Source organism: Sphingobacterium deserti (genome assembly GCF_000757725.1).
GTDB classification, from domain to species: Bacteria; Bacteroidota; Bacteroidia; order Sphingobacteriales; family Sphingobacteriaceae; genus Sphingobacterium; species Sphingobacterium deserti.
The window spans coordinates 1-57,671 of the sequence record NZ_JJMU01000053.1; the positions used below are offsets into that span (position 1 = coordinate 1).

The 57,671-nt window shown below is 42.6% G+C and carries 53 protein-coding genes (1 of these 53 running past the window's edge); 29 read left to right on the forward strand and 24 right to left on the reverse strand.

The genetic code is table 11. The features are described from left to right. Positions 1-141: 141 nt before the first annotated feature. A complete protein-coding gene (gene prmC / locus DI53_RS13635) occupies positions 142-1,005 on the reverse strand; it encodes a peptide chain release factor N(5)-glutamine methyltransferase (RefSeq protein ID WP_037500647.1) in 864 nt (287 codons plus the stop codon). Between the two features lie 63 nt (positions 1,006-1,068). Here prmC and ribD point away from each other — a divergent pair, with 63 nt between their 5' ends. Further along, positions 1,069-2,127 carry a bifunctional diaminohydroxyphosphoribosylaminopyrimidine deaminase/5-amino-6-(5-phosphoribosylamino)uracil reductase RibD gene (gene ribD / locus DI53_RS13640; RefSeq protein WP_037500656.1) on the forward strand — a complete coding sequence of 353 codons (1,059 nt, stop codon included), beginning with the start codon at positions 1,069-1,071 and terminating at the stop codon, positions 2,125-2,127. Here ribD and DI53_RS13645 read toward each other — a convergent pair. Next, on the reverse strand, positions 2,124-2,504 hold the full coding sequence (locus DI53_RS13645; RefSeq protein ID WP_037500659.1) for a hypothetical protein: 381 nt from the start codon (positions 2,502-2,504) through the stop codon (positions 2,124-2,126). The two genes, ribD and DI53_RS13645, sit on opposite strands and share 4 nt — an antisense overlap. 130 nt (positions 2,505-2,634) lie before the next feature. Here DI53_RS13645 and DI53_RS13650 point away from each other — a divergent pair, with 130 nt between their 5' ends. The 5 genes from DI53_RS13650 (at position 2,635) to DI53_RS13670 (ending at position 11,400) form a co-directional block, all read left to right on the forward strand. Further along, entirely contained in the window at positions 2,635-3,018 is a 384-nt protein-coding gene (locus tag DI53_RS13650; RefSeq protein ID WP_037500662.1) for a hypothetical protein, read from the forward strand. A 462-nt stretch (positions 3,019-3,480) separates the two neighbouring features. Then, positions 3,481-6,714 (forward strand): SusC/RagA family TonB-linked outer membrane protein, encoded by a 3,234-nt coding sequence (locus DI53_RS13655; RefSeq protein WP_081939463.1) that lies wholly within the window; start codon positions 3,481-3,483, stop codon positions 6,712-6,714. A 12-nt stretch (positions 6,715-6,726) separates the two neighbouring features. Then, positions 6,727-8,598 (forward strand): RagB/SusD family nutrient uptake outer membrane protein, encoded by a 1,872-nt coding sequence (locus DI53_RS13660; protein ID WP_206538041.1) that lies wholly within the window; start codon positions 6,727-6,729, stop codon positions 8,596-8,598. Positions 8,599-8,728: 130 nt separating this feature from the next. After that, positions 8,729-10,603 carry an Nramp family divalent metal transporter gene (locus DI53_RS13665; RefSeq protein WP_037500668.1) on the forward strand — a complete coding sequence of 625 codons (1,875 nt, stop codon included), beginning with the start codon at positions 8,729-8,731 and terminating at the stop codon, positions 10,601-10,603. 8 nt (positions 10,604-10,611) lie between these two features. After that, on the forward strand, positions 10,612-11,400 hold the full coding sequence (locus tag DI53_RS13670) for an SDR family oxidoreductase (RefSeq protein ID WP_037500671.1): 789 nt from the start codon (positions 10,612-10,614) through the stop codon (positions 11,398-11,400). A 32-nt stretch (positions 11,401-11,432) separates the two neighbouring features. On the opposite strand, the gene DI53_RS13675 is transcribed toward DI53_RS13670, so the two are convergent. Further along, positions 11,433-12,308: a PPK2 family polyphosphate kinase gene (locus tag DI53_RS13675; RefSeq protein ID WP_037500673.1), complete on the reverse strand. Its 876-nt coding sequence runs from the start codon at positions 12,306-12,308 to the stop codon at positions 11,433-11,435. 82 nt (positions 12,309-12,390) lie between these two features. Between DI53_RS13675 and DI53_RS13680 the strand changes: the two genes are divergently transcribed. Then, positions 12,391-13,671, forward strand: a complete 1,281-nt coding sequence (locus tag DI53_RS13680) for a DUF2851 family protein (RefSeq protein WP_037500675.1) — start codon at positions 12,391-12,393, stop codon at positions 13,669-13,671. Here the strand turns inward: DI53_RS13680 and DI53_RS13685 are convergent. Beyond that, positions 13,664-14,317 (reverse strand): ankyrin repeat domain-containing protein, encoded by a 654-nt coding sequence (locus DI53_RS13685; protein ID WP_037500678.1) that lies wholly within the window; start codon positions 14,315-14,317, stop codon positions 13,664-13,666. The genes DI53_RS13680 and DI53_RS13685 overlap by 8 nt on opposite strands. 529 nt (positions 14,318-14,846) lie before the next feature. Here DI53_RS13685 and DI53_RS13690 point away from each other — a divergent pair. The 9 genes from DI53_RS13690 (at position 14,847) to DI53_RS20090 (ending at position 21,620) form a co-directional block, all read left to right on the forward strand. Then, on the forward strand, positions 14,847-15,410 hold the full coding sequence (locus tag DI53_RS13690; RefSeq protein ID WP_037500681.1) for a UbiX family flavin prenyltransferase: 564 nt from the start codon (positions 14,847-14,849) through the stop codon (positions 15,408-15,410). 207 nt (positions 15,411-15,617) lie between these two features. Beyond that, on the forward strand, positions 15,618-16,886 hold the full coding sequence (locus tag DI53_RS13695) for a dihydroorotase (protein ID WP_037500684.1): 1,269 nt from the start codon (positions 15,618-15,620) through the stop codon (positions 16,884-16,886). Positions 16,887-16,889: 3 nt separating this feature from the next. Next, on the forward strand, positions 16,890-17,558 hold the full coding sequence (locus DI53_RS13700; RefSeq protein ID WP_037500687.1) for a hypothetical protein: 669 nt from the start codon (positions 16,890-16,892) through the stop codon (positions 17,556-17,558). Between the two features lie 3 nt (positions 17,559-17,561). Beyond that, positions 17,562-18,188, forward strand: coding sequence for a DUF4199 domain-containing protein (locus tag DI53_RS13705; protein ID WP_052072407.1), 627 nt, complete (start codon positions 17,562-17,564; stop codon positions 18,186-18,188). Between the two features lie 141 nt (positions 18,189-18,329). Continuing rightward, positions 18,330-19,277 (forward strand): glycosyltransferase family 2 protein, encoded by a 948-nt coding sequence (locus DI53_RS13710; protein ID WP_037500691.1) that lies wholly within the window; start codon positions 18,330-18,332, stop codon positions 19,275-19,277. Position 19,278: 1 nt separating this feature from the next. Further along, the gene (locus DI53_RS13715) at positions 19,279-20,274 is read left to right on the forward strand and encodes a glycosyltransferase (RefSeq protein WP_037500694.1); all 996 of its coding nucleotides are present in this window, start codon (positions 19,279-19,281) and stop codon (positions 20,272-20,274) included. A 60-nt stretch (positions 20,275-20,334) separates the two neighbouring features. Continuing rightward, complete coding sequence (locus DI53_RS13720; protein WP_037500697.1) at positions 20,335-20,607, forward strand: hypothetical protein; 273 nt, start codon at positions 20,335-20,337, stop codon at positions 20,605-20,607. Further along, entirely contained in the window at positions 20,604-21,368 is a 765-nt protein-coding gene (locus DI53_RS13725) for an MBL fold metallo-hydrolase (protein ID WP_037500701.1), read from the forward strand. The genes DI53_RS13720 and DI53_RS13725 overlap by 4 nt, the downstream gene beginning before the upstream one ends. A gap of 99 nt (positions 21,369-21,467) precedes the next feature. Then, on the forward strand, positions 21,468-21,620 hold the full coding sequence (locus DI53_RS20090) for a lmo0937 family membrane protein (protein ID WP_117624894.1): 153 nt from the start codon (positions 21,468-21,470) through the stop codon (positions 21,618-21,620). Here the strand turns inward: DI53_RS20090 and DI53_RS13730 are convergent. The 4 genes from DI53_RS13730 to DI53_RS13745 all read right to left on the reverse strand — a co-directional run bounded on the left by DI53_RS13730 (position 21,617) and on the right by DI53_RS13745 (position 26,971). Next, positions 21,617-22,315: a 2-C-methyl-D-erythritol 4-phosphate cytidylyltransferase gene (locus DI53_RS13730; protein ID WP_037500704.1), complete on the reverse strand. Its 699-nt coding sequence runs from the start codon at positions 22,313-22,315 to the stop codon at positions 21,617-21,619. The genes DI53_RS20090 and DI53_RS13730 overlap by 4 nt on opposite strands. 13 nt (positions 22,316-22,328) lie before the next feature. Next, a complete protein-coding gene (locus DI53_RS13735) occupies positions 22,329-25,367 on the reverse strand; it encodes an AAA family ATPase (protein ID WP_037500707.1) in 3,039 nt (1,012 codons plus the stop codon). Between the two features lie 3 nt (positions 25,368-25,370). After that, positions 25,371-26,597 carry a metallophosphoesterase family protein gene (locus DI53_RS13740; protein ID WP_037500710.1) on the reverse strand — a complete coding sequence of 409 codons (1,227 nt, stop codon included), beginning with the start codon at positions 26,595-26,597 and terminating at the stop codon, positions 25,371-25,373. A 74-nt stretch (positions 26,598-26,671) separates the two neighbouring features. Next, positions 26,672-26,971, reverse strand: a complete 300-nt coding sequence (locus DI53_RS13745) for an Rdx family protein (protein ID WP_037501086.1) — start codon at positions 26,969-26,971, stop codon at positions 26,672-26,674. Between the two features lie 271 nt (positions 26,972-27,242). Here DI53_RS13745 and DI53_RS13750 point away from each other — a divergent pair, with 271 nt between their 5' ends. Continuing rightward, positions 27,243-27,893 (forward strand): carboxylesterase family protein, encoded by a 651-nt coding sequence (locus DI53_RS13750; RefSeq protein ID WP_241462431.1) that lies wholly within the window; start codon positions 27,243-27,245, stop codon positions 27,891-27,893. Positions 27,894-27,938: 45 nt separating this feature from the next. Then, complete coding sequence (locus DI53_RS13755; protein ID WP_037500716.1) at positions 27,939-29,015, forward strand: PA0069 family radical SAM protein; 1,077 nt, start codon at positions 27,939-27,941, stop codon at positions 29,013-29,015. A 97-nt stretch (positions 29,016-29,112) separates the two neighbouring features. Here DI53_RS13755 and DI53_RS13760 read toward each other — a convergent pair whose 3' ends face one another. Both DI53_RS13760 and DI53_RS13765 read right to left on the reverse strand, forming a co-directional pair. Next, positions 29,113-29,520, reverse strand: a complete 408-nt coding sequence (locus DI53_RS13760; RefSeq protein WP_037500719.1) for a DUF5606 family protein — start codon at positions 29,518-29,520, stop codon at positions 29,113-29,115. A 10-nt stretch (positions 29,521-29,530) separates the two neighbouring features. After that, positions 29,531-29,989 carry a peptidylprolyl isomerase gene (locus DI53_RS13765; RefSeq protein ID WP_037500721.1) on the reverse strand — a complete coding sequence of 153 codons (459 nt, stop codon included), beginning with the start codon at positions 29,987-29,989 and terminating at the stop codon, positions 29,531-29,533. A 156-nt stretch (positions 29,990-30,145) separates the two neighbouring features. Between DI53_RS13765 and radC the strand changes: the two genes are divergently transcribed. Beyond that, entirely contained in the window at positions 30,146-30,841 is a 696-nt protein-coding gene (radC, locus tag DI53_RS13770) for a RadC family protein (protein ID WP_037500723.1), read from the forward strand. 79 nt (positions 30,842-30,920) lie between these two features. On the opposite strand, the gene DI53_RS13775 is transcribed toward radC, so the two are convergent. Both DI53_RS13775 and trpS read right to left on the reverse strand, forming a co-directional pair. Then, the gene (locus tag DI53_RS13775; protein WP_037500725.1) at positions 30,921-31,535 is read right to left on the reverse strand and encodes a deoxynucleoside kinase; all 615 of its coding nucleotides are present in this window, start codon (positions 31,533-31,535) and stop codon (positions 30,921-30,923) included. A gap of 44 nt (positions 31,536-31,579) precedes the next feature. Further along, on the reverse strand, positions 31,580-32,581 hold the full coding sequence (gene trpS, locus DI53_RS13780; RefSeq protein WP_037500728.1) for a tryptophan--tRNA ligase: 1,002 nt from the start codon (positions 32,579-32,581) through the stop codon (positions 31,580-31,582). 234 nt (positions 32,582-32,815) lie between these two features. Between trpS and DI53_RS13785 the strand changes: the two genes are divergently transcribed. After that, entirely contained in the window at positions 32,816-33,349 is a 534-nt protein-coding gene (locus tag DI53_RS13785) for a hypothetical protein (protein WP_131555281.1), read from the forward strand. A 15-nt stretch (positions 33,350-33,364) separates the two neighbouring features. Here the strand turns inward: DI53_RS13785 and mazG are convergent, their stop codons facing one another. Next, positions 33,365-34,168, reverse strand: a complete 804-nt coding sequence (gene mazG / locus DI53_RS13790; RefSeq protein ID WP_037500734.1) for a nucleoside triphosphate pyrophosphohydrolase — start codon at positions 34,166-34,168, stop codon at positions 33,365-33,367. A gap of 183 nt (positions 34,169-34,351) precedes the next feature. Here mazG and DI53_RS13795 point away from each other — a divergent pair, with 183 nt between their 5' ends. Further along, on the forward strand, positions 34,352-34,666 hold the full coding sequence (locus DI53_RS13795) for a hypothetical protein (protein ID WP_037500739.1): 315 nt from the start codon (positions 34,352-34,354) through the stop codon (positions 34,664-34,666). Then, positions 34,656-35,204, forward strand: coding sequence for a DUF1543 domain-containing protein (locus tag DI53_RS13800; RefSeq protein ID WP_081939471.1), 549 nt, complete (start codon positions 34,656-34,658; stop codon positions 35,202-35,204). Before DI53_RS13795 ends, DI53_RS13800 begins: the two co-directional genes overlap by 11 nt. Positions 35,205-35,245: 41 nt before the next feature. Here the strand turns inward: DI53_RS13800 and DI53_RS13805 are convergent, their stop codons facing one another. Beyond that, entirely contained in the window at positions 35,246-37,414 is a 2,169-nt protein-coding gene (locus tag DI53_RS13805) for a S46 family peptidase (protein ID WP_037500746.1), read from the reverse strand. 207 nt (positions 37,415-37,621) lie between these two features. On the opposite strand from DI53_RS13805, the gene DI53_RS13810 reads away from it, so the two are divergent. Next, positions 37,622-38,563, forward strand: coding sequence for a hydrogen peroxide-inducible genes activator (locus DI53_RS13810; protein ID WP_037500755.1), 942 nt, complete (start codon positions 37,622-37,624; stop codon positions 38,561-38,563). A gap of 64 nt (positions 38,564-38,627) precedes the next feature. Next, positions 38,628-40,370 (forward strand): chloride channel protein, encoded by a 1,743-nt coding sequence (locus DI53_RS13815; protein WP_241462432.1) that lies wholly within the window; start codon positions 38,628-38,630, stop codon positions 40,368-40,370. Between the two features lie 26 nt (positions 40,371-40,396). On the opposite strand, the gene DI53_RS13820 is transcribed toward DI53_RS13815, so the two are convergent. Continuing rightward, positions 40,397-40,987 carry a riboflavin synthase gene (locus tag DI53_RS13820; RefSeq protein ID WP_037500761.1) on the reverse strand — a complete coding sequence of 197 codons (591 nt, stop codon included), beginning with the start codon at positions 40,985-40,987 and terminating at the stop codon, positions 40,397-40,399. 394 nt (positions 40,988-41,381) lie between these two features. Between DI53_RS13820 and rlmH the strand changes: the two genes are divergently transcribed. Continuing rightward, positions 41,382-41,855, forward strand: coding sequence for a 23S rRNA (pseudouridine(1915)-N(3))-methyltransferase RlmH (gene rlmH, locus DI53_RS13825; protein ID WP_037500764.1), 474 nt, complete (start codon positions 41,382-41,384; stop codon positions 41,853-41,855). Between the two features lie 459 nt (positions 41,856-42,314). On the opposite strand, the gene DI53_RS13830 is transcribed toward rlmH, so the two are convergent. Both DI53_RS13830 and DI53_RS13835 read right to left on the reverse strand, forming a co-directional pair. Beyond that, positions 42,315-42,767, reverse strand: coding sequence for an NUDIX domain-containing protein (locus tag DI53_RS13830; RefSeq protein ID WP_037500767.1), 453 nt, complete (start codon positions 42,765-42,767; stop codon positions 42,315-42,317). Positions 42,768-42,839: 72 nt separating this feature from the next. Beyond that, entirely contained in the window at positions 42,840-43,574 is a 735-nt protein-coding gene (locus DI53_RS13835; RefSeq protein WP_037500770.1) for a hypothetical protein, read from the reverse strand. A 271-nt stretch (positions 43,575-43,845) separates the two neighbouring features. Between DI53_RS13835 and DI53_RS13840 the strand changes: the two genes are divergently transcribed. After that, positions 43,846-46,263: an alpha-ketoacid dehydrogenase subunit alpha/beta gene (locus tag DI53_RS13840; RefSeq protein WP_037500772.1), complete on the forward strand. Its 2,418-nt coding sequence runs from the start codon at positions 43,846-43,848 to the stop codon at positions 46,261-46,263. A 24-nt stretch (positions 46,264-46,287) separates the two neighbouring features. Here DI53_RS13840 and DI53_RS13845 read toward each other — a convergent pair whose 3' ends face one another. From DI53_RS13845 to DI53_RS13865, 5 genes are all read right to left on the reverse strand, one after another. Next, positions 46,288-47,142: an ROK family protein gene (locus tag DI53_RS13845; RefSeq protein ID WP_241462433.1), complete on the reverse strand. Its 855-nt coding sequence runs from the start codon at positions 47,140-47,142 to the stop codon at positions 46,288-46,290. Next, on the reverse strand, positions 47,132-48,226 hold the full coding sequence (gene aroC / locus DI53_RS13850) for a chorismate synthase (RefSeq protein WP_037500777.1): 1,095 nt from the start codon (positions 48,224-48,226) through the stop codon (positions 47,132-47,134). Before aroC ends, DI53_RS13845 begins: the two co-directional genes overlap by 11 nt. A 70-nt stretch (positions 48,227-48,296) precedes the next feature. Next, positions 48,297-49,550, reverse strand: coding sequence for a 3-phosphoshikimate 1-carboxyvinyltransferase (gene aroA, locus DI53_RS13855; protein ID WP_037500780.1), 1,254 nt, complete (start codon positions 49,548-49,550; stop codon positions 48,297-48,299). Continuing rightward, positions 49,550-50,656, reverse strand: coding sequence for a chorismate mutase (locus DI53_RS13860; RefSeq protein ID WP_037500783.1), 1,107 nt, complete (start codon positions 50,654-50,656; stop codon positions 49,550-49,552). The genes aroA and DI53_RS13860 overlap by 1 nt, the downstream gene beginning before the upstream one ends. A 22-nt stretch (positions 50,657-50,678) precedes the next feature. Further along, positions 50,679-51,503 (reverse strand): prephenate dehydratase, encoded by an 825-nt coding sequence (locus tag DI53_RS13865; protein ID WP_037500784.1) that lies wholly within the window; start codon positions 51,501-51,503, stop codon positions 50,679-50,681. 707 nt (positions 51,504-52,210) lie between these two features. On the opposite strand from DI53_RS13865, the gene DI53_RS13870 reads away from it, so the two are divergent. From DI53_RS13870 to DI53_RS13880, 3 genes are read left to right on the forward strand one after another with little or no spacing between them, the layout of a single operon-like run. Beyond that, positions 52,211-53,071 (forward strand): DMT family transporter, encoded by an 861-nt coding sequence (locus tag DI53_RS13870; RefSeq protein WP_037500785.1) that lies wholly within the window; start codon positions 52,211-52,213, stop codon positions 53,069-53,071. Further along, positions 53,068-53,685, forward strand: a complete 618-nt coding sequence (locus tag DI53_RS13875; protein WP_037500786.1) for an IMPACT family protein — start codon at positions 53,068-53,070, stop codon at positions 53,683-53,685. The genes DI53_RS13870 and DI53_RS13875 overlap by 4 nt, the downstream gene beginning before the upstream one ends. Next, positions 53,685-54,539, forward strand: coding sequence for a nucleoside phosphorylase (locus DI53_RS13880; RefSeq protein ID WP_037500789.1), 855 nt, complete (start codon positions 53,685-53,687; stop codon positions 54,537-54,539). The genes DI53_RS13875 and DI53_RS13880 overlap by 1 nt, the downstream gene beginning before the upstream one ends. A gap of 18 nt (positions 54,540-54,557) precedes the next feature. Here the strand turns inward: DI53_RS13880 and rodA are convergent, their stop codons facing one another. Together rodA and mrdA are read right to left on the reverse strand one after the other, a co-directional pair. Next, entirely contained in the window at positions 54,558-55,829 is a 1,272-nt protein-coding gene (rodA, locus tag DI53_RS13885) for a rod shape-determining protein RodA (protein ID WP_037500792.1), read from the reverse strand. After that, positions 55,822-57,671, reverse strand: the 3' portion of a protein-coding gene (gene mrdA, locus DI53_RS13890) for a penicillin-binding protein 2 (protein ID WP_037500793.1). The gene runs 118 nt beyond the window's last position; only the last 1,850 of its 1,968 coding nucleotides appear in the window; its start codon lies beyond the right edge, outside the window; the stop codon is at positions 55,822-55,824. Before mrdA ends, rodA begins: the two co-directional genes overlap by 8 nt.

Genomic DNA, 57,671 nt, shown 5'->3' on the forward strand with positions numbered 1-57,671 from the left:
TAATCTTCGTCAGAAAAACGAACTACTTTCCTTGTTTGAAGTGATGCAAAGGTAGAAAAAATGTTGATTTAAGCCAAATGTGAGCGGTTTTATTTTCTGCAAAATGAATTAAATAGCTGTTTTTCAGTTTGAAAAAAATCGTCAAAAACCCATTTTAGCGCAGATCATGCGCTCTACATCGTTCAAGTCCTTTCGAAGAACAATATTCTCGAACCCTTTTTTTCGAATCAAATCGATTGTCTGTCCTGAGAGGTATTGATTAATTTCAAAATAAATGGCTCCGCGATCCTTCAAATGCTGCTTAGCCAGCTCTACTGTAGTAGCGTAAAATATTAATGGGTTGTGCTCTTCCACAAAAAGAGCATTATGCGGTTCATACTGCAACACGTTGGCATGCATATGACCTTGCTCTTTGGGTGTGATGTAAGGTGGATTGCTTACGATAATATCATACTGCTGGGATTGCTCCATAAATAAGTCCCATTCCAGAATATCAGCTTCGATAAAATTCACATCGACGTTTAATTTGGTCGCATTTTTGCGCGCTACTGCAATAGCATCGGCTGATATGTCAATTGCATCCACGCGCGCAGATGGCAGATGTTTAGCCAGTGTGATTGCAATGCACCCTGAACCTGTTCCGACATCCAAAATGGAAAGCTCTTTTTCAAGCTTATGCGCGCTGATGATCCAATCGGCCAGCTCTTCGGTTTCCGGACGTGGGATAAGGGTATGCTCATTGACATCAAAGCGTAAGCCGAAAAAATCCGCTTCGCCGATAATATGCTGGATTGGTCTTCCTGCTTGCAACCCATCTAAAATGTAAACGAATTGCTGGTATGCTTCTTCGTTTACTTCTTGCTTATTTTCTAAGACAAATTGAATTGCTTTCTTTTTCGTGACAAAGCTGTATGCCATTAAAAACAGCTGTTTACTTTCTTCCCTATCGTAAAGCGAAGAGAGGCTTTCTGCATAATGTTCTGCCAACGCTTTGTAATCTTTCATAATGCAAACTTACAAAAGCTAAAAACACTTTTGATATTCTTTGCTAAATACTATGTTTGTAGCATGACACAGGATGAATTGTACATGCGTCGTTGTTTGGATTTAGCCGTTTTAGGGGCCGGAACAGTTAGTCCAAATCCGATGGTCGGCGCTGTTATTGTTTGCGAAAATAAGATTATAGGGGAGGGCTATACGTCACCCTACGGAGGGCCGCATGCCGAGGTGAATGCTGTTCGCCACGTGCTAGAGACATTTGGCGAGGAGCGAGCCCTAGTCATGTTTCGTTCATCAACGATTTACGTTAGCTTAGAGCCTTGCGCGCACCAAGGAAAGACGCCACCCTGTGCAGATATGTTGGTACGGTATAATTTTTTCCGTGTGATCGTGGGCTGTCTGGATCCTTTTCCGAAGGTAAATGGCTTGGGTCTAAAGAAAATAGCGGATGCCGGAATCCAAACACAGGTTGGGGTGCTGGAGCAGGAATGTCTTTTCATGAATCGCCGTTTTTTTACGCGCATCCAGCAACAGCGTCCTTACGTCATTCTGAAATGGGCGGAGACGAGCGACGGTTTTTTTGCTCCTGCAGAGCCGGGGCAGCAATGGATTAGCAATGCTGCGAGTAAGCAACTTGTGCACAAGTGGCGGGCAGAAGAAGATGCTGTTTTGGTGGGAACCTCAACTGCAATGCTCGATAACCCCTCGTTGACGGTACGGCTTTGGAAAGGACGAAACCCTAAACGGATATTAATCGATAGAGATCTTGTGGTGCCAGACGATGCTGCACTATTTGATGGCATGGCAGAAACTATCGTATTCAATGCGAAAAGGGCCGATTGGCAGGGAAAACGTAAGTACATCGCATTGGAAAACTTTGCGCTTTACCTTCCACAGAATATCTTATATCAGCTTTACCTCATGGATGTGCAATCTATCATCATAGAAGGCGGCGCTAAAACACTGCAGCAATTTATCGATGCCGGCGTATGGGATGAAGCACGCGTATTTCAGTCAAAAGCACGCTGGACAACCGGAGTCGCATCTCCTCGTTTAAGTGCACGAGCCCGATCTTCAAGCAAAGTGGGGAATGATACGCTATCGTTCTACTTCAGAGATACGTATTAATAGACCTTTGGATTATCCAACAAATCCGATACATAACCCAATACCTCCTGTTCGGTATGCCCATCTTCCAACATGGAAAAGGTGAGGTATGCTGCGTAAATTTCCGAACTGAATAGGACGTGCTTATCAGCAATGATTTTATCGATCACATCTTCATTTACGGCTATTCCAATATGATGTAATTCATTATGCAGGTTTGTAGATATGCTACAATGATCCTCTCCGGATGCAAAAGCAACAATGATATGCAGAACTAATTTATCAAGAATTTCGGGACTAATTTTTCCGGCTTTTTCACCGTAAGTAGCTAAATCAATTCTGTTTCTAGCACTATGGACAATCTTATCCCATATCAGGTATTCTGTTTTCGTGTGCATAATAAAGAAGTTTATAATCTAAATTAAAGGTAGTAAAAAGAAAACGTTTCCGAAAGTGCAAACCATTTTTTCTAAAAACCAGATGCGATGTACGAGTGTTCTATCTGTACATGAAAAAATAGGAGGACACATGATACCAGAATCAAATAAAAGGAACGAGGAAGACGAAGATGCGGTAGCAAGACCATCGGATGATCTAATTTACGACTCCGAAAAGGAGTCTTATGAATATGACGTAGCTGGCGAAGATCCAGATTACGAACACCCTGCGGATTATCCGACCTTAAGCGAAGGTGCTGAAGACGACGACTCTACCTATGATGAAGCAAATCCTTTCGTCGGCGATGAATACGCGGAGAAAGGCGAATTGAAAGAGGAGAACTTAGATGATTCCAATATGCACATCGTAGGGGAAGAAGAGTTGAAGGTTAATCCTTACGACGAAAAGATTGCTGAAAATATGGAAGACTATCGAGATGATTTAGATGAGGAAGGATATCCGAAAAAAAATTAAAATAACTGACTATCAGTTTGTTGATGAGAGCGATGTGTAAAAACTTCGCTCTTTTTGTTTTTAATGCCTAGTTTTATATAGCTACTATAAACAACTTTTAATAAACTGACTATTGTTATGACTTACTTCATCCTGCCTATTCGAATTTTCCTGACGCACAAAAAATCACCGACGTCCATGCATTACATGGCTGTCGAATAGTTTTTAATTTGGCACTGGAAAATGTTAAGCTATAGCTGTAATCTTTTCGCTGCTTAAGCTCAGAAAGATGCAGATCGCCAATCAAAAACATTTTTCTTAGACACTTGATGTTCATCTAAACCGACGCGGGTATGCTAACGCCCTAGTCTAGCCGCGCTATGCCTTAATCTTAGCCATAGAGCGCTTGTTTGTGAACAGCCCTAATTTTGTAAACCGTGCCCATTTCCTTTGATATTTTCTAATCATCTTAAATATATACTTATGCGAACAACACAAAGCTACAAGAAAGATTTTAGACGATTTCTGTATGTAGGAGCGTCTATTCTGACTTGTTTCGGTTATTCCTTTCAGCATCAAAGCCTGCATGCTTCGGAAGATTACCGTCTCTTGGAAGTTATACCAATTCAAGAGAAAATTACAGTAAAAGGCGTGGTGCGAAATCAAGAAAATGGCGAGGGCGTGCCGGGAGTTACCGTAACCGTTTTAGGTACTGCCTCAGCGACCACTACCGATGCGAAAGGGTATTATGAACTGCCAAATGTTCCTGCTCAAGGGCAGCTGCATTTCAATATGGTGGGTATGGATGCGGTTACGGAGCAGGTGAATGGACGAACGGCTATAGACGTGTTGCTGTTGGCGTCTAATGCGAATATCGACGAAGTAGTGGTCGTAGGGTATGGCACGCAAAGACGCGAAACGGTTACTGGCTCCGTAGTCGCCGTAAAAGGAGAAGAGTTACAGAAGTCGCCGGCGCTCAATCTTTCCAATGCGATTGCAGGGCGGGTTCCTGGAGTAATTGCTACGAATGGTAGCGCCGAGCCTGGAAATGATGGCTCTGCAATTCGAGTTCGAGGATCCAATACCCTGGGTGATAGCGGGCCGCTGATTGTTATTGACGGCATTCCTGCCCGTCAAGGAGGGTTCGAGCGACTGAATCCCGGCGAAATAGAAAATATATCGGTGCTTAAGGATGCCTCTGCGGCGATTTACGGTGCGCGCGCGGCCAACGGCGTCATTCTCGTCACCACCAAGCGTGGAAAGACAGGGAAACCAAAATTATCTTACAATTACAATCAAGGGTATTCCCAGCCGACTGTTATTCCCGACATGGCGAACGCTAATCAATATGCGGAGATGAGGAATGAGCTCGAGATATTTAAACTACCCGTAACGGAGTGGACGAATGCGTTAAATGCTTTTAACACGTCCGGAAGCTACCTGAGGCCAAATGGGACGACGCTAGAGGCTCCCTTCACGCCTGCCGATAAAGCTCTTTTTGCCGACGGAAGCGACCCTTGGGGACATCCCAATACGGATTGGTATGGCGCAACATTAAAAAATTGGTCACCGCAACAAAGGCATAATATGCAGATTGACGGCGGCACCGAAGATATGCGCTACCTGCTTTCCATGGGATACCAGAATCAAGATGGCTATTACAAGAATTCGGCGACGGGATATGAGCAGTATGATTTTCGAATCAATCTGGATGCGAATATCAATCCATATATAAAAACACAGTTTGGAGTTATGGGAAGGCAAGAAGATCGTAACTATCCTACAAAGTCAGCCGCTACAATTTTTCGGATGCTGATGCGTGGAAATCCAACAATGCCGGCCTTTTGGCCTAACGGGATGCCGGGACCGGATATTGAACATGGTGAAAACCCTGTGGTTATAACCACGGATCAAACCGGATACCATCGGGACAAAAGATATTATTTACAAACCAATGGGCAGGTGGATATTACAAACCCTTGGGTAGATGGCCTCAAGCTGTCATTAAACGCGTCCGTAGATAAATACATAAAGAAGACAAAAAACTGGGAAATTCCATGGTATCTCTATACTTGGCAGGGAGCCTATGAAGACGATGGAGCGACACCACGATTGGTTCGCGGCATGCGTGGCCCCGCAGAACCTAGGCTCACACATGAAGACGAAGATCAGCTGAACGTGCTTTTGGGCGCCGTGTTAAGCTATGATAAAACCTTTGGCGACCATAGCTTTAATTTGCTTGCGGGTGTGAACAGAGAAACCATCCGGAACGACTATTTAAGTGCGTTTAGGCGCTATTTCCTTTCCACAGATATCGATTATCTTTTTGCAGGGGGCGATGCCGAAAAGGATAATAACGGCGGTGCCTGGGAAAGGGCGCGATTGAATTACTTTGGTCGGGTGGGCTACAACTACAAACGTAAATATATTGGTGAGTTCTTGTGGCGTTACGATGGCTCCTACATGTTTCCAGAAAATACACGCTTTGGGTTTTTTCCTGGGTTGATGTTGGGCTATCTGGTTTCGGAGGAGAATTTTTGGAAAGAAAATGTGCCTGTCGTGAACTACTTTAAACTGCGGGGCTCGTATGGTCAAATGGGAAATGATAATATTTTTTATGATAATGAACTTCAGGAATATCAATATTTCTCCACCTATGCTTTCGGCACATACATCATCGGCGGTGATGTAGTGAAATCCCTATTGGAAAGCCGGGTTCCCAATCGGTTTATCACTTGGGAAGTTGCTAATAATTATAATTTAGGGATAGACCTACAACTATTTGGGGGTAAAATGAACGCTGAATTTGATGTGTTCAGAAACAGCCGCCAAAGTATCCTTTGGCAACGCAATGCCTCCATACCTCATAGCAGCGGCATGACCCTTCCGGCTGAAAATATCGGTAAGGTTGATAACTCTGGATGGGAGTTTAATGTGGGCTGGCAGGATAAGTTCGGAGAGGTCGGTTACCGCGTATCTGTCAACGGAGGCTACGCAAAGAATAAAATTATCTTTTGGGATGAAGCACCCGGCGCTCCGCTTTGGCAACAAAGTACCGGACGTGCCATAAACGCGGGTCTATATTACATCTACGATTGCGTCTTTCGCGATCAGGCAGAGATCGATGCGAATACCATCGATTATGGAGCTATCACTAGCAACCTTCGGCCAGGCGATATGAAATATATTGACTACGATGGGGATGGCAAAATTACGCCAGATGACCGTGTTCGCCGGGATAAGAATACAGATCCCACCTTTCAGGGCGGGGTTAATCTTGGTCTTACTTACAAGAATTTTGATTTGAGTGTGCTGTTTCAGGGAGCCACAGGGGGCGAGTTGCGCGTGGGCACTGATGAATCGGGCGCAATAGGAAATTATTTATTGGATTTTTACGAAAACCGATGGACGGTGGATAATCCGAGCGGTGAACATCCGCGCATAACCGATCGAAGTGACCAATACTATTCCAATAACAATACGTATTGGCTACGGAGCACAGATTATATCCGGCTAAAAAATGTAGAGCTTGGCTACAATCTTCCTTCTTCGGTATTAGAAAAGTTAAAGATCAGTAACCTACGTCTGTTTTTGAGTGGGCTAAATCTCGTGACATGGAGCAAACTGAAGGTTTACGATCCGGAGTCGACCAACCAGCTTGGGCAATATTATCCACAAGCCAGACTGATCAATGGTGGAGTGATGGTATCATTTTAAACGATGAAAAACATGAAAAGATTACGGTATTTTATATGCACGGCATGTGCGCTAATGATGGTTACTGCTTGCAATGATGATTTTGTAAGCACACAGCCTTTGGAAGAAGTTCCCAATGAGATTGTGTGGCAGAATGCGGCACTCGCTGAAGCATTTGTGTTTGAAATATATAATGGTTTTGGGGTAGGCGGATTTTATGAAGAGCAAATGGCGTCTTTAACGGACGAGGCTTTATTCACACACCCAGGGCGTGGTATCAATACGGTCACCGAGGGGCGTGCTAACGACGCCGACCAAGGACGATTGATGGATACCTACAGTTATGAGCAAATGTTTATTCGTATCCGTGCTAGTAATATTGCTATCAGCAATTTGCGAAATCCGCAGTTCGCTGATGCAGCCCGTGCCAATCGTTTGCTGGGTGAGGCCTATTTTTTAAGAGCTTACTTTTTTCAGCAACTTTTGCGAACTTATGGCGCGGTTCCACTCATCGATTTTACGTTTAAGCTGGAAGATACCGAACATTCCCGCCCCCGGAATACGTATGCCGAGTGTGTCGATTTTATTATCGATGATTGCGATTCTGCTGCATTACTTTTGGATGGCGTGGCGCGGGTCGATGGCCGAATAAACGAGGTTGCTGCCTTGGCGCTGAAAGCTCGCGTGTTGACCTACGCAGCTAGCGACCTATATGATAACGGTACTGCAAAAGCAAAATCAACGTTGATTGCTGGTTATGGAAATCCAGAATTTATCGGCTATACATCTGGCAGCAGGACAGCGCGTTGGACCTTAGCGAAACAGGCTTCTAAAGCCGTTTTGGATCATACGGAATATGCGTATAAGCTGGATTTGGTAGAAAAGGCAACTGTTGAAGAGGGGACGGAAAATTATAGATCTATAGCCATGGGTGGGGGCAGTACACTGGGTGATGCGGCCGCTAAGAGTGATCTTATCCTAGGGCGCTTTTTTAATGACCTAAAGGATGAACGCGGCGGCTGGGTAGGCCGCGATAACGGCCCCAACGGCTATCATAACTGGGCTGGTAATACGCCCACGCAACTTTTGGTAGATGATTATGAGATGGTCGATGGTGCACGATTTGATTGGAGCAATCCGACGCATAAGGCTGCACCTTACCAAAATAGAGATCCGCGTTTGTATGCCAGTATATTGTATGACGGCGCCAATTGGAAGCCCCGTACGGATGATGTCAGAGAGCGTGATCCTTTTAATCAAATTCAGACTGGTCAGTACGAGGTTGGCAATGGTTCGGGAACGAAAACGCTGCAATATGGCTTGGACACGCGAAACAGTCCTGTAGAAGATTGGAATGGATCTTACACGGGTTATTACTATCGTAAGTTTGTCGACGCGGATCCGGCGATTATCGACCAAAACACCAGGCAGCGGGTGCCTTGGCCCTTGTTGCGATATACGGAATCCATTCTCAACTACGTAGAAGCCTGTATCGAGCTCGGTGAAGAGGCGGAAGCAAGACTGTGGTTGAATAAAATCCGATTTAGAGTTGGTATGCCAGCGATAACGGACGGCGGTGACGCGCTGCGTGCCCGCTATCGGAATGAGCGCCGCGTGGAGTTGGCCTATGAGGAACACCGGTATTTTGATGCGCGAAGATGGATGATCGCCGCAGAAACGCTGGGACGGAAGGCAACATTAATCCGTATTGAAGGAAAACTAAATCCCGGTAAGGTGGTGAACCGCTATCAATATAACACAGAAAATTACACTTACACGTACACGGTAGGGACGATAGACCCAGGTATTGAAAACCGTGCATGGAATGATAAAATGTATTTTACGTCTTTCCATCGCGACGAAATCAATAGAAATACGAAACTGGTGCAAAATCCAGGCTATTAAATGATGAGAGGGGGGGCGCGGCCCCCTCATTGTTTTTAGTAGTTAGCTCGTGAAAATTGCCGGATCAAAATTTTATAGATTATGCTTTTACATAATTGTATTTTGTCGAAAGTTAGGTAAATTACACGTCATGAAGCATGCGCAGCACAATAAGTCTTTGGACGATGTACACGAAAGTGTCGAAGTACATCAAGGTAAATCAAAATTTAAACGTCTGCTAAGCTTTTTTGGTCCCGCATATCTGATTAGTGTCGGCTATATGGATCCAGGAAACTGGGCAACTGACTTGGCTGGAGGTAGCCAGTTTGGATATGCTTTACTATGGGTTTTGCTGATGAGCAACCTGATGGCTTTGCTTTTGCAAAGCTTGTGTACACGGTTAGGTATCGTACGGGGTAAAGATTTGGCGCAATGCAATAGGGAAATTTATCCGAAACGGATGAACTTCGCCTTATACGTGCTGGCGGAACTTGCTATTGCTGCTTGCGATTTGGCTGAAGTCCTTGGTATGGCTATTGGATTGAATCTGCTGTTTGGAATTGATATCCTTTGGGGCGTATTGATCAGTTTTGTAGATACCTTTTTATTGTTGTACCTGCAACGGCTCGGCATGCGTAAATTGGAACTTTTTATTGTAGGCCTAGTGACGCTGATCGGGATGTGTTTTCTGGTAGAGATGTTCTTCGCGCAGCCACAATTGGGCGAGGTAATGCAAGGATTTGTTCCTTCTTTGCCGAACAATGCGGCACTGTATATCGCGATAGGTATCATTGGAGCTACCGTTATGCCGCATAATCTGTATTTGCACTCGGCTTTGGTGCAAACACGGAAAATTGAAAAGACGGTGCCGTCTATACGCCGTGCATTGAAATATAATTTTTTGGACAGCGCTATCGCTTTAAATATCGCCTTCCTGGTTAACGCTGCTATTCTGATTTTAGCGGCATCTGTTTTTCATAAAAACGGCATGCACGATGTGGCCGAACTGCAAGATGCCTACCGTTTGCTAGGCTCTACGCTTGGATCGGAGTGGGCGCCAAAGCTTTTCGCTATCGCCTTAATCTTGGCAGGGCAGAGTTCGACAATTACAGGCACCTTGGCAGGGCAAATTGTGATGGAAGGTTATCTTCGCTTACGTATCAGCCCACTTCTGCGCCGTTTGTTAACGCGCATGCTGGCTATTGTTCCTGCCGTTATCGTTATCCTCCTATTTGGTGATAAAGAAGTGGGGCAGATGTTGATTTTCTCACAGGTGCTGTTGAGTATGCAATTGGCCTTTGCCGTGATACCGTTGATTCATTTCGTAAGTGATAAGGAGAAGATGGGCCAATTTGTTATCGGACCTTATCTCAAGTTTTTTAGTTGGCTCATTGCGATTGTTATCGCCGTGCTGAATTTTCAACTGGTTTTTGAAGAGGTAAAAGGTTGGCTTGCGCATATCGACAATCTCATTTTACAGGTTTTAATCGTTAGCGCAGCTGTAGGCCTTCTCGTTTTACTGGTGATGACGGTGGTTTACCCTTGGATTTTAAAACTTAGACCGACGAAATTTGATGTGCATACTTCTTTTGATGAGCTTCAATTTAAAGCCGCATCATCCTTTCGCACGATACTGTTGGCACTTGACTTTTCGAAATCCGATGAAAAAGTGATCAGTCAGGTACTCCAATACAATCCAGCCATTTGCAAGCTGGTGTTGATACATGTGGTAGAGAGTGCGGGCGTAAAGTACACCGGTGGGCATAGCGACGATTTCGAAACTAGGGAGGATTTGGCTAGACTAAAGCTATATGCCGACTTTTTGGAAGCGCAGCAGTACCAGGTGCGTTATGCCTTGCGCTATAATAATCGAATCAAGGCTATACAAGCTTCTTGTACCGAATACAGTGCCGATCTATTAATCGTCGGAAGTCACGGACATCAGGGTTTGAAGGATATTGTATTTGGCGAAACCGTTAATAAATTAAGACATGCAGTTAAAATACCAGTTTTAATTGCTCAATAGAAATCGTTATGGAAATATCATTGGAAGGGAAAAAAGTATTGGTTGGTGGTAGCAGCGCCGGCATAGGTAAGGGTATTGCAATTGTTTTGGCATCTTGCGGAGCAGATGTGATACTAATGGCGAGAAATGAAGACAAGCTGCGTGAGGTAGCAAGTGCATTGGACACCGCCAAAGGACAGCGTCACAGCTACATCGTTACCGATTTTAACGACTATCAGGCGCATAAAGAAAAGATGGATAATTTCTTCGCAAATGAGCAAGTGGATATTTTGGTGAATAACACCAACGGTCCCGTAGCCGGTAACGTTTTGTCAAAAGGTGAGCAAGATTATCAGCAAGCCTTTGACTTGTTGTTTCAGAATTCAGTGTACACGACAAACCTGGCGATACCTTACATGCGCGAACAGCGGTTTGGTCGCGTCATCAACGTTTCATCAATGACAGTCAAAGAACCCAGTAATGAACTGGTTCTATCCAACACGATGCGGACGGCACTGGTTAGCTGGAGCAAGTCGCTAGCTTCAGAAATGGCTAAATACAATGTCACGGTGAACACGGTACTTACGGGCTATTTCGATACCGATAGACTCAACGCATTGATGAAGATGCAAGCCGATAAGCAAAACATTCCATTTACAGAGGCCAAAGAAAAACGTATATCCTCCATTCCGATGGGTCGATTGGGCGAGCCAGAAGAGTACGGCAATTTAGTGGCATTCCTGGCGTCCGACTATTCCTCCTTTCTCACAGGTACGAGCATTCCATTGGATGGCGGTGCTGGTATTGGACTGTTATAGCAAAACGTGAATCGCCCACATCATGTTTAATTTTATTCATTTTCAAGCTCTTGTTTGTAATGATTCAATTGCTCCTGGACCTCGTCATTCAGTTGCGGATAGCTGATGTCGGTGTATGTAGTTAGTGTTTCTAGCAAGATTTTTGCAACTAAATAACGAGCAACTGCTTTGTCGTCAGCTGGAATAATATACCATGGCGCATTGCGTTTGCTGGTATGCTGAATAGTATCTTCATAACATTCCATATACTTATCCCAAAGCTTTCTTTCGCTAAGATCTGCAGGTGAAAACTTCCAATTGTGTTCCCCTTTTTCAATTCGACGTAGTAATCTACGTTTTTGCTCGTCCTTGCTTAGATGCAAATAAAATTTTAGGATGATCATCTTATTATCCGTTTGCAATTTCTCGAAGGCGTTAATTTGCTGATAACGATCTTTCCAAAAGGATTTTGGGATCGATTCTACGTCTTCAATACCGGGAATATGTTCGTTTAATAAATATGCTGGATGCACGCGTGTAACCAAAACGTTTTCGTAATGCGTTCTATTGAAGACTCCGAACTTTCCTTTCGCGGGCAAATTTACCGCGTGGCGCCATAGATAATCATGCTGCAGCTCGAGTGAAGTTGGCGTTTTGAAGCTTTTTACCTCTACGCCTCGCGCATTGAAATCTTTAAATAACTCACGAATCAGGCTGTCTTTACCGGCGGTGTCCATCCCTTGTAAACAGATAAGTACATTATAGCGATTGTGGGCGTACATCTTATCCTGTATTTTTGCCAGCTTCTTACGAATTACCTTTAGCTCACTTGCCGCAAATTCGGGATCTATTTCAGCAGAAATATCAGTGGCAAAATCTTTATGCTTAAACTCTTTAGAGGCTCGTAATTTTTTAGCGTATTTGTTCATGTCAATGTTTTTTAGTGTGCATCCAAAATTGTACCGTAAAAAATTTTTGTGATATTGACTGGAAGATCTGTATATTTAACCTATGGTTGCAGAAGAATTGTTACACTTCATCTGGCAATTTAGGCTTTTTAACCAATTAGAACTTTATAGCACAGATGATGAAGAAATTAAAATTTATGCAGTAGGGGAGTTTAACCGAAATGCCGGTCCAGATTTCCTATATGCCCAACTTTCCATAGGCGGGCAGACTTGGTTTGGGCATGTTGAGCTTCATGTCGATGGAGGCGACTGGTTCAAGCATCGGCATGATACCGATGAGGCTTACAATAACGTTATTTTACATGTGGTGTATACCAACGCCGTGGCTACCTATCGAAAAGACGGCACGCCTATTCCATGTCTATCTATTGGCAAATTTCTAAAAAACTCCATGCTTGTAAATTATCAGGATATCATGAGCAATATGTCTTGGATACCTTGTGAGAAGCATCTTGGCGAGATACCCTCAATTATTAAGCGCAATATGCTTGAACGCCTCACGATCGAAAGAATGGAGGAAAAGTTTACACATATAAGGCAGGTTCTAGAAGAAACAAATGACGATTGGGAACACGTTCTTTTTATTCAACTAGCGCGTAGTTTTGGGATGAAGGTCAACGCGGATGTATTTGCACGTTTTGCCCGATCGATCGATTTAAATGTAATCAGGCGCTATAAGAATGATCCGTTTAAGATCGAAGCAATTTTCTTTGGACAAGCCGGATTTTTGAATGATGGCGAAAACGATGATTATAAGTCTCGCCTTCGCGAAGAATATCGCTATTTGAAAAGGCTGCATAGCCTGGCAGAACTGCGCGGCTTTGAATGGAAGTTTCTACGAATGCGTCCTGCCAATTTCCCTACTTTTCGTTTGGCGCAGCTCGCCGCGGTCTATAGCGCAAAGCCCTATTTATTTGACGATATACTGGATTGTGGCTCTATACACAAGCTTTTCCAGACGTTGCAGCCGTGCGAAGTAGGCGCGTATTGGAGAACTCACTATAGATTTACAAAGTCTACAGCAGCACATGCTGTCGAGCTATCCGCCCAATTTAAAAGCCACCTTATCATCAACGCATTTGTGCCTGTCGTTTTTGCTTTTGCCAAGTCGCGTGGCATGCACGATCTGCAAAATTTATCGTTGTCGTGGCTAGAAGGTTTAGCTGCGGAAGAGAACGCCATAACGCGCTTATACAGGGATAGAGGCTACAGGGCAGAAACTGCGGCAGATACGCAGGGTTTGCTTCTATTAAAGAAACAGTACTGCGATAAAAAGAAATGTCTATCGTGCATGCTCGGATTATCGGTTTTGAAAGCTAAATAGTACGGAGAATTTCAGCTATTTCCTTAAATCCTTTTTCAAGGGCGAGGTCCGACGCCGTAGCACCCAAATCAGTTTTTAACGTGATATCAGCACCATTTTCCAACAAAATAATAATCATATCGATGTTTCCCTGTTGGGCGGCGATATGTAGAGGGCTGATACGAGCATTTTGCATAACATTCACTTCCGCCCCAGCTTCGACCAACATCTTGCTAATTTGGTCATATTGCCCGGTAAGGGCAGTGTGTAGCGGGTAAACATGGTAGCCATTTTGGGAGCATATGTTTGGATCTGCGTGTTTGGCAAGCAATATGCGGACGACAGTTTCCTGTCCAAAATGCGTCGCTATGCCCAACGGAGTAAAGCCGTGTGAAGAAATTTCATCAATTACGTCGGGCTTTTGCTTCAGCATCATTTCTACCTGCGGGGCAAGGCCAATAGCACAGGCCTCGTGAATTGTGATGGTGGTTAGATGATTAAGCAACGTTCTGATCACTTGCTCTTTATGATAATAGCAGGCCAGCAGTAACGGTGAAATCTCATGGCTAGTCTTTTCCCGTAGCAGCGTTGGTTCCGAACGCAACAGTATCTCTAAATCGTGGTGATTTCCCGTCTCAATGTATTCTTCTAGCTTGTGTAAACTCATCCCTGTGTATGTTTGACGCATACGAATTAAACAAAAAAATACCGAAATAAACTATTTTGTGAATAATATTTGCGTTGTTTAAAAGTACGGGCTATGATCATCATTTCGTAGGTTAGCTCTGCCATCGTTACAAATCTTTTCAATAATTATATGTGAAATATTTGATAAAATGGTATGAAATGTTTGATTCTTTCATCGGAATTATAACATATCTTTTGTTTTATGATATTGCTGTTAACGCGTGTAGTTTTTTTTCTACAATGTCTAAAAAAACTTTACGAAAAGTTGGTGTATTTTAAACTTAGCGGTACTTTTGTAATGCCCTCCCCAAGGGCATGTTTTTCATAGGTAGATGTGGGGTCGAATAGTCTTATTCGACCCTTACTTTTTTTGTGTCTTCAAATATTAATATAAATATCTCATTTTTAAAATTATAAATATTTTTTTTCAAACGTGGCTACATCTTATGTTGTCTGCTATCGAACGCTTCGCTTGAATTTTTTGTTAGCTTTGCGTAATAGACATCGACATGCAGAAGAAAAAAGTAGTAGTAGCAGTCACGGGAGCCAGCGGCTCACTTTACGCGAAAGTGTTATTGGATAAATTATCCCATTTGCAAACGCAGGTTGACAAGGTTGCTGTTGTGATGTCTGACAATGCGAAGGATGTTTGGAAGTTTGAATTGGGCACGAGCGAATATAACGAATACACGCACGATTTTTACGATAAAGGCGATTTTATGGCTCCTTTTGCGTCAGGCTCTGCGGGTTTTGACACGATGATTGTTTGTCCGTGCTCTATGGGTACGTTGGCGCGTGTGGCTCACGGCATCTCCTCTGACTTGACCACCCGTGCTGCCGATGTAATTTTGAAGGAGCGTCGACGATTGGTTTTGGTGACGCGAGAGACGCCCTTAAGTAGCATACATATACAGAATATGGCTGCCATCACGCAGGCTGGCGGTATTATATGCCCGGCGAGCCCCTCCTTTTACAGTAACCCTCGAACCTTCGAGGAGCTTGCAGCTACCGTCGTCGACCGCGTGTTGTCGCTATGTGACATCCGTGTGGATAGCTATTCGTGGGGCGAATAATCAAAAACATACATTTTTGGAAGGGCGTTTCAATATATTTTGTACATTTGTTTTTCAATGAAACAGTTCGCAGATTTGGACGTATACATGCCATATTTCATTGGTTTTTCTTTAGGAAAAAAACAGCCTTTGTTACCTCATGCGCTGTGGGCATTAACCTTCTTCACTATTCCATTTTTTGTTTTTCATTCGTTTTAAATACTATAGATGAGTACTATTTTAATTTCTTCTGCTAAACTTGTGTTGCCAAATCATGCTCTTCATGGCGAGGTTATTGATGTCCTGATCAAGGACGGGACCATAAACCGCGTAGGGAAGAAGCTAGAAATAGCAGACAAGGACGTACACATTATTGATGGAAGCGGACATATCATCTCTGCTGGTTTCTTTGATTTGCATACCAACTTTGGTGAGCCGGGTTTGGAAACGAAAGAAGATATCGTGACAGGTACAAAGGCTGCAGCTTTTGGAGGGTATACAGGAGTAGCCGTTTTTCCTAATACAAATCCACCGCTGCATAGTAGGTCGGAAATCGCTCTCGTTATTAATACGGCAAATGGAAATGTCGTTGACGTCTATCCCGTAGGCTCTATTAGTAAAAAGAGGGAAGGGAAGGAGCTTGCGGAGATGTTTGACATGAAAAGTGTAGGTGCAATTGCTTTCTCAGATGGTAACCACAGTGTGCAGCAGGCTGGCCTGATGTCTCGAGCGCTGCTCTACGCAAAAGGTATTGATGCATTGATTGTTTCTTTTGCTGAAGATGAGTCTATTGCGGGCGGCAACCAAATGAATGAGGGTGAAGTTAGTACGTTTCTTGGAATGAAGGGCAAACCAAATTTGGCGGAGTCGCTTATGGTTTCCCGCGATCTTTCCTTAGCTGAATATCATGATGCAACCATACATTTTACGTGCATCTCTACGAAGGAATCGGTGGAACTTATAAGAAAAGCGAAAACAAAGGGTGTGAAAGTAACCTGTGATGTTGCGGCACATAATTTAGTGTATAGTGACGAGGCGGTACTTGGGTTTGACAGTAATTTTAAAGTTAATCCACCGCTGCGCACGAATAAAGATGTAAAAGCGCTTTTAAAAGGGTTGAAAGACGGCACGATAGATGCAGTCGTTTCGCAGCACACGCCACATGAGGTAGAGTATAAAAATGTTGAATTTCAGATTGCGAAAGATGGCATTATTGGTTTGCAAACCACATTGCCGTTATTGATAAAAGCAGGCCTGCAGGCAGAAGATATCGTCAACAAACTTGTGGTAGGGCCGCGGCAGATCGTAAAACAAGAAATGCCGCTATTGGCGGAAGGAAGCAAAGCTAACCTGGTCTTGTTTTCGCTCGGCGATAAGTGGATATTTGATGCAAGTTCAAATAAATCCAAATCAACCAATAGCCCGCTATTTGGGCAGGAATTGACTGGAAAAGTAAAAGCTATAGTGAACAATGGCCAATTGGTCGAAAATAGATAACATATGGATGCAAAAGTAAAAAAGGCGTTTGATGCTGGGCTAATAGCCTATGCTGAAGCAGAAAATACAAGCCATGTAGAGCTATCATCTTCCTTAGAGAAAGCTTTCAATCTAGACGCTTCCTTCATGGAGAAAGTGGCGGCTCTTGATGCGGCGTTTGACGATCATCAGCGTTTTGAAGAACTTCGGGAAGTATTTTTTGATCTATTAATGGTCAATTTCTTTGTTGAGGACGTTCAAAAACTAGAGGAAGACTATCTGGAATCTCCGGAATGGGAAGCTATTGAAGAAGACACGATTGACAGAGGTACCGAGCTTCTCAATATATTCCTATACCTTCGGGAATGTGCAGATGATGATATCGAGCCATCACTGGAGGATTACTTGAAAGAGTTTCTATTGGTGGAAGAGGATGAATTCCAAGACGAATACGCTATCTATGAGAAAGTTATTGCCAATCAAATCTTGGTTGAAAGCTCCTTTGAAGAAATTGCTAAGGTAGCCTCAACGTTATCTCATCAGGATGAGCTAAAAGAACTGTTCTACCCAATGGTTAGTTTCTTTACGGATCAATCACCGTCTGCGCAACAGTTAGGCGAATTCAAAGCGCATGCAGCAAATCCGTCGTTGGATTCGGCAATCTACCAGATTATTATAAACTTTAACAAATAAATTATGTCTACCGAATTAAATAATGAGTTCTCGGCCGAAGTTGTCCGAAGAGATGGCATCAGGCTAGGCATTTATTTAGGAGTATTATCCTTGGTGATCAGTATCGTCTCGTTGTATGCTCTTATTAATAGTTCAAACTTTACAATAACATCGATGGTTACCGGTGGCTTGGGCATTGCCCTCATGATAGGATTTTCCGCCTATTTTGCGGTTCTACTGAGAAAGTCAGCGGGCGGATTTTGGAGCTTCAGCGAAGCATTAAAAGGTATTTTCACCATGCTTGCTATTGCGGTCATTATCTCTAGCATTGGCACGACAGTGTTTAATTTGATTAATCCCGAACCCCAATTGATTGTTTTTGACAAAACAATCAATTTCACTATTGAGACGTTGGAAAGCGCCGGTGCGGAAGACGATCTTATTGATAAGCAAGTAGCAGATTTGGAGAAAACACGGGATGATATGCGGAACTTTTCCATCGGCCAAACATTAAAAGCTTTGGGCGTAAGTCTAATTATGTACTTTGTTTTTGCACTGATACTAGCGGCTATTTTAAAACGTGAAAAGCCTGCATTCCTGACAGTGAACCAAGGAGGCGATGACGCACACCCTTGGCAAGATAAAAATTAATAAAAGTAATAGTGCAAGGTCGAGGCTGTCAAAAAAAGGAAATCTAAAAACTTAAACATGTTTCTTTGCGAAGAAGTTGACGTTTATCTTTTTGGCCATAACAGTACGCTTATATTTAGACAGCCTCCGTTTTAATTTACTATGGATATATCAGTTGTAATTCCCTTATTTAACGAAGAAGAGTCTCTTCCCGAATTGACGGACTGGATCCGCCGGGTGATGTTGGAGAATGGATTTGAGTACGAAATCATCCTCGTTGATGATGGAAGTAGTGATTCATCTTGGCGCGTTATCCAAGGTCTAAAGGAAAGTCATCCGGAAATTATTGCTGTGAAGTTTCGCCGGAACTATGGAAAATCTGCCGCGCTGAATGTTGGTTTTAATGCAGCAGAAGGAGACGTTGTAATTACGATGGATGCGGACCTGCAAGACAGCCCGGATGAAATTCCTGCGTTATACGCAGCTATTCGAAACGGTGCAGATTTGGTTTCCGGATGGAAGGCAAAGCGCTACGACCCATTGACGAAAACCATTCCGACCAAGCTTTTCAATGCCGCCACACGTAAGATGTCTGGAATCCATAATTTGCACGACTTTAATTGTGGTTTGAAAGCTTACAGGAAGGACGTTGTTAAGAGTATTGAGGTTTATGGCGAGATGCATCGCTATATTCCGGTGCTTGCGAAATGGGCTGGGTTTACAAAAATTCAAGAACAGGTAGTAAAACACTATCCTCGTAAATACGGGACAACGAAATTTGGTGCAGGCCGCTTCGTCAAAGGTTTTCTAGACTTGGTATCGATCTTCTTTGTCGGTAAGTTTGGCAAAAGACCGATGCACTTTTTTGGGGCTATTGGCGTCATCAGTTTTTTGATCGGTTTCTTTATTACGCTATACCTGATCTTTGATAAGTTGATGAGCATCGCTCACGGTACTGCCTATCGAAACGTGACCGAGCAACCCTTGTTTTACCTGTCACTTGTCGCTATTCTGATTGGTACGCAACTTTTCTTGACTGGGTTTATCGCAGAGCTGGTATCCAGAAATTCTACCGATCGGAACAAATATCATATCGAAGAAGTGATATAATATGTTTTTTTCAGTCATTATCCCCCTTTTTAACCGTCCGCAGGAGATTGACGAATTGTTGCAATCGTTGACAAAGCAACGATACCAAGAATTTGAAGTGATCATCGTGGAAGATGGCTCCTCGAAGCCAGCCAAGGACAATGTTGAAAAGTATGTGGGTTTGCTAGACGTACATTACTATGCCAAACCTAACGAAGGGCAAGGCTTTGCCCGTAATTACGGATTTGCGCGTGCTAAGGGCAATTATTTTATTGTATTTGACTCTGATATTTTAGTACCGCATGATTATTTTGATCATGTATTAACTGGATTGCAACGTGATGGCTGGGATGCTTTTGGTGGGCCAGATGCTGCGCATTCCTCTTTTACAGCAATCCAGAAAGCAATTAGCTATTCTATGACAAGTCCGTTCACCACGGGCGGGATTCGCGGCAATAAAGCACATTTAGGGCCGTTTCATCCCCGAAGCTTTAATATGGGCTTATCCAAAGAGGTGTATAACGCCACAGAGGGCTTTAAGCTTCCCCGACGTTCGGAAGACATTGAATTCAGTGTGCGGATGATTGATATGGGGTTTCGCGTAGGCTTGATTCCAGAAGCTTTTGTGTATCATAAGCGGAGGGCAACGTTCGTGCAGTTTTTTAAGCAAACCAATTATTTTGGTAAAGGTCGAATTGATATCTACCAACTTTTCCCTAGGGAGCTGAAGCCAGTACATGCTTTACCCACGGTCTTTGTATTAGGATTAGCTGTCCTAATATTGCTTAATCTTATCAATTTTTTGTTTCCATCTCCATCCACATTACTTTTAGCCTTGGCGATGGTGGGAAACATTCTTTTGTCTCTCTACACCTTGTTATTGTTCTTGCACGCTTGCTTCAGCACGAAAAGCGTGTGGATCGGATTATTGAGTGTGTTGGCAGCCTGCACGCAGCTTATTGCTTATGGAACTGGATTTTTAGGGAGCTATGTTCAAAAGGTGTTGTTGAAAAAATAACCCGATTTTAAAATCGGTAAATCGTTCAAAGTTTGCTATTTTGGCATAAAATAAAGAAGCGTGATTGCATTTACACAACATAATTTAGGAAAGCTGGAAGAACTATTTGCGGAGCTGGGCTACAGGGTACGCTATGAAAAAGGTTCCTTTCGGACAGGCGCGTGTGTGCTCCAACATACGAAGGTGATTATGGTGAATAAGTTTTCAAACCTGGAGGTAAGGATACAGTCGCTAATCCAGCTGCTTCGGGAAATGGATGTCGACATGAGCAACTTAGACGATAAGAAAAAGGAGTTTTATAAAGTTGTCCGGAAAGTGGAGGCTCAATTGTGAGAGTAACATTTTTAGGCACTGGCACCTCGCAGGGTGTACCCGTAATAGCTTGCCAATGTGCTGTTTGCCAGTCGAAAGATACAAAGGATAAAAGGCTTCGTACGTCGATTTACATAGAGATCGATCACTTACACATCGTTGTAGATACTGGTCCCGACTTTCGTTATCAAATGTTGAGGCAAGATGTAAGGTATTTGGACGCGGTGCTGATAACCCATTCCCATAAAGACCATATTGCGGGTATGGATGATGTTCGTGCCTTCAATTACCAACAGCAGCAATCCATTCCTATCTATGGAAGCGTAGCAACGCATGAAGCATTAAAGCGAGAATTTTACTATGCCTTTGGTGAGATCAAATATCCCGGGGTACCTCGATTGGAATTGAAGCCCATTGCTACAGGCGAAGCTTTTTTTATTGAGGAGGTACGTATTCTCCCTATCGAAGTTATGCACCATAAGATGCCAGTCTTAGGCTTTCGTTTAGGTGATTTTGCTTATATTACCGATGCAAAAACCGTAACCGAGCAGTCCAAAAATTTATTGAAAGGTGTTAAAGTTCTTGTCGTCAATGCTTTGCAAAATGAACCGCACATATCCCACTTTACCCGGGATGAAGCCTTGGCGTTTGCTCACCAAATAGGTGCGCAGCAAACTTATTTAACGCACATTAGCCATCGGTTTGGTAAACATCAGGAGATTGAAGCTGATTTGCCTCAGGGTGTGAATGTAGCGTATGACGGCCTTTCTATCTTGGTTTGAGGTTGTTAATATTTGTAAAAATAAACCAAAACTTTTCCCCCGTTAACCGTGTTCATATGGTGTAAACAAACAAGAATTTATTATTCAAATGTAAAAGTTATGGGAAACATTCTTTATTTAGTGGCCGTTATTTTAGTAATAATTTGGGCCGTTAGCTTTTTCGGCGGATACGCAACAGGTGGTATAATTCACATCTTATTAGTTATAGCTATTATCGCGATTCTTTTGCGTGTTATCAGAGGCGCCGCTTAAGTTTGTAGTAATTGTAAGTACATTTGGGCTATCTTAAGATCATCTTCGAACGTGATTTTAATATTCTTATGATCACCTTTAATGATGTGTATAGGATAGCCCAATTTCTCTACGACAGAGGCATCATCTGTAAATGATGCATGCTCAGGCTGCATGAAAGCATCATTCAATAGCCTTGCATTAAAGGTTTGCGGTGTCTGTACAATCCAAACCTGATCTCGATCAATTGACTCACTTTTGGACGGCACGCCTATCCTCACAGAATTTGTACTTTGTACTGCTACGATGTTAGCGCTATGCTCGCGCAATGCAAGGAAGCACTCGTCGATCAGCTTAGTAGAAATTAGCGGCCGCGCCGCATCATGAATAGCAACACCCACCTCCTCTAAGCGGTTAGTTTCTATCTTAAAAATTTCCTGAAGTCCATTCTTAACGCTCTGAAAGCGGCTTTTGCCACCATGAATGATGGTATGAGGAATCGCGAAGTTGTGATTTAAGCATAGCGCCTCCCAGTAACTGCGCATGGATTCATTCAGAACAACAATTATTTTTGGATTACTACTTGACGCAGAAAAGCGTTCAATAGTGTGCATCAACACAGGTTTATTCCCCAATAGTAAAAACTGTTTTGGCAGATCGCTATTCATACGGCTGCCACTGCCGCCGGCTACTATGATAACATATTTTTCACGCATATTAGGATCAGTTTTAATTGGAATATTTGATAATGCTACCTCTTTCGTGGTCGTTCACGACATAGGCTGATCTTGGGATGCGTTCTTTGAGTTCTTCAACATGGGATATGATGCCCACAATTCTGTTTTCACGATGAAGATATTGCAGTGTCTCGAATACGGTGTTCATGCTTTCCGCATCTTGGGTGCCAAATCCTTCGTCGATAAAGAAGAAGTTTTTATCTGCATTATTGAGTGCTTGAATGCTTTCCGCTAGTGCCAGTGCCAGGCAAAGCGATGCCTGGAAACTTTGCCCGCCGGAGAGCGTTTTTACCGACCGTCGAAAGCCATTGTTCAAAAAATCGATCACTTCGAATTCATTATTCTCATTAATAGCCAGACTTAAATTGTTTCTAGTCAACCGGTGGAAGCGCTGGTTAGCTATCTCACATAGCCGCTGCAAGTGTATGCTTGATACATAGTTTACAAAACCTGATCCGCGGAACAAATTCTCTAATGTGGTCAAATTGCTTTTTCTCGACAGCAGCTTTTCGTATTCTTCGAGAAGTTTTTCTTTTTTTTCAAACTCTACTTGTAGTCGCATACACTCTTTTTCCAATGCACCCACTATCCGTATGCGTAATTCCAATTCCTCTTTTTTGAGCGCGTGTAATTGGAGTCGATCGCTATAAATATCTTCATCGTAACCGTCGTCACGTGTTTTCTCTTCAAGCTCCAATAGTTGTTGAGATGAAATTTGAAGACGGACGTTGAAGTCTTGAATCAGTTTACGCGTTTGATCTATATTGATTTGCTTTTGCAAAATATGATGGACCTGGATAATATCATCGAAGCCATGCGCCTTTAATGAAGCTGAAATTTCAGACTGCCGTGCACTGAGCTGTTGCGAAAGATGTTGGAATTGCTCTTTGGCTGCCGAGCGCTCTCCGTTGATGGCTGCAAATTCTGTTTTAAGCTGCTGAATAGCTTCTGTCAGTGATTTGTAAGTGTCCTCGAGGTATTGTATTTTGGTATCGATATCTTGCTTTCGGTTTATCAAAAATGATTCCTTGTGTTGCGTAAAATCTTGCAACTTCAGAATCTGAAGTTGGTTTTCGCTTTGTCGTGCTAGACTATCTATAACTACGAGGTTTTGTTCCAGTTCCGCGATAGTTGCTTTGTACTTTTCAAGTTTTATTTGTGCTGCCGCGGCATTGTTACGGGCATCTTTCAGCTCAGTCTCCATGCCTTTAATGGCATTCTCGACAAGGACATTATCATTTTTATAGGCCATAAAAGATGTTTTGTCTCCCGGCATAAAATCATTCCAGCGGAAGGCTCCTTTATGTTTCATCCGTTGTTTTTCTAATTTAGATGACATCTCCAATAGCTGATCCACTTGTAGTTGTTTTTCTTTCAAAAGTATGCTGCTACGAGTTAGATCTTGAAATTGTATTTTGAGCGCTCTTAGTTTTTGAGTTGCGACATCTTTCTCCATGTGCAGCTCCCTTTTTCGTGTGGAGGGGTCACTAGATACCATTTGATTGGGATGATCTAATGAGCCACAGAGGGGGCAGGGCTGCCCATTCGCTAAATTTTCTGCAAATTCGCTCAGCTTAGCCTGGACGTTTAAATGGTTTTCTTCGTTCTGAAGTTCAGTTAGCTGTTGATTCCAATTGTCCTCCGTTTGTTTAAGATCGTGTTCCCAACTGTCAGCTAGCGTTCCTTCTTCTTTAAACTTACCATTGATGTTCGCGATCTCTGTCACTAGCGAATCGTTTTGCCTCGTAATCTCCTTTTCTTTTTCCGCCAGATTATCATCTGTTTGGTACCAACTTTCTAATTCAAGCAATACGCCGGTGTCAACTTTTTTGTGCTTAAGCGTGTCGAGCTTGGATTCCAGATCCAGTATGTTTGTTTTTAATGCAGATTCTTCTAACTGGACAGCATCCAAGTGTGGCTTACCATCCTGAATACGCTTGCTGATGGTCTTTTTCTGTTCTTGCTGCTTTTGAATATGTATCAACAGTTTAAGATCTTCGCTTTCGCGCCTGTAACGTTCTGTATTTTGATGATCTAGGGCAATCTTCTCCCATTGAATCTCCTTTTCTTCTAAGCGAGACAATACCTGTTGCTTGCGGGCGGTAAGTTGCTCGAGCTTAAATGTCACCTGTTCCTTTTCTTTATTGAGCCGCTGCGTTTGCTGCAGGATATCTCGAAATACGCGGTCGGTAGTTTCATAAATCTGCAGATCTTGCTGCAGCTGCCGAATCTTGGGTTCCTCCAGGCTTAAGGCGGCCACCTCTTGCTTTTTGCCCACTAACTCTATCCGTAAGCGCTTACACTCGGCCATTCGAGTTAGCTCTATATCAAGGTCGGTTGTTTCTGCCTTCAGTTCTGCAAGACCTAGTTGCGCCGTCTCGAATTCTTTTTTCTTTTCCTGTAAAATATCTGTGCTTACGGCCTCAAAGCCTGATAGCGCACCTTTTAGCAATTCGATCTTACTGGTGTTTTGCCGCTGCAGATGGGAAACTTTCGGGCCCAGATCAAAGCGATTGAGATTGAAGATTTCCTTCATCATGTCGGATCGGTCTTTCCCACGAAGTTCGAGGAACTCCTTAAACTGCCCTTGCGGAATAATAATGGTTCGTCGAAAATTCGGATAGGTGAGACGCGTGACTTCAGCGCCATCTGCGGATGTCAAAGGCGTCCAGTCATCATTCTTCCATTCGTACGCGAATCGTTCCAGCGATGTTGTTTCTTCAAATCTTTTGCGACGTTTCCATTGCGCTACAAATCTAAATTTGCGCTGTTCGAAATTTATAAAATCAAAGATGATGCTGGCGGCATCAGATTTCAAATTAAGCATATTATAGGTACGCTTCTCCTGTTTATTTAACCGCTCCGTTTCGCCGTATAAGGCAAAACTTATTGCTTCAAGGATCGAAGATTTCCCGGAGCCGACTTTTCCAAAAATGCCGAAAAGGCCCGCCTCTGTTAATCTTGTAAAATCAATCTCTTGTTTATGCTGATAGGAATATAATCCCTCGATACTTAGATATAAAGGTAACACGCTTTAGTCCTCCGTTTCTGATTCACTATGTATGACTTCATTTAACAGATCCATAATTTCGGAATTAGGTTCTTGACCGAGCCGGTAATGGAAATAATCTTGAAACAGGGCGTCTACGTCCTGATCTAGATTGATAGATTGCACTTTTTCCGTCGTCATTTCTTCACTTTTTACGACAGGAATAATATGAATAATGCCATCATGTGCTTCGTGGATTCTTTTCAAATCGGCAGAGCTGATAAACTTATTGCTAATCAACGTCAGTTCAACTAGCGTATAGGGATTGGCGTTGAGCCACGCTACCGCCTCATCTATGCTTGAAAACCGCTTTCTATACAGCTTTCGGCCGCTGCGTAATACAGATTTACGATAAGTCACGGGTTGCTGCGGTTGAGCGTCTACAATAGCAACTCCTTTTTCCTGTTCTGCTTCGGAAAATGAATAGGGCAGTGGGCTACTAGGGTATACCACCGGCGCCAAATGCCCCCCTATTTCCTGAAACCGGTGAAGGTGTCCTAAAGCGGTATATTGAATGCTTCCGGGAATTCCATCAGCGTATATTAAATCTGCGTTCCCCACTTTAATTGGCTTTTCACCTTCAGGCTCTTCCAGTATAGTGCCCCCGCGTTTAAGCATATACAAGTGAGCGGTCAATATATTGACACCTTGCTCGTCGCAATACATTCCTGCTAACTGTTGCCAATGATTGTGCAACACCTCATTCAGCATTTGCTCCTTATTGTCGGATCCCAGGTATTGTTTGAGGCGAAGCTCGTTAGCAAACGCGGTATGTATGATGCGTAAAGGGTAATTAAATTTTGGGAGAAGTATTTCTATAAATCCGTAATCGCTGCGGCTTATGGCATAGCCATGTTGAATATCAAAGACAGGTATTTTCGCTTTCGGGAAGCCTATAAAAATAATTCCGCACTCGCGCGCTAGCACATCAGGGGCATCGATACGATCCGCACTGTCGTGATTTCCGGCGATAGCGATTACTGGTCTAGCTCCGTTTTTACAAAGTTTTCTTAGGGTTTTATAAAGAAGCTCCACGGCCTCCACCGGGGGGTTAAACGTATCGAATAGGTCTCCGGCAATAATGATAACATCTACCTCCTCTTCATCAGCTTTATCACAGATTTCATCGAGCACCTCGCGCTGTTCCTCCAAACGAGAGAAATAGTCTAGTCGTTTACCTAAATGCCAATCTGCTGTATGTAGTATCTTCATCCTGTTTTAATTTTGAGATCAACACCCATGAGCTAGGGGGTGAATCTTTTGGAAGCAGCTGCTACTTTCTTATTTCAATGTTGCCCTTCGTCATTCTGCTTTTTGTCAGAATGGCCTAGATTTTTATTCGGATTGACAAGGTCTCTGAGCAGCTGTTTCAATTCTTTGGTTTCAGGGAATCTCCCTTCCACCTTTCTGTCGAAAATAACCTGGTCTTCCACACTGACGAGAAAGCGCCCCGCAATTTCACTTGGAACCAGCGTTACCCCGAAAATATCATCGGTAAAAGTTGTGAGCAGCTCCTGCGCGAAATAGGCCGCTCGAAGAAGCCAACCGCACTTAGGGCAATAGATAATGGTGACGGTCTTTTTCATTGTCATATAGTTTTTAAAGGCGCTGCTTTTTCAAAAGTAAGGAAAACAGAGGATAGATGAAACCTCTGTATCCAAGTGGTTGCGTTTTTACATCGATTGCAGAACCATCGGGCAATGGATTTAGCTTTTTTTAACAATAGGCTTTTTTTTAAAGATCTGTGAGGTTTCGATAAAATATGCTATTTTTAGATCTTCGAAACAAGTCAGTGCAGATACGTATCAATCTGTCTATTTAGTAGTTATGTGGAAATATATCGTTTTGTTGGCATGCATGTCGACACAAATAGCGCTTGCACAGCAGGAAGCTGTCAAAGGAAAGACGTCGTATGATTTTTTAATTGATACAGAACATTACGATGCAGAAGATAGCAGCCCGCTGATCATCTTTTTACATGGTAGAAGTCTTTCCGGTCGTGATTTAAACCGTGTAAAGCGATATGGCGTACTGTATGCTAAGAATCGCGGATTATCTATTCCCACATCCCTCATTGTTGCTCCACAAACTGCTTCGGGATGGGATCCCGATAAAGTGGAGGATGTTTTAGACTACGTTTTAAAGAACTACAATGTCGATGAGAAGCGTGTTTATGTCTGTGGAATGAGTATGGGGGGATATGGAACGATGGATTTTGTAGGTAAATATCCCGATCGGGTTGCGGCGGCAGTAGCCATTTGCGGCGGTGGTACAGCACGGTACGCTGAAAACCTTTCAACAGTGCCGCTGTGGATCCAGCATGGAAGCGCGGACCGCGCTGTGCCGGCCTCAGAAAGTAAGAAGATTTATAAGGCCATAAAAAATGCAAATCCAGCTGCCGACGCCACGCTCACTATTATTCCCGGTGGGACGCATGGCAGTGTCGAACGTCTTTTTCACCAGGATGATATGTATGAGTGGCTCTTCCAACATACCAAAGGAGACTAAGCAAATATCTATTTGAATTTACTAAATATATTAGTAGATTTGGCTATGGATTCAGGTATCAAATACGATGGATATTTCAAAGGGCGAGGAGCACAGGTAAATCCCAATAATAAATTTTTCAGTCAACACTATGTGCAGCAGCACGTGGAAGGTCTTGATGAGCCATATCTAGAATCTTCTTCTACCAAGATTATTCCTACCTATCCAAAAGTTATCCTTTCTAAAGTAGATAGTCCAGACATAGGATTTTATAAGTCATTGAATCCGTATCAAGGTTGCGAGCATGGCTGTATTTATTGCTATGCCCGCAATTCCCACGAGTATTGGGGTTATAGCGCTGGGTTGGATTTTGAGCGGAAAATTTTGGTGAAATATAATGCTGTTGAGCTTCTGGAAGCTGAGTTCGAGAAGAAAAATTACGTTGTGGAAAGTATTTTCATGTCCGGCAACACAGACTGCTATCAGCCGGTCGAACGAAAACTGGGCATTACCCGCAGCCTATTGTCTACCTGCTTGAAGTATAAACATCCAGTATCGTTAATTACGAAGAATGTTTTGATGTTACGCGATCTAGACATCTTGTCGGAGCTAGCAGCGTTAGACCTCGTGAGCGTTTCAGTAACAATCAATAGCCTTCGTGAAGAGGTGAGGCGTAAAATGGAGCCCAGAACGGCGACTTCGACGGCGCGCTTGAAGCTAATAGAGACGCTCACCGAAAAAAATATACCTGTTTCATTGATGATTGCGCCCATCGTTCCCGGGATTAACAGCGACGAGATGCCCGCCTTGATAAAAAGTGCTGCAGACGCAGGTGCAAAATGGGCGAGTTATACCATCGTTCGCTTAAATGGTGCCATTGCTGACATCTTTAAAGACTGGGTTCACAAAAACTATCCCGATCGTGCGGCTAAGGTATTGCATGGTATTGCTTCCTGCCATGCTGGAAAACTCAATGATAGCGAATGGGGGCGGCGGATTCGCGGAGATGGCGAGGTTGCGGATCTTATTGGTCAATTGTTCAAATCAGCTACAAAGAAATTTATGGACATGGAACCTCGTCCTACCCTGCGGACAGATCTATTCGAACGGCCTAACCGTAGCGCGCAAATGCGTTTGTTTTAAACTTTAGTAGGATACATTGTAAAGTTTACTGCCGACAATAAAAAAAGCCTCTTTAAATTCTTAGAAATTAAAGAGACTTTTTGTTGGATTTTACTTTTTATTGTTGAATCGGTGCTGGCGCTTCTTCTTCAAAAAGAGGTAAATCCTTTATGATATTATACCAGGATATTATCTTTTTTATATCAGAGGAATACACACGAGATTCATCATGTCCTGGTGCTATCTCGCGAAAGAACTCACGCAACGTATTTCCATCTGCTTTGGCATCAGGCGTTTCCTTACCCGATTCCTTTAAGGTCTGAAAAACATCCAATAGTCTAATTTCATCTTCTTCGCCATAGATTGTTATATCTTCTAGCGTAGCCATCTTTGTAGTGGATAAGTTTACTGTTGATTTCACTTTTTTCTCATCCAGCGATTCCAAAATAAAACCACCTTTATTTTGACCAATCAATTTGAAGAGGCCGGGTTTCCCGGTAACTGATACTAATGCTCTTAAATTCATAGCCAACAAATTAATCTTCAGTAACTTCAATTGCTAGGATACGATCGCCCTGACGTATGCTGTCGACAACATCTACATTTTCGATCACTTTACCGAAACAAGTATGGTTTCTGTCTAAGTGTGCCGTATTGTTCCTACTGTGGCAGATGAAAAATTGAGAACCACCTGTATTGCGACCAGCGTGCGCCATGGAAAGAACGCCACGATCATGGTATTGGTTTTCACCTGTCAGTTCACAATCTATTTTGTACCCTGGACCGCCTGTGCCTGGTACGCCTGTAGCACCTTCTCTCGTGTTCGGACATCCTCCTTGGATCACAAAATCCGGAATAACACGGTGAAAAGCCAACCCGTCATAATAACCAGATTTCGCTAATTTGATGAAATTTGCTACTGTATTTGGAGCGTCTGCTGCGTAAAATTCCACAGTCATATCGCCTTTTTCTGTCTTAATAATCGCTTTACTCATAGTTTACATATTAATTTCGGAACTGCAAAGATAAAGTTTCTGTCGGAATTGTCTTCCTAGAATTGGTTAAGAATTGTTAATGGATTTATTAATAGGTTTTTCGTTTTTAAATAACTAAAAAAATTAGTAACTTGCGTTAGCCATTTATAATTGAAGATGATTGAAACGCAAAAACTTGTAATTCGCGATTGGTCAGAAGCTGACCGGCCTCGTGAGAAATTATTAGAGCAGGGGCGTAGGTCGCTAACGAATGCTGAGCTGATAGCCATTTTGATTGGTTCGGGTTCCACCCAAGAAACTGCCGTGGAGCTCTGTCGCCGCATTCTCGCTGATTCCAAAAATAGCTTAAATAGCCTTTCCAAGCTCGAAGCCGTTGACCTTTGCCGCTACAGGGGGATAGGTCATGCAAAGGCAATAGCTATTATCGCAGCGCTGGAGCTCGGTCGCAGACGCAATGAAACAGAACCTGAGGTACAACCGATTCTGAACAGCAGCAAGAGGGTTTATGAATACTTTCGCGCACAGATGCAAGATCTGACCCATGAAGAGTTTTGGGTTTTATATCTTAACACTGCCTGTAAATTGATCGACAAACAACTGATTGGGAAAGGTGGGAATGATTTTACGCCAGTTGACGTAAGGGTTGTGCTAAAATACGCATTAAATACACATGCGAATTCCGTCATTTTGATCCACAATCATCCATCAGGTACGTTAAAAGCTAGTCAAGCCGATAAACTGCTCACAAAAAAAATACGTGACGCCGCTTTGCTTCTCGATATCAAGGTGAACGATCACATTATATTTACCGACGAAGGGTATCTCAGCTTTCGCGATGAGGGGTTGTTTTAACTATCTGGTCTCTATTGAAAGACCAGATAGCGCGAGTTCTGGAGCAAAGCACAACAATTTAAGCTGTGTGGATTGATCGTTAAAATAAGCCGAACATTTCAGCTTCTATTTTTCCAATGATTTTGCCCAAATCCTCCGGATTGCTTGCAAAGTCTAAATTGTCTTTGTCTAGAATCAGTAATTTACCTTCTTTGTAGTTTCCGATCCATTTCTCGTATTTCTCGTTGAGCTTCGATAAATAATCTAACCGTATAGCTGATTCGTAATCACGACCCCGCTTCTGAATATTGTTAACTAAGGTTGGAACCGAAGCACGCAAGTAGATCAACAGGTCTGGCGGTTTGATGTAATGAACAATGCTTTGAAAAATATTGCTATAATTCTCAAAATCGCGCGCGCTCATTAATCCCATATCGTACAAGTTCTCGGCAAAAATATATGCATCTTCATATATAGTCCGATCTTGAATCATATTTATTCCGCGGCTCTGTAAATCTACAATGTGTCTGAACCGGCTGTTGAGAAAAAATATCTGAAGATTGAATGCCCAGCGTTTCATGTCACTGTAGAAATCCTCCAGGTAAGGATTATTATCTACCGCTTCAAATTGTGGCTCAAAATTTAAATGCCGTGCTAGCTTCTCTGTCAAAGTTGTTTTGCCGGCTCCTATGTTTCCTACAATCGCTAAATGCATGGTGATGGATTAATAAATAGATTTTAATAAATGTAAATCGATGACTAAAATAACCTTTTGATGCCGATGATCTCGCGAACTTCTTGTATCGTTTTACGCGCGCTCTCACTTGCTTTTTCGGCACCGAGACGCACTACTTTCTTCAGGTACTCGTCGTCGTTCGTGATATCGTTGATCCTCGAACGTACAGGTTCTGTAGCCAAGATCATATCTTCTGCCAGTTGTTTCTTAAAGTCGCCATAGCGAATAGCGCAGTTATTATAGAGATCTTCAAAATGCGAAAGGGTGTCTGCTGTGGAGACCACCTTCATTAGATCGAAAAGATTTTGAATAGCTTCGGGTTTAGGCTGGTTCATCTCTGTTGGCCCGGAATCTGATACGGCACGCATCACCTTCTTGCGGATGACCTCCGGGGCGTCACTCAAATAAACGCAACTAGCATCGCCATTTGATTTTCCCATTTTCCCATTTCCATCAAGTCCAGGAATTTTAACCAATTTATTGCTGTAGGAGAATGCCATCGCTTCTTGGAAGTACTCGACATTGTATAGCCTATTGAAACGATTTGCAAAGGTGCGTGTCATTTCAAGGTGCTGTTCTTGGTCTTTTCCAACAGGCACCTTTGTGCCGTGATGCAATAAGATGTCAGAAGCCATCAATACGGGATAGGTAAGGAGGCCTGCGTTAACGTTATCCGGATTTGAACGCACTTTATCTTTAAAAGCTGTGGCGCGCTCCAATTCTCCGAGGTAAGCATTCATGTTTAAATACAGGTACAGCTCCGCTACCTCAGGCACATCGGATTGTACATAGATAGTGGATGTTTCAGGATTAATGCCGGCTGCTAAATATTCGACGACTACCTCACGCACCGTGCGGCTAAGATCGCCAGGTGTAGGGTGCGTTGTGAGCGAGTGCAAATCCGCAATAAAAAAAAAGCAATTGTATTCATCTTGCATTTTTACAAAGTTGCTCAATGCACCATAATAGTTGCCCAAATGTAGTTTCCCGGTACTTCTGATACCGCTTACAACAGTTTCCTTCATGTCGCGAATTTACGTATAAATTGCTAAATCCAAGCAAGCTGCCTATATTAGTTTCTTCAATCCGCACTTATGCTAAACAACATTTTTTTTAAAGGATGCGTTACAGTTCTTCTGTTCATCAATATAGGTTTTGCGCAAACGAAGATAGTTGAATTTTCGGATGCGCTATGTAGCTATAGAGGCCATTATGATAGTCGAAAATTTACAGAAAGACAACTTCTAAACACCTACACGATGTTTGAAAGAGGGTATTCGGTAGATGATAGTGGAACATTGACGGAGTTAACTACCCGTTCCGACTCCGTAATCCGCGAGCTAACCGCTCTAGATATTGTAGATGATGTATATTTTAAAAAACTTAAGGAGGATATCCTTCGATATGTTAAGCAGACACAAACTTTAAAAAAGATCCAAAAGACTGCGAAGCAAAAGCCGGAAGGCTTGTTAGCAGCTGTCCGAAAGGACAGCAAAGCATGGCATTATGCTAAAGCTTTAAATAGCGGAGGGGAACCGCTTTTGAACGCCTACCAGGCGCTCGTTAAATCGCAGATGGAAGTTAACGCATGGCCACAAAATCTTTGGGATAATTACCTCGAGAATATGAGCAAAGATAATAAGTTGGATTTGGCTTTCGATTATGTATTAGTCTACGGTTGGTGGAACAGTGCTAATCGCCTTGTTGACCACGTTGTGTATGACGGTACCCAGATGAACAACTTTTTTAAGCTATTTATTAAAGTGGATACCTTAGATTGTGATGAGCCATAAACTATTTGACACGAATTAAAGTTTTTTTGCTTCGTTCCAGTACGCATCCATTTCGTCAAGTGTCATTTCTTGTAGCGTTTGTCCGTTTTCAGAGGCGCGGGTTTCAATATGGTTGAACCTTTTTATAAATTTTTTATTGGTGCGTTCCAATGCATTTTCAGGGTTTATTTTTAGATGACGTGCGTAATTGATTAAGGAGAACAGTAGATCGCCAAACTCCTGTTCTGCTTTGTCCAAATCTACGTTGTCAGCATTTTCAATATCGAATTCATCTTTAAATTCTGCTAATTCTTCTTCTACCTTCAACCAAACCTGGCTCTTATCTTCCCAATCAAACCCTACACCCCGTACTTTGTCCTGAATGCGGTACGCCTTGACTAACGCAGGGAGCCCCTTTGGTACGCCGGAAAGCACAGATTTGTTCCCTTCCGCAAGCTTGATTGCCTCCCAATTTCGTTTCACATCATCTTCGTTAGCAACTTCCGTATCACTGTAGATGTGCGGATGGCGCGCAATTAATTTCTCACAAACATTGTTTAGTACGTCTACCACATCGAACTGTTTTTGTTCAGCAGCGATTTTTGCGTAAAACACCAAGTGCATCATGACGTCGCCCAGTTCTTTTTTTATTTCTGTATGGTCCTTCTCTAGAATCGCGTCCGTAAGTTCATACATTTCTTCAATAGTAAGATGTCTCAAAGACTCCATCGTTTGTTTGCGATCCCAAGGGCACGCTATACGAAGGGTATCTAGAACGTTAAGCAATCTTTCAAAAGCCTTGCCGGGAGTGTGTTGAGGTTCTGGAGCGATATATGCCATATTTGTAAAAAGTGTGCTATTCTCTAAAATGAAACCAAACTTAGCTATTTTCAAAGACTTGCACAACGCCGCTTTGTGCTAAGCACAACCTTTTCTGCAAGCAAGGTATTTCCTCTTTCTAACAAAAATATAAAACAGAATTTCGTTCCGGCATGTTATAAGGATGAAAGGATGTAAAGTATTATGGAAACGAAACACAACTATGAAACAACAGATGTGGCACTTGCTAACCTACAGCAGATGGGCTATACAATTGATTTTAATGTGGAATTTGATGAGATATTGAACGACGCTGATCATTATAAGATTGACCACTTATACCGGTATGAAGGACCCTCAAATCCAGATGATGAGTCTACGGTATACGGTATTTCCAATGAAGCTAACGGAAAAAAGGGAGTCTTTGTCGCTGGGAATTTGTCTCTTATTGAAGGTAAGAAGCGAGATATAATACTTAATTTAGAAATTAGGTATAGACATGATCAAAATGCTCGATAAATTACATATGGTTTTGCTAGGCTGTAAACCTTCCGGACGGTTCACAGAGCAGCACGATATATTCTTCGGCATAGGTGCCGATCTTCGTGATCTTAAGCCGGCGATGAATGCATTTTGGAAAGAAGCGAAAGGAAAATTACATGTCGACGCATGGCGTGAAGTGACTGTGGTGGATGGTTTCGCTATCGAAGTCAGGCCAAGGACCGAGTCTGTAGAATCCAATTTGAAGCTTTTTTTTGTTAATTTAGGCGGTTATCGAGGTCAGGATTTTGAGGAATACCATTACAAGCAGCTGGTTGTAGCGCAGGATGTGGCGGGAGCAACGAAAAAAGCAAAGTCAAGTGTTTTCTTTCGGGAGCATATATCACCGCATATTGATGATAAGTATGGATTGGACGTTGACGATATATTTTCAGTAGAAGATGCGTTGCCTGAAGGTATGCGGAGTGTGTACCAACTTGTTATAACCCCAATTGCTGGACAGGCTGTTGACGATGATATTGCGATTGGCTATTTGAAATTTTCCAGTCTAAAATAAGAGAGGAAACGGAGGCGCATATCGTGCCTCCGTTTGCGTTTTTAAATGCCCATCTCTTTCAAGATAAATTGCGCATTATCAATTTTATCTGCTATCCATAACACATAGCGAATATCAACACCGATGGAACGGCTGTAATTTTCGTTCCACGCGAAATCATTTATGGTTGCGTCGTAAGAGCGGTCAAAGTTCACCCCGATCAACTCGCCATAGGCGTTCATAATCGGCGAGCCTGAGTTTCCTCCCGTGGTATCCATGTTGTATAAAATATTGACGGGCACATCGTTCAGATCTTTTTTTGTGTAAGCACCGAAATTCTTTGCCAGCCATGCCGTTTTGATACTCTCTGGATATTCAAATTCCTGCAAACCTGAATTTCCCTTTTCGATAAGTCCTTTTACCGTTGTAAAAGGCTTCATAAACGTTGCATCAGCGGGACTGTAGCCTTTGATGTTTCCAAACGTCAGGCGGAGCGTAGAGTTTGCGTCTGGGATAAAACTTTTAGCCTGAAATTTTTCCTTGACAGCAACGTAATCACCCATCAGTTTGTTTAACATGCCTTCACGCCGCTTCTGTTCGTTATTAAATACGGTCAGCTCGGTATCTAACTCTTTCTGCGCGGCAAGAAGATTATCTGTGTAGCTTTTTATCGATTGGACGTCGTTTAAGATCGTGTTGTAAAGTACATCTTTGTTATTCAACTTCGATTTTTCTATAGCATTTGTGATGTAGGAAGCTGCTTCATCTGCACTCGTAAAGTTTTGCTTTTCGAAAAACGATAGTTTGTTTGCACCATCAAAGCGGTAGGCGTCTTGGAACATACGCTGCGCTACAGATTTGTCCACCTCGATGTTGTAGCTGGCATAGATTGCATCAAGATGTTTTTTAACTTCTTGGATATTTAAAGCAAAGAAATCCTGCTGTGTTTTTGCTCCATTTTGCTTCACAATGGCCGTCTTGAAGTTATTAAGCGCATTGGCAACGCGTAAAAGTGGTGTGCTGCTATACATGTTGTTGAACCAAAGCTCTTTTTGAGCAACCTCAAAAACAGTCTGATAGTGCTTGTCTATGTCTGTCATCAAGCTGCCATACTGCGCCTTTAGTGTTGGATTATTGTTGATGAACTGTGCGAGGCTTTGATCTTCCTTGCGTTTGGCTTCTACAAGGCTAAGATTGTGCAATCCTTTTAATTTGCCGTTGTAATTTTTCAAGACATTTGCGTTTCGTTTTATGCGCGTAGCCAACGCCAGCTCGGTAGCAAGATCATTCTTACCCGCATTAAGCATTTGTTGGTTCTGAAACTCGTATAGGGTTGACGTGTACGGCAGCAGAAATTTCTCTTGATAATCCAGGTATTGTGCTGGACGGTGTCTGAATGTCCGGCCTGGATAACCGAGAATGAACACAAAGTCGTTTTCGTTGACGCCCTGCGGATTTACTTTCAGGTGCTTTTTTGGTTTGTAGGGAATATTTTCTTTGTTGTATTTTGCTGAAGAGCCATCAGGTGCTACATAAGCCCGCAGGAACGAGAAATCTCCCGTGTGGCGCGGCCACACCCAGTTATCGGTTTCGCCACCAAACTCGCCGATATCCTGTCGAGGGATATACACCAAACGAACGTCTTCTATTGTTTTATACCGAAACAAGACATAGCTTTTTCCGATAAACATTTCTGACACTTCCGCTTTTATGCTGCGGTCTTCCGCTTCTGCACGTTGCGCGATTTCCGCACGTTTCCTATTGATTATATTTATCCGTTCTGTCGGATCGGTAATATTTGCTACAGAATTCAGTATTTCAGATGATACATCCGTGTAAGAATCGGTAATGCGTATGGTTAATCCCTTTGCTTCGATTTCCTGCTCTCTGTTATTGGCTACAAAACCATCCTTCAGATAGTTAAACTTTGGCGTACTTGCCAGTTGAACCGCGCTGAATGCGCAGTGATGGTTTGTTATGATCAAGCCATTCGGTGAAACAAAAGAACCTGTACAACCACTAACTTGCACTAAGGCATCTACCAAACCGATTTGTCCGGGGTTATAGATGTCCTTTTCCGTTATTTTTAACCCTGCTTTTTTTAATCCCGCCCTGTTTAGTTCGCTTAAAGGGAACATGCCGTCATCAGGGATGGCGCCCGAAAAGTTAAAAGCGCTTGCTGCAATTAATAACGCGCAGGCGAAGCTACCTCTTAATGTCAATGTCTTCATAATCTTCCAATCTCGTGTTTAGGATAGCAAAGGTAGTAAAGATTTTTAAGCTCTTTCGTTTTACGATGTATAGCGCTTAGGGCATTATTGCATCTGAACATCAATTAGAAGCCAAGAATATTCGGTTTTCAAAGCTTTTAACTTTTGAGACAAATACTGGTGTAATACATTCTGAATAGCTACCTTTGCATAGCTAAAATTTATAGCATGACACTTGTCCAATTAGAATATATTATTGCTGTCGATACATACCGCAGTTTCGTGGCAGCCGCCGAGCATTGTTTTGTCACGCAACCAACGCTAAGTATGCAGATACAAAAGTTGGAGGAGTCAATTGGGGCGAAGGTATTTGATAGAAGCAGACAGCCTGTAGTTCCTACCGAAATTGGAGAGAAAATTATCAAGCAGGCGCGGGTAATAATAAACGAAAGCAAAAAGATCGGCGAACTATTGCAGGAAAGTAAGGGGGAAGTGTCGGGAGAATTGAAAATAGGTGTCATACCTACCGTCGCGCCCTATCTGCTTCCAGACTTACTGACTACGTTTTTGAAAAACTATCCGAAGTTGCAATTACAGATTTGGGAATATACAACGGAGCGTATTCTTCAGGAGTTGAAGTTAGGAAAATTAGATTGCGGGATCTTATCTACACCACTTCAGGAATCAGGAATAGAAGAAATGCCGCTATATTATGAAACTTTTGTGGCGTACGTCTCTGAAAAGAGTTCGCTTTATCAAAAGAAAATGGTGACGACGGATGAAATCGCGGACGAAAAACTGTGGTTGCTGAACGAAGGGCATTGTATGCGCGGACAGGTCTTGAATTTATGCCATTACAAACATAATCAGGGAGCTGCAGGAACTTTTGAATACAACACGGGTAGTGTGGAAACGTTGAAACGTATGGTCGATATCAATGGCGGGTTAACTATTCTGCCAGAGATGAGCGTTTTGAACTACGATGAAGATCAATTAGGCCACGTACGTTATTTTAAGACGCCAGAGCCTGTGCGTGAGATTAGTATAGTGACAACCACTAATTTTGTGAAAAAACAAGCGGTGCGTGCGCTTAGGAATGAGATTCTACAGCTTGTTCCGGAACGGTTTAAAACGAAGAAAAAGAAAGAGGTTATGGCTTTTGAATTATAAAGCTAGATTAAACATGTTGAATTACTCTATTTACAAAAAACTGGACCAGATTAACCACTGGCGGATGCAAAAAATTTCGAACCGAAATTTTTTAATCATTCTCGCATTTGTGGTGGGTGTGATCGGCGGACTCGCGGCGGCACTGCTAAAAGGCATGACGCATTTCATCGCGTCGACGTTACAAAATGATATCGACTGGCACTTTAAATATTCTTTTTACCTGATCCTGCCATTAATAGGTATTCTTTTAAGTGTTATTTACGTACGAAAGTTTTTGAAAGGGAAGCGGTTGGAGCACGGCATAACGCCTATTATCTATTCTATTTCTCGTAAGTCCAGCCGGATTGAGCCCCATAATATCTACTCCCAAATTGTAACCAGCGCGATTACCGTAGGTTTTGGTGGTTCTTGCGGATTAGAAGCTCCTATCGCATACAGTGGTTCGGCTATTGGCTCAAATACCGGTCGGTTTTTTGGTTTACAATACAAAGAAATCACGATGCTGCTGGCCTGTGGCGCTGCCGCAGGAATTTCCGGTGCTTTTAATAGTCCTATCGCTGGGATGATCTTTGCGATAGAAATTCTCCTTCCAGAATTTTCCATACCTGCATTTATTCCGCTTTTGATCTCCGCGGCGTTGGCTTCGGTAGTTTCTAGGTTACTCTATAGCGAACCACTTTTTCATACCGCCAGTACCGAGTGGGAAGTGGAGGCCTTGTTCTTTTACATCCTGCTCGCGGTGCTTGTAGGATTGTATACCGTCTATTTCGCAAAATTAACAGGCGTGGTCAAAAGATGGTTTTCCCGTGTGTCCAACCCTTACAACAAAGTTTGGTTTAGCGGTATCTCATTAGGGCTGATGATCTTTATATTCCCTGCCCTTTATGGCGAGGGCTACCTCACGATCCAACAGATTCTGGACGGGAAATTTGATGCGATCGTGCAGAATAGTCTTTTTGCTGATTACAAAAATATGGCTTGGGTGGTCATTTCCTACACCGTCGTGACCTTGTTTGCCAAATCGTTCGCATCGCTATTTACTTTAAATGGTGGCGGAAATGGGGGAGTATTTGGTCCCAGTTTAGTGATGGGAGGGCTAATCGGTTTTGCATTTGCTTATGGTATGAACCAAACAGGTGTGGTGATGTTGAATGTTCCGAATTTTGTTATGGCGGGCATGGCCGGTGCATTGGCTGGGATTATGCATGCACCTTTGACAGGATTGTTCTTAATCGCAGAAATAACAGGTGGATATACCTTAATGGTGCCGTTGATGCTGGTTACCTCCATATCCTACTTGATCAACAGATCGATGTTGAAGCATTCGATCTATACCAAAGTGCTCGCGGAGTCTGGGGATTTGCTAACATACGAAGATAAAGACCGCACAGTCTTAAGTATGATGAAACTTCGGTATGTTTTAGAAACGAATTTCGTCGTGTTGCGGCCTAGTGAGACACCGAATGATCGAAAGTCTGATATCATACATTCAAAAAGAAATATCTTTCCTATAGTAGATGAAAAAGGTTTATTGCTGGGCATTCTTTATAGCGAACGTTTGTTTTCTATTCTGCTGGGCGAAGAGGATGGGGTAGATAAAAGCTTTGAAAAGTTAGCCCAAAAGCCGAATGACATTATCAAAGAACGAGAGAACATGGATATTGTCATGTCTAAAATGAATAGAGATGACGTTTGGATATTACCAGTCGTGGATGAGGACAATAGGTACTTGGGATTTGTTTCGAAATCCAGTGTATTTAACAAGTATCGTGCATTATTGGTAAGACAAGGGCATTACTTGGAGTAATTGTAGATTTAACACCTACATTTTTCCTATCCTCGAAGAGCCATTATTTTAGCGACGTATTTTCCTACGATATCAAATTCTAAATTTACACTATCACCAACATTCAGATTTTGCAAATTGGTGTTTTCAATGGTGTATGGTATCACAGCAACTGAAAAGCTATTGTCTTTGGAATTTACCACCGTTAAGCTTACGCCGTTTACCGTGATGGATCCCTTTTCTACCGTAATATTTTGTAATGAAAGATCGTACGCAAATGTAAAAAGCCAGCTGCCGTTTTGATCTTCTTTTTGGACACATGTTGCAGTTTGGTCTACATGGCCTTGGACGATATGGCCGTCAAGCCGACCGTTAAGGAGTGTGCAACGTTCCAAATTTATTAAGTCGCCCACTTGTAAAGTGCCCAGGTTAGATTTGGTAAGTGTTTCTTGAATGGCAGTCACCTTATGTATGCCCTCTTCAATCCCCACGACGGTGAGGCAAACACCATTGTGTGAGACGCTTTGGTCGATCTTTAATTCATTGGACAAATGAGAAGATACGTAGTAGTGCAAATTGGATTGTTCTTTTTCGATTTTTTCCAGAATCCCTACAGTTTCAATAATGCCGGTAAACATAGTGTTAAGCTTTTTACAAAGGTAAGCAACCCCGGGGGAAAATTATAAAAAACAATTTGCAAAGTGTGAAAAATACACTACTTTTGATGTATCATAATTTAGGTTTATAATTGGTTATTTAAGGTTTTCATTCTCCCCGTTTGAAAACCTTTTTTTTTTGATAATCAAGTGTTTGAGTAAAAATTGAAAAAATAAATCGTCATCTAAGCAAAAAAGTTTTCGAATTATAATAATTATCCATTACCTTTGTGATAGGTTTAGGTTGATTACCTCCTAACGGAGGTTATATTTTAAAGCCTGGAGAATCGCCCGATTATTCCAGGCTTTTTCTATTTTACCATTTCAAACCCGTAAATTCGTGCAAAGATTCGTTAACTCTTAAATATATTGGATATTGAAGATCAGTTTATTGTGTATCGGAAAAACAGATGATAGTTACATTCAGCAGGCGATAGATACCTATCTCAAACGTCTTACTCATTACATTACGTTTACTATATCTGTGATACCTGATGTCAAGAATGCAAAAAATTTGACTCAGGAGCAGCAAAAGACGAAGGAGGGTGAATTAATTTTGAAACAGATCTCTAATGCCGATTTCGTCATGTTGTTAGACGAAAAAGGCAAAGAGTTTCGGTCTGTTGAATTTTCTCGATTTTTCGAAAAAAAAATGGTTGATTCGGTTAACCATTTAATTTTTGTAATCGGCGGACCCTATGGCTTTTCTACTGAGGTTTACAGCCGGGCTAACCAGCAACTATCATTGTCCAAGATGACGTTCTCACACCAAATGGTTCGCTTATTTTTTGTGGAACAGGTTTACCGAGCCTTTACAATAATGCGAGGTGAACCTTACCATCACGAATAAAAACTTTTATGTAAATTGCTGCGTTCACTCATCATACAATAAACGATTTAGAATAAGGAGGTTGATATGGATATGAATAAATTTAAGCGGGATTATAAGTTTAAAAGCTCCCAATCCTATAGCGATTCGCGGCGGAATAAGACATTAATTATTTCCTGTATCGTCATTATAATTGCTTTGTATTATTTAAGCAAGTATATCTAGGCTGCATAAATGCTTTTATCAAAAAGCGGTTAGACGCGATGCGGCTCTTTAGAAAAATATTCTTGCCACTGTCGGAACGAACCGATTTTTTAAGCGCAGACCGATCGGAATTGCATCCCCCAGTCGTGTATTCGGACGGAAATGCGACCGAACAATTCTAAGCATTTAAAGTACGAAACGTACTGTTCAATATTATGCTTTGCTATTGCCGCAAGCTATATCGTGTAAATCGCTCGGTCTTGAGCTTAGCAACGTTTAACGTTCTGTTATTTCCTTGAAAACATTCCAGGCAGTTTTATCGGTTTTGAAGGTCAATTCTTCGACGCGAAGCTTGTCAAAGGCAACAAAACGGAACACTTCTACCTTATCCAGTTGTTTTTCTTTAGAAAAATCAAATGGATTCACTTTTATGTCGAATTTGATATCGGAGAGGGGGCGCACCTGGTAATATACGGATAGTATTTGGCTTTCGTTAAAGCTAGATTTCTCGTAAAAGTCAGTGGTGTAAATGTGTTTTACTATTTCTATATCTAATGCGCATTCTTCCATAAATTCTCGCTTCAGCGCATCGATTAAGCCTTCGCCATATTCTAAGCCTCCGCCGGGAAATTTAGTAAATGATACATTTTGTGTCTTTTCGTCGCTAATTAGCACTTCGTTGTTTTCATTAACTAAAATGCCGTAAACGCGGACGTTAAATAAATACATTCTTTATTCTATGTTATGTTTATGCCCGTCAGGATCGTTTGAAAGTTTCCCACGGTATATTTTATTACAGCACTACAACGGCTGAAACCCATTCTCAATGGCCATTTCATCCACTCCGAAAAAAGAGTAATGCTTCGGAAGAAACCATTGCAAGGTATTCATGATATTGTCAAAGTCTTTTTGTGTTGCAAATTGTGCAGGAATCATATTAAATACCAGGTCTTGAGAAACATTTTCTTCGTCCGTATAGTTTCGTGCAATCAGCATCACTTTAGGGTTTTTGACCCCTTCATACTGAAGAAACTCGCGAATATTCGCACGTAAGACAGCGGGGAGAATTTCTTCCGCGGGTTGTCCCACTAAAATTTCTTCATCTTGGCCGATACTTAGGTGTTCTTTAGGGTTTCCGAAGATACTCTTGTCCGTATAAAACTCGTTATTCAATTTTAGATTTATTAGATCGCCGTATGAAAATACCCAATCAGGGCGAGAGAGATGCGCGTTGATAGCAACGCCAAATCCCTGTGCTAATATGGCATCCAGTTGATGCTCTAGCACGATCGCTTTAAAGTTTTCACCTGTAGAAACTGTTTCCAATTGAAAATAAGGGAAATTATCATTGCTCATCACAACCTCCGGATTTCCTAATTTTAGGTTAGCACCAGAAATATTGCGCAGAAAATCGGCTCGCCATTGCGCATTGCGCTCTGCAAATGGCGTAGTCATCAAGTTATTGATAATTATTGTCTTTTCCAGATCACCGAATAAGCTTTTAACTTCTGTTTCGCTTTTTTCAATTTTACTCATTCCTCTATATACTTTAAAAAGAGCCTAAAAGTAGTGATTATTGCTGTAAACAAAAATTTCCATATCGATTTTTAAACTGCTGGCGATCCTCCCAAGTGATCAAAATGCTGATAAAGCCTTTATAGCTTGCCGCTTAAAGATTAACATCGGATTGTAGGTTACTGTAAGAAATTAACCTCACATACGCTTATCAACGCTCTCTGTATCCTCTGCGCAGAATTGGGAATAACAGGTATATTTTACTACTTTTGCTAAAACCCTAGGTTTAAATATGTCAAATATTACTACGAACATAAATCGCGATTTCGAAACATCGAAGATTAGTTTCAATGATTTTCGAGAAATCATCCTGAACGACTATCGCCTGGCTGTCGAGAGTAGAGTAGTGAGCCTGCTAGGACGTAAAGAAGTATTAACGGGCAAAGCTAAATTTGGAATATTTGGCGATGGGAAGGAGATTGCACAGATTGCGCTAGCGAAGGTGTTTGAGGAGGGTGATTGGCGATCCGGTTATTATCGTGATCAAACTTTTGCTTTTGCATCAGGCATCTCGAATATTTATCACTTTTTCTCGCAGCTTTATGCGAATCCAGATTTGAATGCCGATATCTCGTCTGGCGGTAGACAGATGAACTGCCATTTTTCCACACAGCTATTGGACGATACAGGAAGTTGGCTCGATCAAACCCAGCAAAAAAACTCTGCCTCAGATATATCCACTACGGGTGGCCAAATGCCGAGGGTGATGGGTTTGGGATTGGCTTCCAAATTGTATCGCGAAAATAGAAACCTTGATTACCTGCGCTATTTTTCTAGACAAGGAAATGAAGTTGTTTTTTGTACTATCGGAAATGCTTCTACATCGGAAGGTGTTTTTTGGGAGACAGTGAATGCAGCTGCTGTCAAACAGATACCTGTAGTTATATCTATTTGGGATGATGGGTATGGAATTTCCGTTCCCAACGAATTGCAGACGGCGAAAGCCGACATATCAGAGGCCTTACGCGGATTCCAACGCCAAGGAGATGGAAACGGTATAGAGATTTTTAAAGTTCGCGGATGGGATTACCCTGCGCTTTGCGAGGTTTATGAACAAGCGGCAAAGATAGCAAGGGAGGAGCATATACCCTGTGTCGTGCATGTGACGGAGATCACACAGCCGCAGGGACATTCGACTTCGGGTTCTCATGAACGGTATAAGTCTGCCGATCGTTTAGCTTGGGAAGGTGACTTCGATTGTAATCTCAAAATGCGTGATTGGTTATTGAAATCAGGCATCGCGAAGGAGGAAGAGCTCCTACAAATAGAAAAAGAGTCCAAAGACCTTGTGCGCAATGAGCAACGTCGCGCCTGGGCAGATTACCATAAAACTATTCAGCAGGATCTAGATGAAGCCATTAAGCTGCTCGCTAGCATTAAAGATGAATCCGTAGAGCTGCCTTTGCGCACGTTAAAATCGCTTGCCGAGCCGTCGTTGAAGGAGGTATACAGCAATGTACGGCGTGCCATTCGCGAACTTCGGTACGTGCAATCTGCGGAAAAGCAACACCTCATTTCTTGGTTTAGCAAACAACAAAGCAAAAATTCAGATAGATATAACGATAAGCTTTTTACTGATACTACAGACTCCCCGTTAAAGGCAGAAGTTGTCGATGCCCTATATGCGGCTGACGCAGCCATGGTTGACGGCCGAGAGGTTTTAAACGCCTGTTTTGATACTAATTTCCAACGGGATGAGCGCATCTTAGCCTTTGGTGAGGACGTCGGAAAAATTGGTGATGTGAATCAGGGGTTTGCGGGCTTACAGGAAAAATATGGTCATTTGCGCGTCTTCGATACCGGCATTCGAGAGTCTGCAATTATCGGCAAGGGGATGGGCTTGGCATTGCGAGGTTTGCGTCCCATCGCGGAGATCCAATACCTTGACTATTTAATATACGCGATGCCCGTTTTGAGTGATGATTTGGCGAGTCTAAGTTACCGAACAAAAGGCACGCAAAAATCGCCCGTCATTATTCGTACGCGCGGCCACCGCTTAGAGGGCATCTGGCACTCTGGATCGCCGATGACTGTATTATTGGGCGGTTTACGTGGCCTACATATTTGTGTGCCCCGCAATATGACGCAGGCTGCGGGCATGTACAATACTTTATTGCGTGCGGACGAACCAGCCGTAGTTGTAGAATGTCTAAACGGGTATCGCTTAAAAGAGAAGATGCCTTTGAATGTGGGCGATTTTACAGTACCCATTGGTGTAGCCGAATTGATCAAAGCAGGAAAAGATATCACCGTGGTATCCTACGGCGCGACCTTACGCGTGGTGCAGGAAGCTGCCATCGAACTGGAAAAGATGGGGATCTCTATCGAGATTATTGATGCACAATGTTTGCAACCCTTTGATCGGACGCAAATTTGCGGCACCTCCTTAGCCAAAACGAATAAACTAATGGTCGTCGATGAAGACATGCCCGGCGGTGCAAGTGCTTTTATATTACAAGAAATCATTGAAAAGCAACAGGGATATTTCGTTTTAGATGGCCAGCCGCGTACGCTATCAGCTAAAGCACATAGGCCACCTTATGGTTCTGACGGTGACTATTTTACTAAGCCTTCGGCAGATGATGTAATAGAGCTCGCATATGAAATGATGAACGAATACAACAATGAGAAATATCCTAAACTATTTTAGTAGCGGATATTTCTCGTTGTATTGTTAGATCGTAAACAAAGAAGCTGCTCCTATAATAGCGGCTTTTTCCGCATACTGGCCTGTATAAATCTCGAATTCTTGGGTTATTTTCAGGTTATAACTACAGATAAGCTCCCAAGCGTTCGCTATGTTACCACCGATAACGAATGTTTTGCTCTCGTGTTTTGTAGAGAAATAGTGAAGGAAATCGTAAAGCGCTGCAGCATACTCCTTCATTAAGTTTTCAAAGGGGACCGTTCCTTGATGTTTCGTTATAATCGCCTTAAAGCCATCTTCCTCTTGTCCGCTTAATTCTGCAAATCTTTTGGTGAGCCAACGAGTGACCAAAAACTCTTCAAATATGCTATCCTTGTAAGGGGCATTCCATAAATCGGCGTCAAACGCCTTTTCGTTATTATTCCATACGGCAGAGCCCAATCCTGTACCCAATGTGATACCCAAGATCCGCTCTTTATGCTGCAAGTTGCCTGCGAAAATTTCCCCTTGTAGGAATGCTGCAGCATCGTTGATAAAGCGAATTTCCTGCGGCATATTCAAGCTATCCAAAATTCCGTTGGATACATTCACCTTGTATAGCGCATCGTACTTGTCTTGGTTTTTCATTAGGGAAATACCGTTTTCGTAATCGAAAGGGCCGGGCATTGCGATTCCAAGTTGTGAAATCGATGCGCTACAGCCTTTTATCGCAGCCGTTATGGATGAACTCCAAGAATGAAAAATCGATTTAGCATCTGATCTTGAATTTACATGGCATCTGGAAATTGTATCTTCCAGAATTTGCCATGTATTTATATCAACGACAGCTGACGTGATATGGGTACCGCCTATATCTGAGGCAACCACGAAATTACTGTTCATTTTTATATGCTTTAAATCTTAAAAAATGATCTGCCAAAACCAATGCTGTCATTGCTTCCACAATAATGACGGCGCGCGGCACCACGCAGGGGTCATGCCTGCCTTTGCCGGATACCGTGGTACTATTGCCCGAGGTATCGATGCTGTCTTGATCACGCATGATCGTCGCTACAGGCTTGAATGCTGTGCGGAAACTGATGTCCATTCCGTTAGAAATGCCACCCTGAATGCCGCCGGAGAAGTTTGTTCGCGTGCGAATCTTATTCTCTTCCTGCACAAAAATATCGTTGTGTTCAGATCCATACATTGCTGAACCTTCGAAGCCAGAACCATATTCGAAACCATGAACAGCGTTGATGCTAAGCATTGCTTTTCCTAGGTCAGCATGTAATTTGTCGAAAACTGGTTCGCCCAGTCCTACAGGTACATTGCGTACCACGGTCGCGATCTTTCCACCAATGGTGTCGCCTGCTTTTCGCACACCATCAATCAGTTCGATCATTTCATTTGCTGTGGCCGGGTCAGCACAGCGTACGATATTAGCTTCGCGGGTCGCTAGCAGGTTTGCTAAATCTGTTGTATCAAGATTGGGTGATTCGAGTTGCCCCACGGCGCAGACATGCGCGAAGATCTCTATACCCATCTGTTTCAGAAATAGTTTTGCGACAGCTCCCGCAGCTACCCGTGCTGCTGTTTCACGGGCGGACGAGCGGCCGCCGCCACGGTAGTCGCGAATGCCATATTTCTGTTGGTATGTATAGTCTGCGTGTGACGGTCTAAAGGTTTCCGCGATGTGGGAATAATCTTTTGATCGTTGGTCCTCGTTGGGAATTATGATGGCGATAGGTGTGCCGGTAGATTTCCCCTCAAACACGCCGGATAGGATCTGTGCCACATCGCTTTCTTTACGTTGCGTGGTAATTTTTGACTGTCCGGGTTTACGTTTGTCTAATTCAGATTGGATAAATTGTTCATCAATTTCAATATTAGGTGGGCATCCGTCTATAATAACTCCGATAGCTTTACCATGTGATTCGCCAAAAGTGGTTATTTTAAACAGATAGCCGAATGAGTTTCCAGCCATAATTCTTTAATATTTGGTAAATATAATAAATCAGCAATAAGTAGAAACGATTATTGCTGATTTAATAATATTATTCGGTAATTTTAAAACCGTGGTTTTGGAGATGTTTCCAAAATTCGGGATACGATTTTTCGACAACTAGTGGCTCATTGATCGCAATTTCATCGAAAACCATAGCAAGTGGAGCGAACGCCATTGCCATACGGTGATCTTCATAGGTGTCAAACGTCACAGACTTATTGAGCTGTACGCCTTCGGTTTTTACATGGTAAGTTTCGTGGTCTGCAACCAAGGTGGCGCCAAATTTTTCAATTTCTGCTTTTAAGGCTGCCAGTCGATCCGTTTCCTTAATTTTCAAGGTTTCGACACCGGTTATCGAGATATCTCTTTTTAACGCTGCCGCCAGAGCGACGATGGTTTGCGCCAAATCAGGACATTCCTTAAAATCAAACAGACCTTTATCCGTTCCTTCTGCTACTTTGGCGATGTGTAAGCCGTCTTCTTGAAACGAACTGGCTACGCCAAAATGAGACATGATATCAACGATTGCGATGTCGCCCTGCAAACTATGAGCTTTTAATCCCGGTAACACAATACTGCCGTTTTCTGATAGCGCGATGATAGCATACCAGTATGATGCAGCGCTCCAATCTGGCTCCACATAAATCGTTGCTGTTTGAAAGGCTTGCGGTTGGACAGTAATCGTGTTGTCCGTCCACTGATGGTTGATTCCCGCTTCCTGAAGCATATTTAGCGTCATGGTCACGTACGGACGAGACGTCAACTCTCCATCAATTTCCAGCGTTAACCCATTTTTTAAGGATGCCGCGATAAGCAGGAGTGAGGATATATATTGGCTGCTCACATCGCCTTTGATACGAACACGATTATCCGTGAACGATTTTCCACCTACAATGCGCAATGGAGGATAGCTCTCCTTATTTTCATAGGCTATATTCGCGCCTAAGGTGTGTAAAGCGTCTACCAAAATTCCTATGGGCCGCTGCTGCATTCTTTCTGTCCCTGTCAGGATAAAGTCTCCTTCGGTAAGATTGAGATATGAGGTAAGAAAACGCATTGCTGTACCGGCAGGACCAATATCTATAGTCGTTTGAGCCGAGGCATGTGCTTCCTTTGCCTGCTCAAGCGCTTTCGCCATAATGATTGTATCTGCTGCTACGGAAAGATTTTCCACGCGTACGGATCCTTTGCTGAGTGCTTGTATTATAAGAGCACGGTTGCTCTCTGACTTGGAGCCAGTGAGTTCAACCGCGCCTTGAATTTTCCTATTGGAGTGGGAGAGTTTAATAGATGATAAACTCATTAGGCCTCCGCTACAGGTTTCGTATTCATCACTTCATTTTGTTTACGAATGGATTCGTTGTGAAGTAGTTCTAAATATTTTGTTGCAAAGTCTTCGCTTAAAGAAAGTGCTTTTGCTAACTGCACACGTTTTTCTACAATTTCGTCCCAACGATTTACTTGTAGAATCGTGACATTATTATCACGTTTGTACTGTCCAATCTTTTCAGCGATCTTCATACGGTCTCCAATTTGCTGCAGAATAGCGTCGTCAAGTTTGTCGATTTGTTTGCGCAACTCGGCTAGCTTGTCTTCAAAGGCAGGGTTGTTAGATTCCGCATGACGTACAGATAGGTTATCTAACAATTCGGCCAAAGCCGCCGGCGTCACTTGTTGTTTTGCATCGGTCCAGGCCACAGAAGGATCGATATGAGATTCAATGATTAACCCTTGAAGGTCCATGTCCATTGCTTTCTGCGCGATGTACGGGATTAATTCACGGTTTCCACAGATGTGGCTAGGATCATTGATAATAGGCAGTTCTGGACATGCTGATTTTAGCTGAATTGCTAAGTCCCACATCGGCTCGTTACGAAAAGCTGTTTTCTCGAATGAAGAGAATCCGCGGTGAATAGCTCCTAGTTTTTTGATTCCTGCGCGGTTTACACGCTCAAGCGCTCCGATCCAAAGTGACAAGTCAGGGTTGACAGGGTTTTTGATGAAAACAGGAATGTCTACACCTACTAAGGCATCCGCTATTTCTTGTACAGTGAAGGGGTTTGCTGTTGAGCGCGCGCCAATCCATAGCACATCAACACCAGCTGCAAGCGCTTCTTCAACGTGTTTTGCTGTCGCGACTTCTGTTGCTGTCAATAAACCTGTTTCTGCCTTTGCACGTTTTAACCACTCAAGCCCCACACTGCCGATACCTTCAAACTCTCCCGGGCGTGTGCGCGGTTTCCAAATTCCCGCGCGAAGCACATTCACTTTACCAGTGTTGGCTAGTAAATGAGCTGTTGACACTAATTGGTCTTCTGTCTCTGCGCTACATGGGCCAGCGATTACTAAAGGCTGATCGCCTGTGTCTAACCATGATTTTAAAGGTAGAATGTCTAATGTATGTTTCATTTTTTTGCTTTTTTATACGTTGCTATACTTTTTCATTTTTTATATACTCACCCATAATATTGAAGTTTACGGTGTGTTTGAGGACTTTGCGAATGGCGGCATCGTAGTCGCTTTGTTTTTTCCATTCCACGTCTACATAAAAGTCGTATTCGTTTCTTTTGCCGACCACCGGCATAGATTGTATCTTGCTCAAGTTGACGTTTTGTTCTGCAAAACATTGTAGAACATTGGCTAGTGAACCCACTGCGTTCCCTGTCTGGAAAGATAGTGAAGCTTTGTTTGCATTTTTCTGCTCAACGACTTCATTAGCGAGGATCAAAAATCTTGTTGCATTTTTCTTGTTTGTTTCTATCCGTTTTTCTAAAATCTCCAAACCATATAATTTGGCGGCCATGGTACTGGCAATTGCTGCCGTGTTTTTCAACTGATTATCGGCAATGTTTTTAGCGCAGGCCGCTGTATCCATGCCTTCCTTAATCGTCCAATCCGCGAAGTCGCTTAAAAACTCATCACATTGACGGATGGCGATCGGGTGCGACTCCACAAATTTTATATCTGTTAGTTTTACGCCAGGCAACACCAGCAAGTTCTGTTGAATGTTGAGGTGCACCTCGCCGATAATATGAAAGCGATAGTCTCGAAGCAGGTTATAATTAGGTAAAATGCTTCCAGCTATTGAGTTCTCAATGGCCATCACGACGTAATCTGCTTTACCTTGCTTTAGCATCTCGCATGTCTTTTTAAAAGACTCGCATTCGATGGTTTCTATTTCTTCACCGAAGTATTTATATGCCGCTTCTTCATGGAAAGAGGCTTTGACACCTTGTATCGCTATTTTTGTCTTCATCTAATTTTGTAGCATAAAAAAAGTCCCGGAGAGCAATCCGGGACTTTTTTGTTTATTTCACAACAACATACAAATCCCGGCTCTTATCTATTAAAATAAAAGTATCCAAAATAAAAGTATGCAGTGCGTGTGTTCATGTCTCAAATATTACATTCCAAATGTAGATGTTAATTTTTAATATCCAAAATATTTTTAAAAATATATTTATTCTGCTATCGTTTTGATAGTTTTTTTTGGTCTTTTTTAATCATTTTTTTACTGATTTTTATCTATGAAATTTACCGTAAAATATCAGACTGTATTATTTTTAAATTACTGTCTATGAGCTTATTGTATTATAAATGTGGTTTTAATACGTTATTTTAATCCATTTTTACCGTGAAATTATGCGTGTTTTTTTGGATATTTAGTGACTAAAATTAAGCTAATTTATTCTTCAATAGGGATGTCTTTTGTATTATTTTATTGATGATAAATGCTGGTTTTTGGACACTATTTTATTGCTTTTGCTTAGGTAAAAGCTAGACGGGTCGTCTATAGGCAATACAGATTTTCCTACATTCTCAACTAGCTTCTCTTTATGTTAACATATCAGTCTGGACATTTCGAAGTTCTGCAAAAAAACAAGGTCGTGAAATGTCCTAAACTTTTTGTAGAATTGGAGCCAAAAGTATCTGGAAATCTATACAGCGCTTTAAAGAAATGATATGTGGTACGTACTTATTAGTGTTATTTGTAGTGTGACGGTTTCTGTCATCATTAAATTAGCGAAACAGCGAGGTATAAAACACCTTCATCTTATTGTTTGGAACTATCCGGTAGCTGCGCTAATGACTTGGATTTTTCTCCAGCCGGAGGGTGCGGAAGCAATCAGTTCGGAATTGCCCTGGACGGTTTACGGTGCATTGGCTATTTTGCTTCCAAGCATTTTCTTATGTATTGCATACGCCATCCAGTATAGTGGCATCGTGAAGACGGAAATTGCGCAGCGGCTATCCTTATTTATTCCCCTGCTCGCTGCATACTTTGTTTTTATGGAAGCATTAGGTACATACAAGCTATTAGGCATTGCTGTTGGCTTAGTCGCTATTCTTCTGACTATCGGTGGACGAAAAGTGGACTCGCAGAGACCGTCATCACATACATGGGGTTACGCAGCAGCCGTTTTTTTAGGAATGGGGATTATCGATATCTTGTTTAAGCAAATTGCGCTCTTTAAAGATGTTTCTTACGCATTTTCTATGCTTATCGTTTTTGTTCTCGCTATGGTAGTAGCCTTTCTATTTCTAAGTTACGATCTATTGTTGAAAAAAGAACGGTTAAAAATCAGCTCGCTTTTCTGGGGGATTCTTCTGGGAATGTTTAATTTTGGTAACATTCTGTTCTATATGAAAGCGCATCGCGCGCTTTCCGAGAGTCCATCCGTCGTTTTTACCGGCATGAATATCGGCGTCATCTTGCTTGGAGCGGTCGTGGGCACGTTGCTCTTCGGCGAACGATTAAGTGTAATAAGCAAGGTGGGTTTGGTTCTTGCCGTTATTTCGGTTTTAATAATAGCATATTTGTGAGTTTATTTGAAGATACTTATTTTACAATTGATACAACAAGCGAAGGCTTGTTTCGGGATAAGGGAAGTAAATTTTTAGCGTATGCTTATACGTTTAAAGATGAATCCCTTTTAAAGGATATACTTTTACAGCTTAAGGAGCTGCATCCGAAGGCGAGGCATTATTGCTGGGCATATCGACTTACACCCGACCGATCGGTATTTCGTTTCAATGATGATGGCGAGCCGTCTGGCACGGCAGGTCGACCTATTTTAAATGTTCTTTTATCAAAAGATATTACCAATACACTTATTGTCGTGGTTCGTTATTTCGGTGGAACGCTGCTAGGCGTTCCGGGCTTGATTCACGCATACAAGACTGCCGCTGTGGAAGCATTGACGAATGCGCAAATTGTGGAACGCACCGTCAATGATGTCTATCGCATAGATTTTGACTACCTGCAAATGAATGATGTGATGCGTTTGGTAAAGGATGAAAATTTGGCTATCTTGAATCAGAATTTTGATAACCGTTGCAGCCTAGAGGTTGAGGTTCGCAAAATGCAGGTTAACCAATTTGTAAATAAACTAGACAACATAGACGCTGTGCAATACGTCTATTTAAAAACATTGTGATGATTGCAGACTCAGAATTGATTCTTAACGCGGATGGTAGCATTTATCATCTTAATCTTTTGCCCGAAGATCTCGCGCACACGATCATTTTCGTGGGCGATCCCGATAGGGTAGCGGAGGTTTCGCAATATTTCGATCGTATTGATATCAAAAAAGGTAAACGTGAATTTATCACACATACCGGTTGGCTTCGGGAGAAAAGGGTCTCCGTCATCTCAACAGGTATTGGAACCGATAATATCGATATCGTGTTTAATGAGGTGGATGCGTTGGTCAATATAGACTTCACTACGCGTACCTTAAAGGACAAATTGATTAGCCTAGATATCGTTCGAGTTGGTACATCCGGTTCGATACAAGGCGATATAAAAATGGGAACTATTTTGGCCAGTGAATATGGTATCGGTTTTGATACGCTGATGCAATATTATGTCAAGAATTATTCGCCTGAGGAAGTCATTATCCAAGAAGCTATACAAAAACACTTTGATACCTTGACCTTTTCTCCTTACGTCGGTAAGGCAAGTGCTAAGCTGTTGCGTAAAATAGCTGCCGACCTGCCGAAAGGTATGACGATGACTGCTCCTGGATTCTACGGCCCGCAGGGCCGTTCTGTGCGCTCTGTAAACATGTATCCAGACCTCATCCAAAAGGCCAGTATGTTTTCTGTAGGAGCGCATCACATTACTAACTTAGAGATGGAAACCGCTGGGATCTATGCGTTGGCAAATATGTTTGGACACCAGGCTCTTTCGATCAATGCCATCCTTGCGAGCAGACTTCATGACGCTTTTGCCGAAAATCCAAAAGAAATCGTAGACCACGCTATACGCTATGTCCTTGATCGGTTATAAAACTGCTGGGACTTGTGTTTAGCCATTTAAGCCTTTTCTAGCAGAATCAAACCGCAATAAGATAAAAAGGAGGATAGTAAAACTCCACAACGAAGAACCGCCATAACTGATAAATGGAAGTGGAATACCGATGACCGGCACGATTCCGATTGTCATTCCTATATTGATAAAGAAGTGGAAGAATAGGATCGATGCTACACCATAGGCATATATTCTAGCAAATGCTGTGCGTTGTCTTTCTGCGAGATTTACAATCCGAATTAAGAGCGTTATATATATTAAAATCAAAAAGACACAACCTACAAACCCCCATTCTTCGCCCACCGTGCAAAAGATAAAATCCGTACTTTGCTCAGGCACAAAATTGTATTTGGTTTGTGTGCCCTGTAGGTATCCTTTCCCAAATAATTGTCCCGAGCCTATCGCGATCTTAGATTGGTTGAGGTTGTAGCCTTGGCCACGCGGGTCATTCATTTTGCCTAAAATAATATCTATCCTATTACGCTGATGCGGTTGCAATACCTGTTCGTATGCAAAATCTACACATAGAACAAACACGGATGAGGCAAGGAATAAAGCACCGATATTGATAAGGTGCTTCCTTTTTTTGCGCAGAACAAATGCGAAAATGGCAGCGAGTAATAAAAGTATTCCGATGATCACCCATTGGTTGATCAATAGGGCCATAACAAATAGTAAGATGGCCAGCCCACCCAAGATCAATAATGTATTTCCGACGTAACCCTCTCGGTAAAAAACGAAGACTAGTGAGAAAAACGCAAGTGCCGATCCTGTATCGGGCTGCAGCATAACGAGCATGACAGGGAAGAACACTATGAGCGATGCAATGCCAAGCGTCCGAAGGTTAGGGTGTTTATTGGTTTGGGTACTTAAGTATGAGGCTAGGAGTAAACAGGTCGCTAGTTTTCCAAACTCAGAGGGTTGTAAACGAAAGCTTCCAAGCGGTATCCACGCTTGGTTTCCCCCTACATTCCTACCTACAATTAGTACGGCCACGAGCAATAAGATAACGACGATGTAAATAATGGGTGATGCCGATATAAAAAATTTGGCATCAATAATCAGGATGCTGAAGCCGATCAATAAGCCGGTAAAAATGTAGATAGATTGTTTTCCGTAGTTCGTTGCCAGATTGAATAAACCCGGTTGTTCTGGGTCGTATACCGCCGCGTGGATGTTAAACCAGCCGATAATGCAGAGCATAAACCATAGAAGAATTGTCAGCCAATCAATCCGTCCAAAGAAACTTTTCTCTCCTATCTTATTCATAACGATTTCCTATCTGACTGTGGTGTACGAAAAACTCTTTTTTTGCTGGCGCAGTACGGTTGGTTTGTTGCGTAGCCCGGCCGGTATTTTTTTTATTGCTGCTGCTATCTTTTTCTACCTCGGTTTTCTTTTGCGATTTTGGGATAAAATTAGCGTTGTAAATACGATCTTGAATATACTTCGGTAGAGAAATCGTATCGTTTATATATTTCTCTACCAGCATATTCGCAATAGGACCCGCCCAAGTACCTCCATATCCGGCATTTTCTACGAAGACTGCGATGGCAATTTTTGGATTCTCACGAGGAGCGAAGGCAAAAAATACAGCATGGTTTTCCCCGTGTGGATTTTGCGCTGTTCCTGTTTTTCCACACATTTCTATAGAAGGTATCCGTACACTGTATGCCGTGCCGCCTGGCATATTTACAGCTCTGCTCATTCCCTCGATAACGGGCGCATAATATTTTTCGTCTACACCCGCGCTTATTTTTTCGGTAAATTCCTTTTTTATGATTTTCTTTTCGCCGATGCCTTTTACCAAGTGCGGTCGATAATAGAATCCTTTGTTCGCTACGATGGCCATAATGTTGGCCATTTGTAGTGGGGTAATCCCCAATTCTCCCTGCCCGATGGACAATGAAATATTATAGCCTGATCGCCACTTTCCGCTACCATAACGTTTGGTGTAAAAATCTGACGTAGGAACTAAACCTGGCCGTTCTCCCGGCAGGTCAATACCTAACTTTTGGCCTAAGCCAAATTTCAGTAAGCCCTCACGCCACAAGTCATAAGCTTGCGGCCCAGACATCCCTCTCGAGTCAATCATGCGTGCGTAGGTGTAGCCGTAATAGGTGTTGCATGAACGCTGTATGGATTTTATAAGATCCGTTGGGCCATCAACGTGTGTACAGCGCATAAATGCGCGACCGCCCCCATAACGGTATCCACCGGGGCAATTAAAAATCGTTTGTTGGTTAATGATGCCTGCCTGCTGAGCGGTTAATGCGGCGACCACTTTAAATACGGATCCAGGCGGATAAGAAGCTTGGATCGGACGAATGAATAACGGTTTCGTCTCGTCATTCAGTAATTTCATGTAGTTGTTTCCGCGCTGACGGCCTACCATCATATTTGGGTCGTAGGACGGTGCGCTGACTAAGGTTAAAATCTCACCCGTAGCAGGTTCTATAGCGACCACCGACCCCATCTTTCCTTTCATCAGTTTTTCCGCCATGTATTGCAAATCCCGATCAATAGTGGAAATCAGCCCTTCTCCGGAGACTGCCAACGTATCATACCGGCCTTCCATGAATACGCCTTTAGGGCGATTTAAGGCATCTACCATTTGGTTTTTTACACCACGCTGCCCACGCAGAAGATCCTCGTAGGAGCGTTCAATACCACTACCGCCGATATAATCTCCCGAGCGGTAGAAGCCTTTGGAGCGTTCGATGTCTTTCTCGTTCACCTCTTGGATAAAACCCAAAAGTTGTGGTGCGATGCTATCTGGGTAACTTCGTACGGTTCGATTTTGGACATAAAAGCCCCTGAATTTATAAAGATGTTCCTGCAGTTGCGCATAGGTAGCGGAAGACAGCTGTTTTTCAAAAATCGAAGCGCGGTAAGGAGAATGGTCGCGTGCCTTATCCATCCGCGTTTTGTACCCTGCTAAATCAATGTCAATAAGCTGGCAGAGCAGTGCTGTATCTATTTCTTTCGCTTCACGCGGTGTGACCATAAGATCGTAAACGGGCTCATTTTGTACAAGGACTTTGCCGTTACGATCAAAAACAACACCACGCGCGGGATAAACCACGACTTTTCGCAGTACGTTGTTATTGG

Bases quoted from the DNA above. Each gene is read 5' to 3' on its own strand.
- prmC (WP_037500647.1), bottom strand. From the start codon at position 1,005: ATGAAAGATTACAAAGCGTTGGCAGAACATTATGCAGAAAGCCTCTCT.
- ribD (WP_037500656.1), top strand. From the start codon at position 1,069: ATGACACAGGATGAATTGTACATGCGTCGTTGTTTGGATTTAGCCGTT.
- DI53_RS13645 (WP_037500659.1), bottom strand. From the start codon at position 2,504: ATGCACACGAAAACAGAATACCTGATATGGGATAAGATTGTCCATAGT.
- DI53_RS13650 (WP_037500662.1), top strand. From the start codon at position 2,635: ATGATACCAGAATCAAATAAAAGGAACGAGGAAGACGAAGATGCGGTA.
- DI53_RS13655 (WP_081939463.1), top strand. From the start codon at position 3,481: ATGCGAACAACACAAAGCTACAAGAAAGATTTTAGACGATTTCTGTAT.
- DI53_RS13660 (WP_206538041.1), top strand. From the start codon at position 6,727: ATGAAAAGATTACGGTATTTTATATGCACGGCATGTGCGCTAATGATG.
- DI53_RS13665 (WP_037500668.1), top strand. From the start codon at position 8,729: ATGAAGCATGCGCAGCACAATAAGTCTTTGGACGATGTACACGAAAGT.
- DI53_RS13670 (WP_037500671.1), top strand. From the start codon at position 10,612: ATGGAAATATCATTGGAAGGGAAAAAAGTATTGGTTGGTGGTAGCAGC.
- DI53_RS13675 (WP_037500673.1), bottom strand. From the start codon at position 12,308: ATGAACAAATACGCTAAAAAATTACGAGCCTCTAAAGAGTTTAAGCAT.
- DI53_RS13680 (WP_037500675.1), top strand. From the start codon at position 12,391: ATGGTTGCAGAAGAATTGTTACACTTCATCTGGCAATTTAGGCTTTTT.
- DI53_RS13685 (WP_037500678.1), bottom strand. From the start codon at position 14,317: ATGAGTTTACACAAGCTAGAAGAATACATTGAGACGGGAAATCACCAC.
- DI53_RS13690 (WP_037500681.1), top strand. From the start codon at position 14,847: ATGCAGAAGAAAAAAGTAGTAGTAGCAGTCACGGGAGCCAGCGGCTCA.
- DI53_RS13695 (WP_037500684.1), top strand. From the start codon at position 15,618: ATGAGTACTATTTTAATTTCTTCTGCTAAACTTGTGTTGCCAAATCAT.
- DI53_RS13700 (WP_037500687.1), top strand. From the start codon at position 16,890: ATGGATGCAAAAGTAAAAAAGGCGTTTGATGCTGGGCTAATAGCCTAT.
- DI53_RS13705 (WP_052072407.1), top strand. From the start codon at position 17,562: ATGTCTACCGAATTAAATAATGAGTTCTCGGCCGAAGTTGTCCGAAGA.
- DI53_RS13710 (WP_037500691.1), top strand. From the start codon at position 18,330: ATGGATATATCAGTTGTAATTCCCTTATTTAACGAAGAAGAGTCTCTT.
- DI53_RS13715 (WP_037500694.1), top strand. From the start codon at position 19,279: ATGTTTTTTTCAGTCATTATCCCCCTTTTTAACCGTCCGCAGGAGATT.
- DI53_RS20090 (WP_117624894.1), top strand. From the start codon at position 21,468: ATGGGAAACATTCTTTATTTAGTGGCCGTTATTTTAGTAATAATTTGG.
- DI53_RS13730 (WP_037500704.1), bottom strand. From the start codon at position 22,315: ATGCGTGAAAAATATGTTATCATAGTAGCCGGCGGCAGTGGCAGCCGT.
- DI53_RS13740 (WP_037500710.1), bottom strand. From the start codon at position 26,597: ATGAAGATACTACATACAGCAGATTGGCATTTAGGTAAACGACTAGAC.
- DI53_RS13745 (WP_037501086.1), bottom strand. From the start codon at position 26,971: ATGAAAAAGACCGTCACCATTATCTATTGCCCTAAGTGCGGTTGGCTT.
- DI53_RS13750 (WP_241462431.1), top strand. From the start codon at position 27,243: ATGTCGACACAAATAGCGCTTGCACAGCAGGAAGCTGTCAAAGGAAAG.
- DI53_RS13755 (WP_037500716.1), top strand. From the start codon at position 27,939: ATGGATTCAGGTATCAAATACGATGGATATTTCAAAGGGCGAGGAGCA.
- DI53_RS13760 (WP_037500719.1), bottom strand. From the start codon at position 29,520: ATGAATTTAAGAGCATTAGTATCAGTTACCGGGAAACCCGGCCTCTTC.
- DI53_RS13765 (WP_037500721.1), bottom strand. From the start codon at position 29,989: ATGAGTAAAGCGATTATTAAGACAGAAAAAGGCGATATGACTGTGGAA.
- radC (WP_037500723.1), top strand. From the start codon at position 30,146: ATGATTGAAACGCAAAAACTTGTAATTCGCGATTGGTCAGAAGCTGAC.
- DI53_RS13775 (WP_037500725.1), bottom strand. From the start codon at position 31,535: ATGCATTTAGCGATTGTAGGAAACATAGGAGCCGGCAAAACAACTTTG.
- trpS (WP_037500728.1), bottom strand. From the start codon at position 32,581: ATGAAGGAAACTGTTGTAAGCGGTATCAGAAGTACCGGGAAACTACAT.
- DI53_RS13785 (WP_131555281.1), top strand. From the start codon at position 32,816: ATGTTTGAAAGAGGGTATTCGGTAGATGATAGTGGAACATTGACGGAG.
- mazG (WP_037500734.1), bottom strand. From the start codon at position 34,168: ATGGCATATATCGCTCCAGAACCTCAACACACTCCCGGCAAGGCTTTT.
- DI53_RS13795 (WP_037500739.1), top strand. From the start codon at position 34,352: ATGGAAACGAAACACAACTATGAAACAACAGATGTGGCACTTGCTAAC.
- DI53_RS13800 (WP_081939471.1), top strand. From the start codon at position 34,656: ATGCTCGATAAATTACATATGGTTTTGCTAGGCTGTAAACCTTCCGGA.
- DI53_RS13805 (WP_037500746.1), bottom strand. From the start codon at position 37,414: ATGAAGACATTGACATTAAGAGGTAGCTTCGCCTGCGCGTTATTAATT.
- DI53_RS13810 (WP_037500755.1), top strand. From the start codon at position 37,622: ATGACACTTGTCCAATTAGAATATATTATTGCTGTCGATACATACCGC.
- DI53_RS13815 (WP_241462432.1), top strand. From the start codon at position 38,628: ATGCAAAAAATTTCGAACCGAAATTTTTTAATCATTCTCGCATTTGTG.
- DI53_RS13820 (WP_037500761.1), bottom strand. From the start codon at position 40,987: ATGTTTACCGGCATTATTGAAACTGTAGGGATTCTGGAAAAAATCGAA.
- DI53_RS13830 (WP_037500767.1), bottom strand. From the start codon at position 42,767: ATGTATTTATTTAACGTCCGCGTTTACGGCATTTTAGTTAATGAAAAC.
- DI53_RS13835 (WP_037500770.1), bottom strand. From the start codon at position 43,574: ATGAGTAAAATTGAAAAAAGCGAAACAGAAGTTAAAAGCTTATTCGGT.
- DI53_RS13840 (WP_037500772.1), top strand. From the start codon at position 43,846: ATGTCAAATATTACTACGAACATAAATCGCGATTTCGAAACATCGAAG.
- DI53_RS13845 (WP_241462433.1), bottom strand. From the start codon at position 47,142: ATGAACAGTAATTTCGTGGTTGCCTCAGATATAGGCGGTACCCATATC.
- aroC (WP_037500777.1), bottom strand. From the start codon at position 48,226: ATGGCTGGAAACTCATTCGGCTATCTGTTTAAAATAACCACTTTTGGC.
- aroA (WP_037500780.1), bottom strand. From the start codon at position 49,550: ATGAGTTTATCATCTATTAAACTCTCCCACTCCAATAGGAAAATTCAA.
- DI53_RS13860 (WP_037500783.1), bottom strand. From the start codon at position 50,656: ATGAAACATACATTAGACATTCTACCTTTAAAATCATGGTTAGACACA.
- DI53_RS13865 (WP_037500784.1), bottom strand. From the start codon at position 51,503: ATGAAGACAAAAATAGCGATACAAGGTGTCAAAGCCTCTTTCCATGAA.
- DI53_RS13870 (WP_037500785.1), top strand. From the start codon at position 52,211: ATGTGGTACGTACTTATTAGTGTTATTTGTAGTGTGACGGTTTCTGTC.
- DI53_RS13880 (WP_037500789.1), top strand. From the start codon at position 53,685: ATGATTGCAGACTCAGAATTGATTCTTAACGCGGATGGTAGCATTTAT.
- rodA (WP_037500792.1), bottom strand. From the start codon at position 55,829: ATGAATAAGATAGGAGAGAAAAGTTTCTTTGGACGGATTGATTGGCTG.